Origin of the sequence: Methanobrevibacter sp. (assembly GCF_045116495.1) — an archaeon.
In the GTDB taxonomy this organism is placed as follows: Archaea; Methanobacteriota; Methanobacteria; order Methanobacteriales; family Methanobacteriaceae; genus Methanocatella.
The window spans coordinates 1-40,588 of record NZ_JBGULU010000004.1 but is presented as its reverse complement, the minus strand read 5'-3'; the positions used below and the strand labels follow the sequence as shown (position 1 = coordinate 40,588).

The window sequence follows — 40,588 nt, the reverse complement described above, 5'->3', positions numbered from 1 at the left end:
TGCGGATTGGATGAAAATGAAATAAGCGAACTGCTTGAAAGCAGCTCATTAAATATCGAAGTGGATCTCGACATGGACGAGGCAATATCAAATGGAATTACTACAGTTCCATATTATTTTATCGAATATAATGATGAAAGACTACTTATTCCAGGGGTTTTTGAAAAAGAATCCTTTAAAATTGCATTTGAAGATTTAACTAGTGGAAAAATGAAAAATAAAACTTATATATAAGTAAATATTGTTTTAAACTTGTTAAAAGCTTATATATTATTAAAAAAATAATATATAGCTATGATTTTAAATAAAACAACCAATGACAAATTTGATATAAAAATTACAAATGCAGACACTTTTTTTAAACGTTTTATAGGATTGATGGGAAAAAAAGATTTTGATTTTGCAATGTTATTTACAAATATCAGGCATTCATCAATACACACACATTTTATGAGATTTGAAATTGATGTTTATTTTTTGGGTGAAAACAATGTGGTTATTGATAAAATTACATTGAAGCCATGGAAATTCTATAATTCTAAAAAACAGGCAAAAAATATTTTAGAAACAAAAAAAGGCAAATTAAAAATAAAAATAGGAGATTGCTTAGAATTTATCTAAGATCTCTTGTGGAGTTTCAAAGATTTGAATATTGTCAATACTTGTTAGCTTGCGAGTATTTTCAATATCAATATCTCTCATATAGATTGTTATGATTTTTCCTTCGGAAATCGCATCATATGGACATGTATTTCTACACAAACCACATCCAATGCATTTTGTCAGGTCTATTTCCTCATGAGGAATTATTGCACCTTGTTCACAAGCCAGTGAAGCAACACAATCATCACAGCTCTGACATTTTGATAGTTCCATTTTAGATGGCAGAACTGTATCAACAGGCCCCGGATGAATGTCTACAGGCACCATATATACTGGTACAGCACCTTTTCCCGCCTGTGCCACTGCATTTGTAACCAATGTGTCAGCAATTCCATAGACTATTTTTGAAACTGTATTTGCCGTAGCCGGTGAGACGATTAGCAGGTCGTATTTACCTAATGATAAACGACCAGTTATTGGATATGAAAATTTTTGATTGGAATCAGTAGCAAGTTCCCTGTATTTGCCGCCGGTTAAACGTTCAACACGTTCGTAAAGCCCATACATCTTAAGGACTTCTTCAGCAGCCCCTGACAGAAATACAGTTACCTCATTTTCTTTGGCTAATTTTTCAGCTACCTGTACTGATTCGCGCAGTAAATGACCGGCACCAGTAAATGCAAATCCGATTCTCATTTTAATCTATAATTTATGATATTGGTAAGCATCTCTATCTGAGAATGCATAGTCTAAAGTAGTGTATTGGTTCATGAATTCAGCTACTTCATCTGCAATATCTTCTTTATCGACTGCTACACGTTTAATAAACTGAGCAACTTCAGTCATTTCTTTTTCTTTTAAGCCTCTACGGGTGATTTCCTGAGTTCCGATTCTGATACCGGATGGGTCATCGGAGTTGTCCCTGTCATCTCCAGGCAAGAGGTTTTTGTTTAAAATAACATTATTGTCTGCCAATTCTTTTGCAATATCGGATGCGGATCTGATGCTGGTTAAGTTAACAGCAATTTGGTGAGATTGGGTAAATCCTAAATCTTCACATAATACATCAAAGCCCAATTCATACATTGCTTGACCTAATGCCTGAGCATTTTTAATAGTCTGTTTTGCATAAGCTTCACCGAATTCCAACATTTCAGCAGTTGCAATTCCTAAACCAAGCAAATGGTGCAAGTGGTGATTGCTTACAACACCCGGAAATACTGCATTGTCAATTATTTCTTCGTTTTCTTTGTGTGAGAGAATAATACCACCTTGAGGACCAGGGAATGTTTTGTGGGTACTTCCCATCATTACATCTGCTCCCTCTTTTAAAGGTTGTTGGAACTGTCCTCCTGCAATTAAACCTAAAACATGTGCCCCGTCATACATTATGGTTGCTCCAACTTCATCAGCAGCTTCACGAGCTTCTTTAATAGGATGTGGGAATAAGAATAAACTTCCTCCGAATAAAACTATTTTTGGTTTTTCTTCGAGGATTTTTTTGTTCATTGCATCAATGTCAATGTTCATTACATTTTTATCTAATGGATGGAATACAGTTTTAAGTCCACGAATACCTGCTGCACTTACATCAGCGTGAGAAATGTGACCTCCGGACGGTACTTCCAATGCCATTACTTTTTCACCAGGTTTTGCAAATCCAAAGAATGCTGCAAGGTTTGCTGTTACACCGGAAACCGGTTGAACATTAGCATAATCACAGTCATATACTTTACATGAAAGTTTTTTTGTTTTGTCTTCAACTAAATCAACATATTGGCATCCTTCATAAAATCTTTGGAATGCTTGTCCTTCAGCGTATCTATGAGCAAAATCAGTAGCTAAAGCTTCGGTTACTTCTACACTGGTAACGTTTTCAGAAGCAATCAGATTTATACTGTTTCTCATATATTCAGTATGTTCTTGTGCAATTTTTTCAAAGTTTAAAATTTCGTCATGATAATTAGCCATTTACTACACCTAATATCCAATTATATATTTATGAATTAATTTATGTTTAATCTCTAATATAATAGTTATGAAAAACTAGGATTTTCAATGAAAAAAAGTCAAGATGAAAATTATTAATTCTATCTTTCATTAACATTAACGATTTGGAAAATGAAAGCGAAAAATATCTCGGGATATATATCACGTTGGAAAAACAGTTTAAAAATTGAAATTGCGAATGTTAATGTTAAAAAAATAAAAAAAGAAATAGAGAAATTAATCTCTAAATCTATTTACCTAAGTCTTCAAGAGCAGCACTGATTTGTGCCATAATTTGCTCGGTTTTGAAGTGTTGTTGGTTCATTGCACCAGATGGACATGCACCTACACAAGTTCCACATCCTTTACATAATGCGGAGTTAATTTGTGCAAATTCTTTTCCACCTACACCGGTAGCGATTGAAATAGCGTCGAATGGACATAATTCAACACATACTTGACAAGCACCACAAACGGTTTCGTCGTTGGATGCAATAATAGGTTCGATTTCTACTTCTCCTTTAGCCATTGGGATAGCTGCTCTGGATGCTGCAGCTGAACCTTGTGCTACGGAGTCAGGAATATCTTTAGGACCTTGTGCTACACCAGCAATGTAAACACCGTCAGTTAAGGTGTCAACAGGTCTGAGTTTTGGGTGAGCTTCCATGTAGAATCCGTCTGCAGATCTGGAAAGACCTAAGGTTTGTCTGAGTTCGTCAGATCCTGCAGAGTGTTCGAGACCAACACTTAATACAACGAGGTCGTAAGTGTATTCAGTTACTTTACCGAGTAAAGTGTCTTCTGCTCTGATAGTTAAGGTTAAATCATCGTTTTCGAAGATTTGTGCAGGTTTACCTCTGATAAATTCAATACCGTATTTTTCTTGAGATGTTTTGTAGAACTCTTCGTATCCTTTACCGAATGAACGAATATCCATGTAGTAACAGGTTACTTCGGTATCAGGTTCGTGGTCAATACATAATTGAGCGTTTTTCATGGAGTACATACAACATACTCTGGAACAGTATGGTTTACCGATTTGTTCATCTCTGGAACCGACACAGTGGATGAATGCTACACGTTTAGGTTCAATACCGTCAGAAGGTTTGATTACGTGTCCACCGGTAGGACCTGATGCGTTAATCATCCTTTCAATTTCCATAGCGGTAATAACGTTTGAGAAACGTCCGTATCCGTATTGGTAAATTCCTGATGGGTCGAATGGGTCGTAACCGATAGCTGCTACAATAGTACCAACTTCTAATTCGATAATTTCAGGTTGTTGATTGTGGTCGATAGCATTTGGTCCACATGCTTGTACACATAAGTTACATTCGATACAGTAGTCTTTATCGATAGTTGCACATAATGGTACAGCTTGAGGGAATGGGATGAATGCTGCTTTAACCATACCGACACCTTCGTCGTAGTAGTTAGGAATTTCGATAGGACAAGCTTCTTGACAGGATCCACATCCAGTACATAATGCTTCATCAACATATCTTGGTTTTTTCTCTACTTTTACGTTGAAGTTACCGATGTATCCGTCTACTTCGGTTACTTCTGCATAGGAAATTAATTCGATGTTTTCGTGTTTTTGACAGTCTACCATCTTAGGTGCTAAAATACACATTGAACAGTCGAGAGTTGGGAATGTTTTATCTAATTGTCCCATACGTCCACCGATGGTTGGGTTTCTTTCTACAACGTAGGTTTTGAAGCCCATGTCAGCTAAGTCTAATGAAGTTTGAATACCAGCTACTCCACCACCGATAACTAATGCAGTGTTGTTTACTGCTACTTTAGTAGCTTCTAATGGTTCGAGTAATCTAGCTTTAGCAACAGCCATACGTGTTAAATCTTTAGCTTTGTTGGTAGCTTCTTCTGGTAAGTCCATGTGTACCCAGGAGTCTTGTTCTCTTAAGTTAGCAAATTCAAATAAGAATTTGTTTAATCCAGCTTCTTCTACACATCTACGGAAAGTAGGTTCGTGAAGACGAGGAGAACATGCTGCTACAACAATTCTGTTTAAGTTTTTCTCTTTAATGTCCTCTTGGATCATAGCTTGACCCGGATCGGAACACATGTATTTATAGTCTGTTGCGTAGACAACGTTAGGAAGTGTCTTTGCATATTCAGCTACTTCAGGACAGTCGACTACTCCACCAATGTTTACACCACAGTGACAGACGTAAACACCTATCCTAATTTCTTCGTTATTATTTATTTCTTCTGCCATATTAATTCACCTTGTACAAGTCGTGAAAAATATCTAATATATAATAAAAATTGCAATTTTTTAAAACAAGTCTATAGAATTTTTACATAGTATTAGATATACATATGTAGTAAATACACATATTTAAAGCTTTCTTATGAAATCTTGGAGTAAAGTTTATATATGATGAAAAAAAATATTGATTAAAATAATGTTATACTCTAAAAAAAGGATTATTAAAGCTAATTGAATTAAAAAAAGATAAATTGTTTGATTTTGATGAAATAATAACTTTTAGTTATGTTAATATTAACAATTTTTAGGTACAACATAACTAAAATTTAAAGTAGTGTAATCAAAAGGGTTACAGTTGCAAAAAATCTTTAAAATAAAAAAGAAAAAAATAAAATTAGCTAACGATACCTTCGCTAGTAATTTTAAATACACATTCACCTTCAGGCAAATGAGGAGAATCCACTAAACGTGCAATTCTTTTACCTGCAAGACCTTTTTTAAGCCAAATTCTGTAAGTAGAAGCGTGACCTAAAACGTGTCCACCAATAGCTTTGGTAGGACTTCCAAAGAATGAATCAGGTTTTGCTTGAACTTGGTTTGTTAAGAACACAGCAACGTTGTAAGTGTTAGCTATTTGTTGAAGTGAATGTAAATGTTGATTTAGTTTTTGTTGTCTTACTGCCAAGGATTCCCTTCCAACATATTCTGCTCTGAAATGAGCCATTAATGAATCGACAATAACTAATTTTACATTTGTACCATTTTGAATAAGCTCATTGATTTTATCCACCATTAAAATTTGGTGGGCAGAGTTAAATGCACGTGCAACATGAATTCTGCTTAAGACTTGTTCAACATCTAAATCGAAACCTTCAGCGATTTGTCTTACCCTTTCTGGACGGAAAGTGTTTTCAGTATCGACGAATACACATTCCCCTTCGAGTCCTCCAAGTTCAAAAGGCAATTGAACAGTGACGGCTAATTCATGGGAAATTTGACTTTTACCAGATCCAAATTCACCAAATACTTCAGTGATTGATTGAGTTTCAATTCCTCCACCAATTAAATCATTGAATTCTTGACAACCTACAGTGATATGGCCAACATCTTTTCTTCTTTCATCAACTTCTAAAGCAGTTTCAAAATCAATGTTTTCAGCTCTACGGGCTGCTTCAATAACTTTTTCAGCAACTCCTTCACCAATTTCGGCCTTTACTGACAATTCTTTAGGAGTAGCAGTAGCTAATCTCATCATATCAGCGAAACCTGCGTCCCTTAATTTTTCTGCTGTTTTTTCACCAACACCTGGTAAATCTGCTAATTCTACCATTATAATCATTCCTTTAGTTTATTTAATTTAAAAATATTTGTTTATAATCTTTTTAGGGCTTAATTTGTTTTCTTCCCTGTATTCATCAAAACTGACATTAGCTATAATCTCGACAGTCAAACCGCTTAAGTCTTCAAGTTTATCTTCAATACCGTAACCGTCATCGACAAGACTAATTATTTCTTCTTTTTTCATTCCAATTAATTCCTCTGCTAATTTATCAAAGAATGTAACTTGAATTTCACCAGTGTCATCTTCAATTCTTGTAGGAACCATAAGAAGATATTCTGGCTCATCAAAGGTAAATCCACAATTATCACAAATGTATTCATCCTCTGATTCTTCAACACTTTGATTACAACTAGGACATCTTTTAAGAAGTACTCTTTCAGTGCTTACCTCTTTGATAGTACCGGTGACACAAACATTAGTATCATCTTCCAATAAGGATTCTATAGTTTTTGGAGTGTAAATTTCGGCCAGTAACTCATCAATTGATGGTAATTTTTCTAATTCACTTTCACTAGGTTCAAGAATTGTTGTAGCTCTTGATACATTAGCTTCAAGACGATTATCCATGTTTAATGCTAAACGTGGGTTCTGTAATTTAATTCCATCACCAATATTCCTTTCTTTAAGTGCATCATTATCCCATAATGCGACTCTAATAGCACCTGTATCGTCAGCAATTTCGATATTCCTTACATGACCGGTATCTCCGGTGTCTCTATCGAATTTACGGATATCATAAATCTCAATTATTCTACCTATGATAATAGTATCCTCTTCATCTTCATCTAAATCTTCAATCTTTTTAGGATTATAGATTGTTTTTTCCAAGGTGGATAATTCCGGAATAAACATTGCTGATGCTTGTTCTTCTGACAATTTAATTACTCTAGAATTGTTTCCAATATTCAAGTCAACGCTCATCATTCCAAGTCTTGTTCTAGCATTTTCAATTTGGTATGCATCTCCAACAACATATTCTTCCTGAGCTTTTTCATTCCAGAATGATAGCTGAACTTTGCCTGATTCATCAGCAAACATTACGGATCTGACAAGACCTACGCTTCCGTCATCACGTTGGAATTCGTTGACGTCATTTACTGAGAGAATTCTACCAATAATGTCAATTTCCTTGCCTTCATCATCAATTTCAGCAATGGTTCCTATAGGAACTGGCCTTAGTTGTTCTCTTATAGCTTCGAATTCATCCAATTCTTCAGCAGTCAAGTTTGTCGGATTGACAGTGATTTGAGTATTGAAATTGGTGTTCATTGAATATCCGCTTTCGGTATATTCATCAAAACGAACATCCCCGCCGATAATTTTAACTATATCTCCTTTATTGATGGCTATAGTAGTGTCATCTCCCCAAACAGTGACTCTTATAGCTCCAGTTGAATCCCCAACATCAAAGTTTCTTAATCTACCTTCAGAATTGTCTGTTTTTCTAATGAATGTTTTAATATCTTGGAGCCTAACTACCACTCCTTTAATGGAAACATCTTTTTGCTCTGATAAATCACCGATTTGTGAAAATTCCTGTTCTATTTCAGGAACATCATATTCACCTTTGATAATCCTTCCATCCCAATGACTTAATGAAATTTCAGATTCTCCATCCCTATTGATTCTTTCACGGGATTGAGCTGCGAGGATTTTTACAGTATCGCCATCCTCCAATTTTAAATCTTCGATTAATTCAACATTTTTATTCCATAAAGTATAGGAAATCTTACCAGTTGCATCCTGCAATTCAAGTGAAGCGACTTTTCCTTCTTTTCCATTTTTTTCATAGCTTCTGATTGTAGGAATTCTAATAATCCTGGCAATGATATTAACTTTAGTATCAGGTTCAATGTCAGCTATGTCAGTGATTTTCTCTTCATAAACCGGATATTTTGAAGAGTCATCATCAATGTGTGCAATGGATGATCTTGGCCTTAGGTTAGCTTCAAGACCTGAATAACCTTCTTTAATATCAACATTTTTAATTTGTATAACATCGCCTTCATTGAATTTATTTAAAAGAGGCATGTTTTGAGTCCAGAAAACACATCTCATTGTTCCGGTATTGTCCTGAAGTTCCACATTGCATACTTCACCTTCTTTACCTTTGCGTGTTTTAAAGGATCGTTTATTAGAAATTGATATTACCCTACCTGAAACATGGACATCTTTACTGCCCTCTTCCAAATCTTTAATTGACTTATCAGAATATTCAGCAGTTTCTGATAATGTTTCAACTTCTTCGACTTTGTCTTCCAGTTCACTGACAACCATTTTAGCAAAATCAGTTGCCCCCATGAATGATATGTCTGCATTTTCTTTTTTGAATACCTCCATGCGCTGGAAGAATTCATCCTGAGAAACCTTATCACTAACCTTATCATAATATTCCTGAATTTCTTCAGTCATTGTAAATCCTGCATCTTCACTACTTTCCATAGAATCATCAGTTGCTTCTTGAATAGCTAATTCATCATTTTCATCTGTAGAAACTACTTCCGGATTTTCAACACCATAATTTTCTAAAATCATACGTGCCAAATCTATATCGTTCATAAATTCTACATCACCGTAAGTTTTACGTAAATCTTCTATTTCAGCGTTAAACTCTTCTTCGGAAAGTTGATCTTTGATTTTTTCATATAATTGTAAAATTTCTTCTTGCATACCAAACCCCTCATAGAAAAGTTAATTATTATTTTATCATTATACTCTATATAAAATATTAGAGAGAGCATTTGATGAGTATTATTTATATTATAAAAAAAATTTTTTATAAATGTAGTCCAAGTGCGACAATGCACAGATGTGAATGTATGAAAAAACTAATATGCATTAGGATTTTTCTTTAAAGCAGTTTTAATCATTATTGCTAAGTCTAATCCCATGTGCCAGTTTTCTACATACTCAATATCATATTCTATACGTTTTCTGATAGAAGTATCACCACGGCACCCATGAATTTGAGCCCAACCGGTTATTCCAGGTCTTACCTGATGTTTGACCATATATTTAGGAACATTTTCCTTAAATTGTTCAACAAAGTAAGGTCTTTCAGGTCTTGGACCGACAACACTCATATCTCCCTTTAAAACATTGAAAAATTGAGGCAATTCATCAATACTAGTTTTTCTAATAAAGTTACCAACAATAGTTTTACGAGGATCATCTTTTGTTGTCCATTCGGACTTCTCCAATCTCGGATCTTGAACTTCCATACTGCGGAACTTATACATCATGAACGGCTCTGCATTATGGCCAATTCTTTCCTGTTTAAAGATAATAGGACCTTTAGATGTTAACTTAATAGCAATTGCAGTAATCAGCATTATTGGGGATGTGATAATAATTGCTATTATTGAAATCAAATAATCTGAACTGTATTTTAAGAATTTGTTGAACTCATCATCCAACGGAACATAACGGATATTGATTATAGGAATGTCCTCTATCATGTCAACGGACGGCTGTGCCGGGAAATACCTAATGTAATCTGGAATAATTTCTGCCTTAATTCCATATTTTTCACAGCTTTCCACAAGTTCGTTTAGACGATAATAATACCTCAAAGGAATTGCTAAAACAACCCGGTCAAATCTATTTCTTTCCAAAATATTATCCAAATCCTTGAAGGCTCCTATAATCCTAGTTCCAGCAATTTCATATCCAATATGATCGGACCTTCCTAAAATACCGCTTACGACGTATCCCAAATAAGGATTATCTTTAATTTTACGGGCAAATGAAAAGGCCAAATCGTTGTCTCCGACAATCAGGATATGCTTTAAATTCCTATTGTTAATTCTAACCCTTCTCAAAATGCTTCTAACAATGAACCTTTCAATAATTCCGAAAAATGAACCTATTATCGCTAAAAGCATAAGCATGATTCTTGAAAAGTTAGGCTGATTGATAATAAATAAGATAGCAAGCAAAACAAAAAATGCTACAATATTTACCTTGATTATCTGAGTCGCTTCTGAAAATATATTCTTATAGGTTCTGCGGGGTTTATACAATCCAAATGCAAAATAAAGAATGAGATAAGTAGGAATTACAGCAAAAACTAAAAATAAAGTGTAACTCATAATCCCCAAATGGCCTCCAATCGGGCCGAAAATTGTCGTATAAAACCTCAACCAAAATGAACAATAAAGTGATAAAGTAATAACTAACACATCAATTAATACTAAGCTAATATTAAATAATCGTTGATTTTCCTTTATCATAGTAATTACCGAAAAACTAGTTTTAATATAATATTGTCTAATATCTTATTTATACTCTTTTTTTAAACAAATTTAAAAATAGTTTTAAAATGCATAAAACACCCATACCCAAGTAAACAACAATGTTCACGATAAAGGAAGATTCATTGGCATGGTGTTTATTATAATAAATATACATCGCATGGTAAAATTCATAAATCAATTTACTTTTTTGTTTTTTACTGCTAGCTCCCTTCAAATGAGTTATTGATGATTTTCCATAATAGACTATTTTCCAGCCGGCTTCCTTGATTCGGTAACAAAGGTCAATGTCTTCGCCATACATGAAAAACGTTTCATCCAATAAGCCCGCCTTGTCTAGAGCTTCTTTTCTAATAAACATGAATGCTCCGGTAAGACAGTCAATTTCATAGACCTCATCGTCTGGTAAATCAGTTAAATTGTAATTATCATCACTGCTCTTGTTTGGGATATGGAATAATCTAAAAAAGGAATTTTTAACGTTTGGAAAAGTTCTTTTACATGCTTTGTCCAGCTCACCGTTTTCCAATCTGACCCTGCATCCGCATGCACCAACGTCCTTGTGCTTTTCCATGTAACTGTAAATGTTTTCTAATGTATTTTCCCAAACTACCGTATCTGAATTTAAAAGCAATACATAATCACTGTTTACCTGCCTTAAAGCATGATTATTTCCGACTGCAAATCCCCTGTTTTCACTGGATTCTATGAATTTTACATTATCTTTAAAGTAATCTCTTAATCTGGCTAAACTATCATCACCAGATGCATTATCAACAACGATTATTTCATAGTTAAATGGATAGGAATACTTTAAAATCGAATTAACAGTATCTCTTGTTAATTCATAAGTCCGGTAATTTACAATTACAATAGATAAATCCATAAAAATCAACTGATTATCCTTTTAAAAATTTAAACATGTTAATAATTAATCTATATTCAATTTTTAAATAATTTTTTATATTTTTTGATTTGAATTGCGTTTTTGTAACTTTATCCCTTGAAGACAAGCCTTCCTTTATTCCGGCCAGATAAATTGAACCGAATCCTTTTTTTACAAAAAACAAATATTTTAACAAAAATCCTAAAAACAGGAATATAAAATTAATGATCTTTAAAGGTATTGGAATATTCTTATAAACAACCCAAACGTTATTCCGGGCCGCCAACTTTACTTTAAACTCATTGTATCTGCTACCACTGGTTGCACTTCCAATATGGTAGACAACAGCCTGCGGGCACAAGAGATTGTGATAACCGTTAATCTTAGCCCTTATTGCCAAATCCACATCCTCCATGTATGCAAAAAAGTTATCGTCAAACATCCCCAATTCTTCCAATAACGTTTTTTTATAAAGGGCCGCTCCGGCACAACTTGAAAAGATTTCTTTGACCTGATTAAATTCATTAGAGTTATGGTTTTCTCCTGTTTTTTTAGTCCAGGCAAGCAGGTTATATTCATCACCGGCATCATCAATCAAATCTTTATTATTAAACTGAAGCATTTTAGCTTGAACAGAGAAAATGTCTTCGCTTGATGAAATTAAATCAACCATATGCTTAATGGAACCCTCCTTAACTTCAGTGTCGTTGTTTAGTGAAAATATGTATTCGTGCTTTGCATGCGAAATTCCCTGATTAACTGCGGGAGCAAAGCCCAGATTTTGTGAATTTTCAATTAATTTAACCGGAAAATCAAAAGTGTTACTGTTAATGTAATCCTTACTATTATCACTAGATCCATTATCTATGATAATCACTTCCCCAATGAACTCACTGTCATTGTTCAAGGATTCGAAGAAAGCTTTTAAGAACTTTTCTCCATTATAGTTTGGTGTCACGACAGAAACTTTCATGTTAATCAATTGAATTTTTAAACTTAAACCACATTTTATAATATAGTTTCGGATTTAATAAAAATAGTCTTACTTTCCATTTAAATTTTTCATCATTACCCTTATACCTGGCCAATTTGGAAAACAAATTTTTTTTCTTCATCACATACATTACATTATCAAAACCATAATAGCTATAGAAGAAGTAATTCATATTGCCGAAAATTGCTTTTGGAATCCTTGAGTATATAATCAGATTTGCCAGATCATTTTTTCCATTAAGCCTATAAAAAAGAGCAAGATTTTCAAACAGAGGAATTACATCAAATCGTTTAAATTCTGTAGTTCTAATTGCAGAATCGGAACGTTGAACATAAAAATAGGTAACTTCCTCACTGATATGAATTGAACTACCGTAAATTAATGCTTTAAGTGCAAATTCTGTGTCTTCCCCATAAACAACTCCCGGAGTAAAGTAAACACCATTTTCTTTAATAATGCTGGCCCTATACGATAACTGGAAAAAATTAAATAGCATTTCCATGTTTAGTTCTTTTTTAATGAAATCCTTTGTCGAAATAACTCCTTTATTAAGGCGGTTGGGAGTTGATAATGAAGAATCATCTTTTTTAGCAAACTGTATTAAGTTAAAATCATAATTGGGATTATATAATTCAGACAAATGATTTTCTAAAACTATATCATCCCCATCAATAAAAACAAGATACTCACCTGTCGCAATATCGATTCCGTGGTTTCTTGCAACACTAACACCGGCATTTTCCTGATGGATTACTTTATATTGAACCCCACAACTGTTTAATGTCTGATTGATGATTTTCAAACTGTCATCAGTAGAGCCGTCATCAATAACTATTATTTCATAATCTTTAAAATCCTGATTAATTACTGATTTAAGAGTTACACCTATATATTCAGCACAATTATAAACAGGTATGATTACACTAATGGCAATATTATTCATTTTGACCACCATATTTTAAAAGATAATCAACAACTCTTTTAGATGCTTCACCATCAATTGCATCAAATTGTGTCTTAACAAAGTCGGACATTTTGCTTTCATCAAATTCACTGTTTACAATAACATTAATTAACTGACTAGAATCATTAACAACAGGTCCGGGAACAGTAGATTTAAAATCAAAATAAAATCCTCTTTCCTCGTTTAAATAGCTATCAAAATCATATGTGAAAAATACAATAGGCTTATTTAACAATGCAAATTCAATCATTATTGATGAATAGTCCGTAATTAAAATATCACTAATCAGCAGCAATTCCTGCTCTGATTTATAATCGCTGCAATCCACATATTTTTCCTGTGCGGAAATTTCTCCGCTATAAAAATTCCTGATTTTTGGATGGAGCCTTAAAGCCAGAATATACTCATCACCCAACGATTCGTTGAACTCATCCAAATTCAAATAATTGAAAACGTTATTATACTTTTCTTCATCTCTAAAAGTTGGAGCATAAAGAATTATTTTCTTTTCCAAATCGATTCCATATTTACTGCAAAATTTGGACTTCAATTCATCAATATTGTGATTTTCAAAGTAATAATCCGCTCTTGGAAGACCTAAAGGCTTAATTTTATCCTTTGATATCTGGAAGGCTTCACTATAATAATCTACAATATTTTTTGAGGATACAATTAAATAGTCTGTATTTTTTGAAATCTTTAAAAGCATTTCTTTTGCGTCCTCATCACTGACAGACCCGCCGAACTTTTTAAATGCTCCAGGTGCATGCCACAATTGGGTAACTACAGTTTCACTTTTGAAATTCATGAATGCCACAGGAAAAAAGTTATCGTTTAAAAATATGTATTTTGAAGTAGCTAATTTTTTAAGGGCATTGATTGAAAACTGATCTTTATAAAAAAAGTTAAACTCGAAATTTCCTCTTTTTTCAAATTCATTTTTGATATAATCCAGATTACCTTTGAATGATTCACCCGAATCGACAATGAATGTAATTCTGTTTTTATTTATGGGAAATACTTTAAATAAATTAAATATAAATCCATAGATTTTATGTTTAAGATATTTCATGAAAATCAGCAGTAATTAATTTAATGGAAAAATGCTAACATTCCAGGTATTGAGTTCATCATTGCCTGAATACCTAAAATAAATATTGCCAGACCTCCGATGAAGTTGATAATCCTTGCATATTTCATTGCGAATCTTGTACCGAATGTACCTATTATAAGCCAGAAGCAAACAGCCATTAAACTTAAAATTGCCAAACCTAACGGGTTTACATGTGCATCAACACCTTGAGCTGCCAAAATCAAGTTTTCAATGTTTCCAAAAACCAATAATACTGAAAAATGTTTTAATTCCTGGTCCATCTATTCACCCCTAACAGATTGAATCATCGCTTGTAAACCTAAAATAAATATTGCTAAACCACCAATAAAATCAATGAAATCAACATATTCTATAAGAATTTGGGTTCCGAAAGTACCAATAATAAGCCATATTGAAACACAGATAATACTTGCAATACCTAATTTTAGCGGATTAACACCAGCAACAACTCCCTGTGAAGAGAGCACCAAGTTTTCAATATTGCCAAAAATAATTAACGCAACAAAAGGTAAATATTGTGTCAACATAAAATCACCATTTCCCCAAACATAAGAATTAAACAATAAAAATTCTTACACTAATGAATATTTAAAAAAAAGAATATATAAAATTATCTTTATTTCAAAAAAATAAGCTATTAATATATAATGAATAAAATAATAGTTAATAAAATAATTTATCCAAAAATTTTTAAACAGTTGGTTAAAAAAATTAATAATAAATAATGAAATAATAGAAAAAAGAGGTATGTTTCAAGTGTAAAAATTACCTGTTGCCATACATTTTTTCATAATATTTTTGATAGTCGCCGGTTTTAATCTGATTGGTCCAATCCTGATTGTCCAAATACCATTGGATTGTTTCTTTTATACCTTTTTCAAAAGTATATTCCGGGGACCAGCCTAAATCATTTTGAATTTTTGTTGAATCGATTGCATAGCGCCTATCATGGCCTAACCTATCAGTTACAAATTCGATCAATGATTCATCCTTACCGAGCTCTTCTAAAATTAACTTGACGATATAAATATTTTCTTTTTCGTTGTTTCCGCCGATATTATAAACTTCACCAAGTTCACCCTCATGCATTACCAAATCAATAGCTCTGCAATGGTCTAAAACATGCAACCAGTCACGAATGTTTTTACCATCACCATAAATTGGTAATTTCTTATCTTCCAGAGTATTTGAAATCATTAATGGAATTAATTTTTCTGGAAACTGGTAAGGTCCATAATTATTAGAACAGCGTGTAATGTTAATTGGCAAATCAAAAGTTTCTCCATATGCTCGTGTAATTAAATCTCCACCTGCTTTTGAAGCAGAATATGGGCTGTTAGGTTGTAAAGGAGTAGTTTCTGTAAAATAACCGGTTTTTCCTAAAGTTCCATAAACCTCATCAGTGGATATCTGGATATATTTTTCAACACCGAATTCCTTAGCCGCATTCAAAAGAGTCTGTGTACCCAAAACATTTGATTTGATGAAGATTTCCGGATCTTCTATGCTTCTGTCAACATGGCTTTCGGCTGCAAAATTAATAACATAATCACATTCCTTGACCAAATCATCAACGACAGATTTGTCCCTAATGTCTCCCTTAACAAAGGAATAATTATCCCTATCCTCAATGTCTTTTAAGTTTTCAAGGTTTCCGCAGTATGTCAATGCATCCAGGTTAATGATTTCATATTCAGAGTACTTATTAACCATATACCTTACGAAATTGCTTCCGATAAAGCCAGCACCGCCTGTAACAAGTATCTTAGCCATGTTATCACTCATATTTAATTTGAGATTCCTTCAGGGTTTTCCACTGTTTATCCTTATCTGATAAAATAATCTCATCGATATCATCAATCGGCCAGTCGATTGCAATATCCTCATCATTCCACATTATACCGCTTTCATCATCACCATGATAAAATTCTGTGCATTTATATTGGAATTCTGCCTCATCTGACAGGACAACAAATCCGTGTGCGAATTTTGGCGGAATGAATAACTGTTTTTTATTTTCTTCAGATAAAATGGCTCCGGCCCACTTTCCGTAGGTAGGAGAATCTGCCCTCAGGTCTACTCCAACATCAAATACTTCTCCTTTGATAACACGTACAAGTTTGCCTTGAGGATAATTAACCTGTAAATGCAGGCCTCTTAAAACACCTTTTGATGATTTAGATTGATTATCCTGAACAAATGTTAAATCATGACCTGCTTGCTTAAAATCATTTTCATTATAAGATTCCATAAAGTATCCCCTATTGTCTTCAAAAACAGTAGGCTCGACTAAAAACATCCCCTCAATATCTAAATCTGTAAATTTAAATTTTCCCATAAAATCACTTTTTAACTAAATTAAATAAGTATTGCCCATAATCGGTTTTTTTAAGTTCTTCAGCTGTTTTCAACAACTCTTCATCATTAATATAACCTTTAAGATAAGCTATCTCTTCAAGACAAGCTATATATAACCCCTGTCTTTTTTGAATAGTTTCTATAAAGTTTGAAGCTTCCAAAAGCCCCTCATGAGTACCGGTATCAAGCCAGGCCATACCTCTTCCAAGAAGTTCGACCTTAAGCTTACCGCGCTTCAAATACTCTTCATTGACTGATGTAATTTCAACTTCCCCCCTATCGGAAGGTTTGACGTTTTTAGATATTTCAATTACATCATTATCATAAAAATAAAGGCCAGGTACAATATAATTTGATTTAGGCTTTTCCGGTTTTTCTTCAATGGATAACACGTTCCATTCACTGTCAAACTCAACAACGCCAAAGGCTTCAGGATTGTTGGTGTAATATCCAAATATTACAGCGCCTTCTTTCAGGTTTTTAGCTCTTTGAAGGATTTCTGTAAATCTGTGTCCATGGAAGATATTATCCCCCAAAATCAAAGCAACACTGTCATCGCCGATGAACTCTTCACCTATAACAAATGCTTCAGCAAGACCATTTGGATTTTCCTGAACTTCATATGAAAATTCAATGCCGAAACTACTGCCGTCACCAAGCAAGTCTTTATACATTGGCAAGTCACGGGGAGTAGAAATAATCAAAATTTCACGAATTCCTGCAAGCATCAATACAGATATAGGATAATAAATCATCGGTTTATCATATAAGGGTAATAATTGCTTGGAAACTGCCTTTGTAATTGGATAAAGACGAGTTCCGGAACCGCCTGCAAGTACTATACCTTTCATAACAATCACTAAAAAATAAATTTATTTTTAATGATTAATATAATGTTTTATTTAAGATGTAATATTATTACAAATATTTTTCGCACTAAAAAAAAGAAATAATTCTGTTAAATTTGCAGATTGATGTATGTGCCCTAATTTTTGGACATTAAAAAAAATAAGGTATAGTGAGAATTGAATCCCACTATTTAACTTTTAAAGTTACGGTTTTGCTTGAGGATTTGTAAGTATTATCACCAGCATAACTAATACTAGCTTTGTAATTTGCTTTTTTGGACAGATTAGTTATCTTGAAGGTGACTTTACCAACACTGTCTGTATTACCTGTAAATGTTTTGCCGTTGACTTTAAGTTTCACAACCAAACCAGACCTAAGGTATGCTTTACCGTCAAGGGATGATCCGACAATTGTTTCTAGCTGAACTGTGTATTTGTATTTTTAGTCGGCCTTGTCGAAGAAGGCAAAAGGCAAATGAAATCAGGAAAGACTTCTCAACTAAAAAAATTGTCGAATCATTGTTTATAATATATATGGGAATTCAGAATTTTGGCTAACTTTCGCAAATGACAATACTGATTTAACTTTTGAGAAAAACTTTGATATAACCTGGCAAGCCATCGAATGCCAATGAATACTATTTTAAAAAAAATGCATTAAGATATTTTTAGATAAATAAAAAGTTTTGTGGCGAAAAATAACATCTAAATTTTAGTGAAATACCTGAAAAATGCCTAAATAGACTAATATTTACAATTCAGTCTTTTTTATAATGTTAAAAAAAAGAAAGAGAATTTCCCGGTTAAGGGAACATTTTTAATTTTAAAAAATCATTTTCAAAAGCTGCATCTTTAAATGTGTCAATAATATCCTTATCAACAAAACTGGCATTGACCAATTCGATTTCGCAGCTGATTTCAGTTAGACAATCATATAAGGCATCCAGGTTTTTGCCGTAATAATCGGGAAAATTCAGTGCTTCGGCCAAATAGTCATGCCCATTTTCCTTTATTAATTTGCCGTCCAGTTGCATTTTAAACCTCTTTAAATGTGCTGTAGTGGTCTGCTGTATAATAAACCTTAAAGTCTCCGGTATTGTAGACAATCCTTTCAGCTCCGCGTGCTGTTCCATTGGCGTTAATGTCACATTCTATGTATTTTGAATTGCTGTCGGGAAGCACGTGCTGCCTGTTGGTGAATGTGTCCCCGCCTATGCTTTTTCCGGGAGCATAACTTTTAAGCGGTCCGCCGTGCCATCCCAATTCCTGAGCTTCCTTTTTTGTTATGTAGTTGCTTGGAAGCTTATGATACTGTTTAATATAAGCTGCAACTTCATTTACTGTACAGTACTGGCCATCTTCATCGACACTAACGGAAGATGAATCATCATTTCCAAATTTTAAAAAATCGAAAAATCCTGCACTTACAGATGCCATTGTAAATAATGCGATGACAAGTGCAAGGACAAACACTAGCTTTTTATTCATTTAATCAACTCAATATATTCACTTATAGCTTCTTTATAATCTCTTAATGGTTCAAATCCATTTTCAATCCATTTTTTATTCATCAATACTGAATAGCTTGGTCTTGGAGCCGGCCTTGAAAATTCGGATGCTGTAACCGGAACCACATTAACGTCACGGTCTGCAATCTCAAATATATACCTTGCAAATTCACACCAGGAGCAGCTTCCTGAATTTGTCAGATGGTAAATTCCATAAAAATCAGTTTCTATTAACTGGGAAATTCCATAAGCCAAATCCGGAGTATATGTCGGAGTTCCAACCTCATCATAAACAACGGTGATTTCCGGATGATTTTCAGCAAGCTCAAGCATTGTTTTAGGGAAATTTTTACCGTTGATACCGTATAGCCATGCTGTACGCACAATAAAGTATTTGTCCAAAATTTCCTGAATGGCCTGCTCTCCCATAAGTTTGCTTTTGCCATAAACGCTTATAGGACCAATTTCACCATCTTCAGGAATAGGATCTCTTGCAGTTCCGTCAAATACATAATCAGTACTTACATGAACCAGAGGACAGTCGATTTGCCTGCATGCAAGAGCCAGGTTTTCAACGCCATGTCCGTTTACGGCATATGCCAAATCCTGGTTGGTCTCACATCCGTCAACATCAGTATAGGCCGCAGAATTTATAACAATGTCGGGATTGTTCTCCTTTATAATTTCCATTGTTTTATCTTTATCAGTTATATCCAACGTTTTGGATGTGGTTAAGATTAATTCATGCTTGTCTTTTAAAACCTTTTCCAAATCATGGCCCAACATTCCGTTGGATCCTGTAATTAAAATTTTCATGATATCACTTAAAGCTTTAATATATAGTAAGATATATATTATTTTAAATATTTAAAATAGGAGTTAATATTATGAAAGTATGTATTATGGGTCAAGGATATATCGGACTTCCAACCGCTGCTCTTTTTTCAAGAAGCCATTGTGAAGTTGTTGGAGTTGACATTAACGAAGAGATTATTGACAATCTGAATAAGGGAATTATCCACATTGAAGAACCTGGGATAGCTGACATTATCAAAAAATCTGTGAAAAATAATACATATAAAGCCTCATTAACTCCCGAAAAAGCGGATGCTTTCATTATTACAGTACCTACTCCATATATCATTGAAAACTACAGCTGTGACTTGAGCTATGTCGTTACAGCATGTGAAACAATAATACCTTATCTGGAAAAGGGAAATACAATCATTATCGAATCAACAATAGCTCCAATGTCAACTGATGAAACCATCAAACCTATTTTTGAAAAGGCTGGTTTTACCATCGGTGAAGATTTATATCTTGCACACTGTCCTGAAAGGGTTCTTCCGGGCAGAATTTTAGAGGAACTGGTTCACAATGACAGAATCATCGGTGGAGTAACACCGGATTGCTCAGTCAAGGCAAGTGAAGTATATGGACAGTTTGTTGAAGGAAATCTGATGCTTACAGAAGCAAAAACTGCCGAACTATCAAAATGTATGGAAAATACTTTTAGAGACGTCAATATTGCCCTTGCAAATGAGCTAACAAAAATATGTGCCGAAATTGGCGTGAATGCACTTGATGTAATAAAAATGGCAAACAAACATCCAAGAGTAAACCTTCATTCCCCAGGACCTGGTGTTGGTGGCCACTGCCTTGCGATTGATCCATACTTCATTTATGCTAAAGCGCCGGAAACTGCAAAAATAATTAAGCTTGCCCGTGATACAAACAATTCCATGCCGAAATTCGTATGCGAATACGTGAGAAAAATAATTTCAACCGGAAAAATTGCCGTTTTAGGCATTTCCTATAAAGGAAATACCGGTGATGACAGGGAAAGTCCGGCTTATGAAATAATAGCCGAACTAGAAAATGACGGCTATGAAATTGCAATACACGACCCTCACATAAAACGGGAAGGTCTTGTAAGTTTAGCTGATGCAATTGATGGTGCTGATTTAATTCTTATTTTATGCGACCATAATGAGTTTAAACATCCGGATTATGAATTGATTGGTAAAAAAATGAAAAATCCAATAATATTTGACACAAAAAACATAATTCATAGAGTTCCAGATGACGTTACCCTTTATAATTATGGCAATCTGTATACTCTGTAAATTAAAAAGACATTAAAAGCAAGTTAGAGTATAAAAACAATTTAACTAACTTTATCTAAGTAATGATAGAAGTATTTGTTAAAAAATAGTAAATAAGGGAAAGGAGGTTTTACTCTCCAAAACTAACCCTTTCGAATTTTTCCAAGGTTTTTAATGATTTGGTTGCATCAACACCTATTTTTGTAGTTGTTCCGTCACTTTCAGCGACCGGATCAAGAGATGAACCACGAACATTAGGCACAATCATTATATCCCTGTCACCCTTTACGCGTGTTGATATTGCATATTCGACATCTTCAGCATCAAATACATTAACATCAGTGTCAACTACAACACAATGCTTGAGTGATGGGTGTGCTGATAATGCAGCCATGATTGCATTTTTTCCGTCTCCTTCAGTCTGTTTTCTGATAGATACAACAGCATGTAACCAGCAACAACCTCCTTCAGTTAAAACAACATTTTCAACTGTAGGAACTGCATTTTTAACTGCTTTAAATATTCTTGGTTCCTGTGGAAGGCCTTGTAACAGCTTATGTTCAAATCCTGCAGGAATGATTGCATGATAAACTGCATCTTTTTTAATATGCATGGTTTCAAGGTTAATGATTGGCTGGTCACGAATAATGTCATAAGTGTCAGTCAAATCAACAAAAGGTCCTTCTGCAACAGTTTCTGTCACTGATATTTTACCTTCTAAAATAATGTCGGCTTGAGGAACATTCAAATCGCCGCATTTTATTAATTCCAGCTCGCCGCCCTTGAATGCGTTAGCCACATCCATTTCATCATAGTCAATCGGAATTGAAGTTGTGCTTGCAAGAAGAATTGCAGGATCCATTCCAATAGCTATAGCAATGTCCAAGTCTTTGCCTAATTTCTGTGCTCTTTGGAAATAGGTATAAAGATTTCTTGGAACAATTCTGATAACCAATCTTTTGTTATCCAAAACCATCATTCTGTGAATTGATGCATTCTGAATGCCGGTTTCAGGGTCACGTGCAAATACAACACCTGCAGTAATGTAAGCTCCGCCGTCTCTTTTATAATGAGTTAAAATTGGTATTTTATCCAAATCAACTTCTGAAGTATCATATTCACTGAAATCTGTGAATTTATCTACTTTAATCGGTTTTTCCATAGCTTCAATGATTTTTTCGGTTATTTGACTAACTTCACAGTTAATGGATTTTGCAATTTTTTCCCTGGTATTACAAATTCCGGAAATTACAGGAATGTCAAAACCTTTTACATTATTAACAATAACAGTATCTTTCGGATATTTTCTAAGCCCTTTGGATATTTCAAATTCTGTGGAAAGTTCATCTGTTATTTCAACTACATTAGCATCTTCAATTTTCATGTTATCCCTTTTATAAGTTTAATTTTTTATCTTTCAATTTATCAAGAAGTTCTGTGGTATTAGTGTCCTTTATAGAAAGAATTTCACCTGTAAGCACTGCAGCATTCTTACCGTTGTTTATACCGACTGTAGCAACCGGTACGCCCGGCGGCATACTTACAGTTGTTAGCATATAATCATTACCATTCTCATTTGTACAAGGAACACCTATTACCGGCCTGTCTGTAAGACCAACAATACCTCCTGTAACCTGTGATGAGTTTGAACTAATTCCAATGAATACTTTAACATTTTTCATTGACTTTACATAATTTGTGAATTTTTTATTGGATCTGATTGGACATACAACCTTAATGTCATGACTTATTTTAAGCCTATCCAATATTACGCCAGCTTTTTTAGCAGTTGGTAAATCTGTTTGTCTTCCAACAATTATAGAAACTTCAGCATCCTTATTTTTACATCCTGGTTCGACATTTTCATCCACTTTAACTTCATTTATTTCAAGATTTTTAATTCTTAAAAAATCATTTTGTATAAATGGCCTGTCAATTTGCTGAACTAAATCTTCATTACTATTATAGACCTTTTGAGCATAATCTTTTCTTAATTTTATTACCTTTTGACGAATTTCATCATCATGAAGAGCCATAAATTGGGCTGCCAGTATTGCCGCATTATCTCCCCTATCAATTCCAACAGTTGCAATAGGAGAAGGATAAGGCATCTGAACAACGGAATGAAGTGCATCGATACCTCCGGTCTTAACATCTACCGGGACTCCAATGACTGGTCTTGGCGTATAAGCGGCAATAGCTCCAGGCAAATGAGCCGCTAAACCCGCAATACCAATAAATACCTCAATACCTGCATCTGTTCCTTGACTAACAATTTCACGAACAAGATTTGGTGTTCTGTGGGCAGATGCAATTTTTAAACTATATGGTATCTCCAATTTATCTAAAACATCCATAGCCTTTTCAGCAATAGCAATATCTGAACCACTTCCAAGAATAATCATTATCTTTGGTGTCATTTAATCCCTTCTAAAATTATTAAATATAATATATTATTCACTTTTAAATATTTAAATTATCATAGATAGGTTAATCCTATTCCTTTTTAAGTCAACATCCAACACTTTTACATCCACAATTTCACCGACACTAACAATTTCAAGAGGGTGTTTTACATATTTATCGGCTACCAACTCTGATATATGAACTAAACCATCCTGATGAACTCCAATATCTACAAAAGCTCCAAAATCAACAATATTTCTGACTGTTCCCTGCATTATCATTCCTTCTTCCAAGTCTTCAATCGACAGAACATTTTTTCTTAGAATAGGTTTTGGCATATCTTCCCTTGGGTCTCGACCGGGCTTTTTAAGCTCCTTAATGATATCTTTCAATGTTTCTAAACCGATGCCAAGCTCTTCTGACAGATTTTCAAGGTCCAGATTATCCAATTTTAAATTACTGGATCCGATATCATCAACACTGCAGCCTAACTTTTTAAGTAACTTTTTTGTTGCACTATAAGATTCCGGATGTATTGTAGTGTTATCCAGCGGATATTCGGGGTTGTCTATCTTTACAAATCCTGCGCACTGCTCAAATGTTTTTTTACCTAATTTTTTTACATTCAGCAGCTCCTTTCTATTGGTGAATTTTCCATTTTCATCCCTATAATCAATTATATTTTGGGCAGTAGTCTTTCCAATTCCTGAAACATGATTTAAAAGACTATAAGAAGCAGTGTTTAAATCAACGCCAACTTCATTTACCACTTTTTCAACAACACCGTCCAAAGATTCGGAAAGCTGTTTCTGATTCATGTCATGCTGATATTGACCAACACCAATGGATTTCGGGTCTATTTTTACAAGCTCGGCCAAAGGATCCTGAAGTCTTCTTGCAATTGAAACCGCACTTCTCTCACCTTCTGAAAAATCTGGAAACTCTTCGTCTGCAAGTTTTGATGCTGAATAAACAGATGCACCCGCTTCATTAACGATTATATATTCAACATTGGTTCCCTTTATGATTTTAGCCACAATTTCTTCTGATTCTCTTGAAGCGGTTCCGTTTCCAATAGCTATAACATTAATGTCGTATCTTTCAATCAAATCACGAACTGTTTTTATTGATTCGGCAACTTTATTTTGAGGAGCCGTAGGATAAATTAATGCAGTATCCAGAACTTTTCCTGTCTCATCAATAATAGCCAGCTTGCAACCTGTTCTGAAAGCCGGGTCCCATCCTAAAATGACTTTTCCAACTAACGGAGATTCCATTAACACCTGATTTAAGTTTTGAGCAAACACTTCAATGGATTTTTCTTCAGCTTTCTCGGTCAAATAATTTCTGATTTCACGCTCTATTGCAGGAGATATTAACCTTTTATAAGCATCTTCAATAGCTTCCTTTATTATTGGAGTGGTATATTTATTGTATTCAATTTTTTCTGGAATTTTTGAGATGTTTTTAAGAGTATGCCTTTCCAAATACCTTAAAACATCCTCGCTGTCACATTCAATTTTAGCTTTAATTACACCCTCATTCTCAGCCCGGTTAATGGCCAAAATCCTGTGAGGCGGTATCCTTTTAATATCTTCAGAATAATTATAATAGACATCATATTCCGTTGAAATGTCTTTATCTTTAGCTTTTGAAGTAATTTGACCTGTAAAAAATGTATTTTTCCTGATTTTACCCCTAAAATCAGAATTATCAGAAATTATTTCTGCAATTATATCCTTAGCACCGTCAATTGCATCTTCCGGAGTATTGACTTCCTTATCCGGATTGATATATTTTTTAGCTATTTTTTTAACAGATTCCCTAACATCCTGAGCTAAAATTATCTCTGCCAATGGTTCTAAGCCTCTTTCTTTTGCTTTAGTGGCTCTTGTTTGTTTTTTACTTTTATATGGTCTGTATAAATCTTCTAGTTCGACTAATGTCGATGCATTTAGAATCTGATTTTTCAAATCATCATCCAATTTTCCAAGCTCTTCTATTCTCTTTATGACCTTTTGCTTTTTTTCCTCTAAATTTCTTAAATATTTTAATCTTTCATCGAATTTCCTTAATGTTTCATCATTTAAGGAGCCAGTAACATCTTTTCTATATCTGGCAATGAATGGTATTGTATTTCCGTCATCTATGAGATTTATTACTTTTTTAACTTGCCAATTAGATAAATTTAATTCTCTTTCTAAAGTATTAACAATCATTGAAATTACTACCTAAATTAATTATAGATAACTATTAGATACAGGCCAAATTTAAAACTTTTTGTAGAAAAATAGCCTAAATTCAAAAACCTTTATATCTATTTTAATAACATATTTATTAATGAATTAAGTATATTTGGTGAATTTAGTGTATTGGTTTTTAGTAATACTTACCTTTCTATTGGCAGGAATAAAGACTGAAAAGCCTAAAAAATATCAAAAGGTTTCAGTTATTGTCCCTGCTTACAATGAGGAAGATACTGTTGCCCAGGTAGTTGAGGTGATAAAAAAGGTGTCTTTTGTAGATGAAATCATCGTTGTTAATGATGGATCAAGTGATAATACTACCGAAGAGGCTGAAAAGGCTGGTGCAAAAGTAATTACTCATGAAACTAACAAAGGAAAGGGTGAAGCATTATATACTGGATATAAAGAAGCAGAATGCGACATTATAGCTTTTATTGATGCAGACATTTATAATTTAACTTCCAAGAAAGTTGAAGCGATGATTAAACCTATCCTTGACGGCGATGCCGAAATCACAAAAACTAAATTCGCTCGTGAAAGTGGACGTGTAACTGAACTTACTGCAAAACCGCTCTTGAATTTCTTTTTCCCTGAAATTTCTTTTGAACAGCCTTTAAGCGGTCAGTTTGCAGCCCGTAAGGAAATTTTGAAAAAGATTAATTTTGAAAAGGACTATGGTGTAGATGTAGGTATTGTTATTGACGCTGATGTATTGGGAATTTCAATTCTTGAAGTAGACATCGGTGCAATACAACATGACATGTCTCCGCTTGCTGACTTGAATATAATGGCAAACGAAGTTGTAAGAGCCATCATTAATCGTGCTAACAAGTACGGTAGGGTAACATTGATTGATGACATTGGATATTACATTAGAATGTCAATTGTAGGATTATCTTTAGTTATTCTTGGATTATTCACAATATTTTTTGTCAAATTCGTTCCATTAGCGATTGCAGTAATCATAACAATTATTGGAGTAATAGTTGCTATCTATTACATAATAAAGGTCATTGTTCAATCCATTGTAATATTCAGAAAGACGCCCGGAAGAAATGTAATTAAGCCTTTCATTAAAATTCATTTTCCGATGATTATTTCAATAATAATACTTCTTTTAATGATATCGACATTTATCGGTGCAGCTCACTTTGAAAACGGAGTATTGTCAGTTGAACCAAACTCAAGAAACTTAATTATTTATGCAGACAACACTCCACAGACCAGCTCAATTTCCGTCAGAGGACCATATACAGTTGATACGGCAATTGAAAATGAATCCGGTCAAATACGTATGCCGTCGGATGCAATGATGACCCTGGGCGTCAATGTTAATGATACTATGGTTATTGATGGTGTAGAGTATCTCATTAACGAAACAAGACCTGGCGAGCAAGACATTTTAAGACTACCTATTGAAGCCAAAAATGAATTAAGTGTTGAAAGCGGTTATGTTATTCAAAACAGCCGTTTGAAAGAAGTATTTGAAGGCACAGGTGTAATACATAAATATGATGCTGGAAATTCAACATTTTCAGAAAACTTCATTATTACTTCAAGGGACAAACCTTCCTGCACATATGAGATATTCATAGATAATGTTTCTAAATTCAGTTCATATGGAATATTCAAGGAAAATTCAATATATACAATCAATATCAACGAAAATCCTGTTGAATATCTTAATTATACCAATAACACATTTGACAGTAACGTCAGTGAATTTGAATATAATGGCCATGACATTAAAATAGTCTTTGAAAATACAAACAGCACTTCAATAAAGCAATTCCTAAGGCAAGATCAAAATAACTTCTTGGATATCAATATTCTATGATTTTCAGGAAAAATCTTCTTTTAAAAAAAATAGTAAAAAATCTAAGATGTTACTCTTAGATTATTTTTTGTCATATGCTTTAACTGCTTCTTCAACGTCATCGTAAAGACCAAGTGCGGCTAAAGCACCAACTTTTCCCTGTTCACCAGTAACGGCAATTAAAGGAATATTTAATTCTTTTGCAACACTTTCAGCAGTTTCAACATCCATCATTCCGGATTTGGTAGCAATTGAATATTCTCTTAATTTTTCAGGAATATCAAGACCTTCCAAAATAGCTATAGCGGTTTTATCAGATAAAGTGTCTCTTTTTAGAATTTCAATAACTCTATTGATTAAATCTTCTTTTTTGGATTCTTCAACTGCAAATGTTAAAGCAATGGAAACACAATTTTGAGTTTTATGTGGGTTGTGCGGATATAATTGGACAATAATGTGGTCCAAATATTCGAAACCTTCACTTGCAAGCTCAACACCTAAATTATGAGCCATAGTCCATGTGGCTCCGGCATCCTTAGTATCTGTATCATCGACACCAATGACGACTTTTTCAAGTTTTGGAGTTACAACTGTTGCTTTTCCGGCTTTTGAACCGCCTCCAACTTCGATGAGCTCCACATATTTTACTCCATCACCCATTCCTCTGCACATTCCGGCACCTACACCGGCACCTGCAAGGCCTGCATGGGTTACTTTTACTTCATCGCCATCGACAACAATCTCATCGATTCCGGCAGCATTGAAACTGGCTTTAAGATCCAATGGTGCACTGCCGACATGACAAGAGTAGACATGCTTATTTCCATCACGATAAGCTGAATCTATCAGTTCAGAGTTGTTTCTGTATTGATTCAACAACCAGTGAGATCCGGAAATGCATGGGTGGTATTCAACGATTTCAACTTTATCCCCATCAACCATTGTCAGCACTTTTTCATATGGTGCTATCCAAGGGTCTTGGAATTTTTCCCTTAATTCTTCAGGTTTTAAAATTTCCATCTAATCACTAGATTTCTTTTAATCTGTCGCACATTTTAATTGCTGCTTCGACAGCGCTTTTTGCGTTTTTAACACGTCTGTGGGCATCTAATCTGGTCATTCCAGGACCGGTAATGCCGAGTGCTACAGGAGTATCATATTCCAATGCTAAATCAGCGATTTTACGGGAAGCATGCTGTGCTACAATTTGATCATGGTCTGTTGCACCTTCAATCACTGCACCTAAAGTGATGATTGCATCATATTCCCCTTTTTGCAATAATTTTTTAATTACGAGAGGCATATCGAATACACCAGGTACTGCCACTACTTTTGTAATTTCACAATCTCTATTTTTAGCTTCTGCTTTAGCTAATTCTAACATCATTTGAGTTATATCATAATTAAATTCTGCAACAACTGCTGCAATTTCATATTTTACCATTTTATCTACCTCTTAATCTATCCAAATATAATAAGAAGAAATCCGGCTACCCCACTTACTACCATAATGAATATGATAAAAAGTGCTGCCATTTGCATTTTAGTCAATTTCTTGAAATCCATATTTTATTCTCCATTACTTTTATAAATTATTTTTAACCGCTTGGGCAACTTCCATTGTGGAAGCATTGCCTCCCAAATCAGCAGTCAAAATATTAGCATCATTCAATACTTTTAATATTGCCGCATCAAATCTGTCAGCGGCTTCATTTTCACCAATGTATCTGAGCATCATTATTGCAGACAGCATCATAGCTATTGGATTTGCCTTGCCCTGACCGGCAATATCCGGTGCTGAACCGTGAACTGGTTCGAATAATGCTCCGTCTTCACCAATATTGGCTGAAGGTATTAAACCAAGACCTCCAACAAGACCTGCACCTTCATCAGAGAGAATATCCCCGAAAAGGTTTGTTGTTACGATAACCTCAAAGTTTTGAGGCTGTGTAATAAGATACATTGCGGTTGCATCAACATAAAAGTCCTCGGTTGCAATATCAGGGTATCTCTCTGCAACTTCATAGAAAATTTCCTTGAATAAGCCATCGGTTTTCTTCAATACATTAGCTTTGTGAACAGCGGTTACTTTAGTTTTATTATTTTCAAGTGCATAATTAAATGCATAGTCAATAATACGTTCTTCAGCTTCTCTTGTAATGATACGTCTTGCAATTGCACCTTCTTCAGTGTAAGACTCTTCGTCTGCAATATACATTCCTTCAGTGTTTTCACGAACAATCATGAAATCAATATTGTCAAACAATGAATTTGTATTCGGATAAGTCCTAACCGGCCTTAAATTGGCAAACATTTTCATTTCCTGACGTATCTTAACAATAACGTCCGCTGCAGTTTCTCCCGCTGCACCAAATAAACAGGCATCGGCTTTGCGAATTATGTCCAAAGTCTCACTTGGAAGAGCAGTTCCAGTTTCTTCAAGACATTCATCACCAGCTTTGCCATAAACATAATCAAAATCAATACCTAAACTATCAAGAACGAAAATTGTAGCTTCCATTACTTCCTTGCCTATTCCATCTCCAGGAACAACAGCTATCTGATATTTATCTTTTGTTTTTGAGGTATTCAATTAAACCACCTTGCTCTAATATTTCTAACATGAATGGAGGTAATTTTTTAAATTCTATTGATTCTCCATTTTTATTGGTTATCACACCATTTTCCATATCAACTTCAATTTCTTCTTGATTTTCAACAAGATCACAAATTCCTGGAGCCTCCAAAAGCGGAACACCAACATTTGTAGCATTTCTGTAAAAGATCCTTGCAAAGGATTCGGCTATTACAGCTGAAATTCCGGCACCTTTAAGTGCTATCGGAGCATGTTCACGAGAAGATCCGCAACCGAAGTTTCTTCCGGCTACAATAAAATCTCCTTTTTTGCATTTCTTATTAAAATCAGCATCCAAACCTTCCATACAATGCTGAGCTAATCTTTCTTCATCAGTGTATATTAAATATCTTCCAGGAACAATAATGTCTGTATCAATATCGTCTCCAAATTTCCATGCGGTTCCTTTCATAATATCACTCCGGTGCTACAATTCTTCCTTCAATAGCTGAAGCCGCTGCAACAGCTGCGGAAGCCAGATAAACTTTACCGTCCGGTGAGCCTTGTCGGCCTTTAAAGTTTCTGTTGGAAGTTGAAAGGCTTACTTCTCCAGGACCTATGATTCCTGTGTGGCCTCCAAGACATGGCCCACAGCAAGGAGCAGACACGAGTGCTCCGGCATCAACAAATATTTTAAGCAATCCTTCGTCAAGTGCTTTCGAATAAACTTCTCTTGAAGCAGGAATAACCAGCATCCTAGTATTTTTTGATATTTTATTACCTTTTAGGATTTTTGCAGCTTGTCTTAAATCGCTGAGTCTTCCATTGGTACATGATCCTAAAAATACCTGGTCTATTTCCTGGTCAACTTCACTTACAGGACGTACATTATCAACATTATGAGGACATGCCACCTGTGGCTCCAAATCACTAACATCAATATCAATTATATTAAGAGAGGCAGAATCCAAATCAGTTTTATAAACTTTATACGGTTTTTTTGAATGCTTTTCAACATACTCGATTGTCTTTTTGTCCGGTTCTATTAAACCGGTTTTTCCACCCATTTCAATTGCCATATTGCACAGTACCATTCTCTCAGATACGCTCATATCACTAATGGTTTCACCAGCAAATTCACAGGCCTTGTAAGTTGAACCGTCGGCACCCATTTGGCCAATGATATTTAAAATTACATCTTTTGCATAAACATTCTCTTTCAATTTGCCGGTTATTTCAAATCTATTGGTTTCAGGTACTTTAAACCACAAGTTACCTTCTGCAAATACCATTGCCATGTCAGTTGAACCGATACCGGTTGCAAAAGCACCTAAAGATCCATGACTGCAAGTGTGTGAGTCTGCACCTACAATTACCTCTCCAGGCACAACATGACCCAATTCCGGAAGTATTTGATGGCAAACTCCGGCATTGACATCGTAAAAATTCTCAATGCCCTGCTCTTTTACGAACTCTCTCATCAGTATGTGATTGTTGGCTGAGTCAATTGAATCAGCCGGAACCTGATGGTCAAAAGGAATGACAATTTTAGATGCATCCCAGACTTTTTCAGCTCCAATTTTTTCAAAAGACTCTACTGAAAGAGGTCCAGTCAAATCATGTGTCATTGCTACATCAATATTTGCTATAACTATATCTCCAGCTTCAACTTCGTCTTTACCAGATGCTCTAGCTAATATTTTTTCAGACATTGTCGGCATATTTTCAAACCTCTTAATAATGATAATTATTTATATTTCATAAAATATATAAGTTCGTTTTATTTTATAAAAAAAATTGATTTTAAAAAATTTTAATATTTATATAATATGTATACCAAAATAATATTATGAGCTCATTTTTTAAAAGATTAAGGAAAAAAGAAGAACCTATCATAGAGGACAAACCTCAAGTTTTAGAAGATAGGGTTTACTGGGTTTCACTATTACAAAAAATCACATTTCCAGTTTTAAATAACCTTGCAAAAGGAACACTCAGGAAAAATATGCCTTATGAATCCACCAGTCTTGAAGGTCAGAAATTTTCATACCTTGAAGCTTTTGCTCGTGTTTTTAATGGAATTGCACCATGGTTAGAATTAGGACCTGACAGCTCTGAAGAGGGAACTGTTCGTGAAAAATACATTCAAATGACAATGAAAGCAATTTCAAATGCTGTTAATCCTAACAATAACGATTACATTTTTGTAGTAGAGCCTAAACAATCTTTAGTTGATGTTGCTTTATTTGCTCAGGGATTACTTAGAGCTAAAAATCAAATTTGGCTTAATTTACCTATGGATGATCAGGCCAGAATCATTCGTGAACTCAAAAATACACGTGTAATTGCGCCTTATGAAAATCACTGGTTGTTATTTACATCAATGATTGAAGCCGCTCTTTTAGAATTTACAGGAGAATGCGATAAAGAGCGTTTAAGCTATGGAGTCGGCAGATTCAGAGATGACTTTTATATCGGTGACGGAATTTACTCCGACGGAGAGGACTTTACCAGCGGTTACTTCAACAGCATCGTAATACATCCTATGCTGAACGATATATTAAAAGTGATGAGGAAATACGGTATTAACGAAGGCGAATTTTTGGATGTTCAATTAATGAGGTCATCAAGATTATCTTCTCAATTAGAAAGAACCATATCACCTGAGGGCACTTATCCGCTTTTAGGCAGTTGTTTGAGTTATCGTTGCGGTATTTTCCACCTGCTTTCACAGGCGGCTCTACTGAAAATATTGCCAAGAAACATCAATCCTGCTCAGGTCAGATCCGCTTTAACTAGAGTTTTAAGAAAGCAGTTTGGTGAAAATCAGAACTTTACAAGCAACGGCTGGCTGCTTGTCGGATTGAATGGTTCACAAATGGATATTTCCGAAAGTGATATCAACACAGGTAGTCTTTACTTCTGTTGTGCAATCTTTTTAACATTAGGATTGCCTGCTTCTGATTTATTCTGGACAGCAGAATTTGCTGAATGGAGTACTATCCAAGCATGGAGAGGACACCCAATACAAAAAGATCAATCTATTGATTTTTAATTTTTTTCTTTTTTTAAGTCTGTAAATTTTATGGATATGACTACATCTACAGCTACTTCCATGACGGAAACTGGGTCGTTATAAGGTCAAACGACCTCTATGGCATTGAAGACATCGTCGTTGCCTAAAGTCAGCATGCCCCTCATTACAGCATGTCTAGCCTTCCTTCAGATTTGATCTTGTCAATCAGGTCATCTTGCGGATGTTTGACTAAAATGACACCCTTATTCAATATCGTCACACCGGAATCATTTATCTGAATTCCGTCCAATGTCATCTCGCCGGCATTGACGACATTCCACAACCCCTCGAGGGAAAGATCGTCTTCAAAAACTGTCTTTTCAATAATGCTTTTCTTTCCATTGTGGCACACAACCGACTCTTCAACGCAATTGTCGAAGAACTTGGCATCGAAAATTATAAAATGGCCATCCTCATCATTGAATATGATTCTTTTTGACAGGTTCAGCCTTAAAAGGCAGTTATTGATTTCAAGGCTTCCAGTATTGTGGAGGATATTGTCCTTGGAAGTGTTGGCGCGGATGTCGCAGTTTATAATCCTAACCTCACCCTGGCTGTTCACCATTACTCCCAATCCTTCGCATGCGTTTTCATGTAAAGTGCTTGTGGAAATGAATATGCAGCCACCGTCATTGACCATTGCAGCACCCTTGTGCCTTGCCCTGTTTCGGCGAATGCATGTGTTCCTTATGTCAATCATTCCGCAGGAATTGCTTATCGCCGCCCCATATTGTGCCCTGTTTTGATGAATTAGTGAATCCCAAATTCTGATGTTTCCACCGTCGTTATGTATCGCTCCTCCCCCATATTCTGCCATGTTAGCGGAAAACTCGACGTTTATCATTGTAATTTCGCCGGAGGCATTGCAGATGGCGCCTCCGAAATCCGCCCCGCATGTGATGAATTTCACGTTATCAAGGCGCAACATGCCCCTGTTGATTATTGCTCCACCCTCATCGGCACGGCAGTTCAGGAAGGTGAAGTTCCTGATTGTGACGTTTTCGCCCGTGACCTCAAAGATCCTTGCCAAACCCCCTGCATCAATGCTGTGACCTTCCCCGTCAATTAACAAATCATCACGCTCAAGCAGTATGCCGTTGATGAAGTCGGAATCCCTCTTGGGGTCGAAGACTATGTCTGATGTGAAGGTGATTTTCCCTGAGCCGAGACTGACTGCATAGTCGATAGCGCAAAATCCACCTTTTTCATGTTTTTGAGCTCTTCTGAAAAGCTCTTCAAATGGATTGAATCTTACCCGTTTGGGCATGTACACCCAATGAGGAAGTTTCCCCAGCAACGTACACCCATCAAATAGAAAATACATGTTAAAGTTGCCCAGATCCCATGAATTCAGGCATGTCGCATCGGTCAGCATCGAGCATCCCTTGAAGATGTCATCTATGCGAGCCTCTTTAGAAACCTTCCAGTTAGAAATGGCCTCCAAATTCTCCAGATTATAGCAATCGGCAAACATGGAAGATAAATCCTCCACGTGGGACACATCCCACACTTCAAGGCCCGAGAGACCATACAAAGCTGTGCACTGAGCGAACATCAGCGACATGTCCTCCACATTTGAAACATCCCATCCAGCCAATGGGGTCAGATCCTTCAATTTGAAGGCCCCCCGAAACATTGACCACGCATCCTTCAGATTTGACACATCCCATGAGGCTATTGGGGACAAATCAGAAATGGGATTGCCCTTTCCGCCAAACTTGTGTTCGGCAATGGCGATTCCGAAAAGCCCTGACATGTTGGTGACATTGGAGACGTCCCACCCCTCAAGGGGAGATATGTCATCCAGATAACAGTCACAGAATGTGCCAATCATGCTGGTTGCACCCGACACGTCCCATGAATCCAGGCCCACAAGGCTGGTGAGGCGACAGCAGCCGTCAAACATCCAGTCCATGTTCTCCACATTAGAGACGTTCCAGCCAGCAAGAGGGGTCAAATCATCCAGATTTTTGCAGCCGGCAAATATTGAATTCATATCAGTGATGTGCGAAATGTCCAAATCGGCAAGGCCAGAGAGGTCGGCTAGGGATTCGCAGAAGGCAAACATGGACTCCATGCTCCTTACCCTTTCACCTATACCAAAGGCCACGATTGCCCTTGCCAATCTCAGCCCACGGTACTTTTCGCTAAGATTCCTGTAATCGGATAAGTCTTCACTTACATAAATTACATCCCCCCTGTTTTCAACATCCTCCCAGCTGGTGAGATTTGTGCCGTCTTCAAGGATTATGAGGACCTTATTTCCTTCAAGGTCGTGGATGCTTTCTGTCGTAGTGTTCAGTTCTTCAAATTCTTTGAGGTATTCACTTACCATGTTATCCCCTAATCATTAATTTGTTGATTGTGGTATTTAAAATGAGCAAAGCCATAACTTTATGTTAAATCTAATCATTTAATTCAATGATATGATGCACTTTAAAGTGAAAATGTTTTTAACATGATTGTTCCGAATTGAAAACATTAACATCACCGTTCTGCCATTCAAAACTAACTTTAAAAAACCCTTGCATTATATGGCAGTTAAAAAATCAGGTTCAACTCCAAAACCTGCCGTTAATGTCAATGTCATCCATGCAGATGGAAAAAAGTGGATGTCAATTATTTTTACAGCTAGAATTCCTCCATCATCAATCTGCAATCAAAGCCAATCAACATAGCATCATCGCGTGATGCAGATTCCATCAGGCGAATCGTCGCCTATTTCGGATGAGTTGTACTTGAATTCACAGTCTTCGATTGTTATATCGCCTTCAGAGTATATCGCTCCGGCATATGAATGGTCACGGTTTGCAATGAATTTTGAATCATGAATTTCCATCTGTCCCCTGTTGAATATGGCTCCGGCCCAGGCAACTACATTTCCTGAAAATTCACAGTTTTCTATTGTTGCGCTTGAGTGTCTGTCGTTGTATATTGCACCGCCGTAGACCTTGGAATACCTCTCACAACTATTACATCCGTTTTTTTCGAATTCACAGCAGATTACATTGAGTCTGCCACCGTCCTCGTTACAGATGCATCCGCCATAGTCATGATGGCCGTAAGCGTTGTCGGTGAAGTAGCAGTCAATTAATGTCAGCTCGGCGCTGTTGAAGATTGCAGTTTGAGACTTCTTGAAGTTCATGTTTTTGATGGTGATGCCCTTACCGTGGATTTCAAGACTTCCCCCTCTCTTAGTGAAGCCCCTGGCATCGATTTCGATGTCGTTTGCCAAGAGCATTATGTCTCCTTCCAGGTTCTGGTTCAAGACGAAGGTTTCGCCTTCAAACTCTCCGAAGTATCCGATGACTTTCGGATACTTGTCTCTGCACCATTCGGGATATCTGAACACACTGTCGCAACTTTCAAACATCTGGGAGATTTCTTGCCGTTCAGTGTCGATTTGCCATCCATCAAGGCACGAGAGATCGAAAAGCAACTTGCAGCCGAAAAACATGTCAAACATGATTTCGGCGTTTGAAACATCCCAGTCGGAAATTGCTGAGATATCTTTCAACGATTCGCAGAATTCAAACATTTCAGCGAGCCTTTCTGTGCCCGAAACGTCCCACATCTCAAGGCCCGAGAGATTCTCCAAGGCGCTGAAGGAAAACATCTCGGACATGTCCTTCACATTGGAAACATCCCAGTTCTTCACAAAGGAGAGGCTCTCAAGTGACCGGCAGCCTGAAAACATGCGGCTCATGTCAAGGACTCCGGAAACATCCCATTCCTCAAGTCCGGACACATCTTTTAGGGACCTGCATCCCATAAACATTCCGACCATCGTTTCTGCATCCTTGTCTACTCCAGATGCTGCGATTGCCCTCAGGGATTCAAGGCCTTTGTATCTGCCGGAGAGATCCTTATAATCGGATAAGTCCTCGCTTATGTAAATGATGTCCTTTGCGTTTTCGACATCATCCCAGCTTGTGAGGTTCGTTTTGTCCTTCAGTATAATGAGGATCTTGTAATCTCCCAAATCATGGATGCTGTCTGTTGTTGTGTTCAGTCTTTCAAACTCCTTAATGTATTGCCCGGCCATGTTATCACCAATTAATTCTATTCTGTCATGAAAGTATTTAAAAAAGCAAAAGTCCCAACTCTAAACATAATTCACTCATCATAAATATCATTGGGTTTATTTCTTCAAAAGTTGAAAAAATTAAATTTAAAAAAAAAGCCTATAATATTTTACGACTCCTTTTTTTAAATATTTCCCAGATGAATATTTTCTATACCTTTATTTTTAGCTATTTCACGAGCCCTAAACAAAATTTCAGGATTTGTCGGTTCAATATCATTCATTTTATAGTGTGGGAATGCTCTTGAAAAATGCAGTGGCACTTCCGGACCCAATTCATTTGAAACAAAATCGCACAGCTTTTCAATCTCTTCTTCTGAATCATTATAGTCATTGATGATTAAATTGGTTATTTCCAAATGTTTTCCTTCCAGATAAATTCTTCTAAGATTATCTAAAACAATATCCAAATCAGCACCACAGACTTTCTTATAAAAATCTTGAGACATTGATTTCAAATCTACGTTGAATGCATCTACAAATGTTAATATCTCTTCTATGGATTTTTGAGAATAATATCCATTGCTCACATAGATAATTTTCAGGTTTTCGCGCTTTGCCAAAAGGGAAGTTTTTTTGTTAAATAGCAAGTGTATTGTAGGTTCATTATAGGTCCAAGCAATTGACTTACAACCATAGTTAAGTGCATTTTCCACAATGTTTTCTGGTGTTATTTTAATACCTCTTGAAAAGTTTCTGTATTCATGGGATATCATATAGTTCTGGCAGTGCAAACATGTCATATTACACCCAAAACCACCGATTGAATATGTGAATGTGCCCGGTAAAAAATGATGAAGTGGCTTTTTTTCAATAGGATCCGGACTTAATGAAGAAACAATTCCATAAGACTCATCAAATAACTCACCGTTAATGTTTTTATGCTGTCTGCAAACTCCAACATTACCATCAGCTATCTTACAGTAATTTGCACAAATTTCGCATCTGATTTTCTGTGACTTGGAGCTCTTTTTGTAAAGATTATTATCCACTAACATAATGCTCATAACCCTTATTTTTTATTTCTTCCACTAAACCATTTTCCAAAACCATTTCAATCTTATCGGAATCAGTTACTTTGCCTATGACTTTATAATCAATACCCAAATTTCTCAAATTATCTTCAGATATTGTAAATACCAGTTCAAAATCTTCGCCAACGTGCAAAACCAAATCAAGATAATCCAAATTTAGCCAATTTGCAATTCGCTTATACTCATCTGAAATGCCTAGCTTCTCCTCATAAATTACAAATCCGAAACCGTCCTTTTTCATTTCATAAAGTTCACTTGCAAGGCCATCGGTAATGTCTGTTGCAGAAGTTGCACCTGCATTTTTAATTTGAATTCCTTCATTTAACCTGGCTATTGGCTTAAGTGCCTTTTTAACATAGATATTGTTCATTTCCTCTAAATTAAATCCCAAAGCGGCAATGCCAATATCTCCTGTCAAAACAATTAAATCATCTTTATTGTAAGTATCTTTAAGCAGTGGCTTATCGCATAATCCCAATGCTGTACCTGATATTATAATCTCTGAAGCCTCATTGGTATCACCGCCGATTAGGGGAATCGAATAATAATCACATGCGCTTAACACTCCATCAATGATTTGTTTAAAACAATCTAGATTTAAATCCTTAGGAAGTGCAATCGACAGTAAAAATCCTAAAGCTTCAGCACCCATTGCCGCAAGGTCGCTTACATTAACTGTTACGGCTTTAAATCCCATGTCAAAATAGGACATGTTTTTAGGAAAGTGTCTGGATTGAATCAGCATGTCACATGTTGAAATTAAATTGCTTCCATTAAAACTAGTTATAGCAGTATCATCCGGAATGATATCCTTCGAATTGGCAATAATATATTTTACTAATTCCTTTTCACCAATATCTGAGACATTTAAGGTCATGAGTATTAGTATAAATTTTAAAATAAATAAATTTTAAGAAAAAATAAAAAGTTAGTGAGAAATTAAATTCCCACTATTTGAATGTTAATTTTACTTTTTTGTTTGCTTCTTTGTAAGTACCGTCCTCTTTAACATTAATGGTTGCAGTAAATGTACCTTTTTTATTGTTTTTAATGTTGAAGGTTACTTTACCGTTTTTATCTGTTTTACCAGTGTAAGTTTTACCGTTTAATGTTAGTTTGGCGATTTTACCAGTTCTAAGATATGCTTTACCATCGTGAGATGATCCGACAATTGTGGATAAGGTAATTGTGTACTTGGATTTTGTGTTTGCTTTTAATGTTTTTGCAGATGCTTTGACTTTGATTGGTTTTTTATCCAAGTCAACACATACTGAAGCAAATGTTCCAAAGTAATTGTCATTTCCAGCGAAGAAGAACGCCATAGTGTATCTTCCAGCCCTAACCATGTTGAGTTTATATGGGTTGAAGCTACCATTTTCATTGGTTGTTCTGTTATAAACTTTGTCGTTTACTGCAAACTGTATTTTAGCACCGCTAACAGGGTTGCCTGAAATATCTAATAACTCAGTTGCATAGTACATACCTTCTTCACCAGCTTTGGTATCAACAGCATAACCTTTAAGGGTTATTACACCACCAGTAATGTTAAACTTGGTTTCAACTTTAACAACACTAGGAACAGAAGAACCATTCACGGTCAAAGTAGTATTAACACCAGATATTTCATCGTTGCCAAGATAACTAATAGTTATTGTACCTCCGTTTTCAGTTTTAATAGTGAATTTACCATCATTATCGGTTGAAGCTGTGTTTGCAGCACCATTTATGGTATATGTAATTGGAGCACCGGCAATAGCATTACCATCGCTATCTTTAAGCACAATAGAAATGGATTGGTCATCGCCAATTGTGATTTCACTGAATTCGGATGATTTTAAAACAACAGGTTCTGTTTTATTAGTTTCAACAGTAGCAGTACCATTTACATACTCAATTGGATACTCGACACCATCAACAACTACAGTTTCAGGAACAGTACTGTTAGTAGCGTTAGCCTTAGCTTCTTCTAATTGCTTAATTAAATCTTCAATTGTTTGATTAGCCACATCAAGGTCATCAGCCAACTTAGTAGCATTAGCCTGAGCATCAGCCAACTCACCAGCTAAATCATCAACCTTCTTATTAGCAGCATCAAGATCATCACCCAACTTAGTAGCATTAGCCTGAGCATCAGCCAACTCACCAGCTAAATCA

The 40,588-nt window shown here is 35.4% G+C and carries 37 protein-coding genes and 1 pseudogene; 6 read left to right on the top strand and 32 right to left on the bottom strand.

The genetic code is table 11. The features are described from left to right. Together ACJMLH_RS00295 and ACJMLH_RS00290 are read left to right on the top strand one after the other, a co-directional pair. The coding region (locus ACJMLH_RS00295; RefSeq protein WP_405273976.1) for a hypothetical protein at nt 1-234 on the top strand (234 nt) is incomplete at its 5' end. A gap of 60 nt (nt 235-294) precedes the next feature. Then, the gene (locus ACJMLH_RS00290; protein ID WP_405273975.1) at nt 295-621 is read left to right on the top strand and encodes a DUF192 domain-containing protein; all 327 of its coding nucleotides are present in this window, start codon (nt 295-297) and stop codon (nt 619-621) included. On the opposite strand, the gene ACJMLH_RS00285 is transcribed toward ACJMLH_RS00290, so the two are convergent. The 19 genes from ACJMLH_RS00285 to rfbD all read right to left on the bottom strand — a co-directional run bounded on the left by ACJMLH_RS00285 (nt 607) and on the right by rfbD (nt 19,908). Continuing rightward, nucleotides 607-1,299, bottom strand: a complete 693-nt coding sequence (locus ACJMLH_RS00285; RefSeq protein ID WP_405273974.1) for a dihydromethanopterin reductase (acceptor) — start codon at nt 1,297-1,299, stop codon at nt 607-609. The genes ACJMLH_RS00290 and ACJMLH_RS00285 overlap by 15 nt on opposite strands. Nucleotides 1,300-1,305: 6 nt before the next feature. Beyond that, the gene (gene glyA / locus ACJMLH_RS00280) at nt 1,306-2,574 is read right to left on the bottom strand and encodes a serine hydroxymethyltransferase (RefSeq protein ID WP_405273973.1); all 1,269 of its coding nucleotides are present in this window, start codon (nt 2,572-2,574) and stop codon (nt 1,306-1,308) included. A gap of 268 nt (nt 2,575-2,842) precedes the next feature. Next, nucleotides 2,843-4,831, bottom strand: a complete 1,989-nt coding sequence (locus ACJMLH_RS00275; protein ID WP_405273972.1) for a 4Fe-4S binding protein — start codon at nt 4,829-4,831, stop codon at nt 2,843-2,845. Nucleotides 4,832-5,219: 388 nt separating this feature from the next. Further along, nucleotides 5,220-6,155 (bottom strand): DNA repair and recombination protein RadA, encoded by a 936-nt coding sequence (radA, locus tag ACJMLH_RS00270; protein ID WP_405273971.1) that lies wholly within the window; start codon nt 6,153-6,155, stop codon nt 5,220-5,222. A gap of 27 nt (nt 6,156-6,182) precedes the next feature. Further along, nucleotides 6,183-8,837 (bottom strand): OB-fold nucleic acid binding domain-containing protein, encoded by a 2,655-nt coding sequence (locus ACJMLH_RS00265; protein ID WP_405273970.1) that lies wholly within the window; start codon nt 8,835-8,837, stop codon nt 6,183-6,185. A 158-nt stretch (nt 8,838-8,995) separates the two neighbouring features. Further along, nucleotides 8,996-10,399 carry an undecaprenyl-phosphate glucose phosphotransferase gene (locus tag ACJMLH_RS00260; RefSeq protein WP_405273969.1) on the bottom strand — a complete coding sequence of 468 codons (1,404 nt, stop codon included), beginning with the start codon at nt 10,397-10,399 and terminating at the stop codon, nt 8,996-8,998. Nucleotides 10,400-10,448: 49 nt separating this feature from the next. After that, the gene (locus ACJMLH_RS00255; protein WP_405273968.1) at nt 10,449-11,306 is read right to left on the bottom strand and encodes a glycosyltransferase family 2 protein; all 858 of its coding nucleotides are present in this window, start codon (nt 11,304-11,306) and stop codon (nt 10,449-10,451) included. Between the two features lie 13 nt (nt 11,307-11,319). Beyond that, complete coding sequence (locus ACJMLH_RS00250; RefSeq protein WP_405273967.1) at nt 11,320-12,279, bottom strand: glycosyltransferase family 2 protein; 960 nt, start codon at nt 12,277-12,279, stop codon at nt 11,320-11,322. Between the two features lies 1 nt (nt 12,280). Beyond that, nucleotides 12,281-13,243 carry a glycosyltransferase family 2 protein gene (locus ACJMLH_RS00245; protein WP_405273966.1) on the bottom strand — a complete coding sequence of 321 codons (963 nt, stop codon included), beginning with the start codon at nt 13,241-13,243 and terminating at the stop codon, nt 12,281-12,283. Next, on the bottom strand, nt 13,236-14,336 hold the full coding sequence (locus tag ACJMLH_RS00240) for a CDP-glycerol glycerophosphotransferase family protein (protein ID WP_405273965.1): 1,101 nt from the start codon (nt 14,334-14,336) through the stop codon (nt 13,236-13,238). The genes ACJMLH_RS00245 and ACJMLH_RS00240 overlap by 8 nt, the downstream gene beginning before the upstream one ends. A 20-nt stretch (nt 14,337-14,356) precedes the next feature. Next, nucleotides 14,357-14,638: a hypothetical protein gene (locus tag ACJMLH_RS00235; protein WP_405273964.1), complete on the bottom strand. Its 282-nt coding sequence runs from the start codon at nt 14,636-14,638 to the stop codon at nt 14,357-14,359. Further along, the gene (locus ACJMLH_RS00230) at nt 14,639-14,905 is read right to left on the bottom strand and encodes a hypothetical protein (protein ID WP_405273963.1); all 267 of its coding nucleotides are present in this window, start codon (nt 14,903-14,905) and stop codon (nt 14,639-14,641) included. 238 nt (nt 14,906-15,143) lie between these two features. Then, on the bottom strand, nt 15,144-16,151 hold the full coding sequence (gene rfbB / locus ACJMLH_RS00225) for a dTDP-glucose 4,6-dehydratase (RefSeq protein ID WP_405273962.1): 1,008 nt from the start codon (nt 16,149-16,151) through the stop codon (nt 15,144-15,146). Nucleotides 16,152-16,155: 4 nt separating this feature from the next. Beyond that, nucleotides 16,156-16,716 (bottom strand): dTDP-4-dehydrorhamnose 3,5-epimerase, encoded by a 561-nt coding sequence (gene rfbC / locus ACJMLH_RS00220; protein ID WP_405273961.1) that lies wholly within the window; start codon nt 16,714-16,716, stop codon nt 16,156-16,158. Between the two features lie 4 nt (nt 16,717-16,720). After that, on the bottom strand, nt 16,721-17,587 hold the full coding sequence (gene rfbA / locus ACJMLH_RS00215; protein ID WP_405273960.1) for a glucose-1-phosphate thymidylyltransferase RfbA: 867 nt from the start codon (nt 17,585-17,587) through the stop codon (nt 16,721-16,723). A 184-nt stretch (nt 17,588-17,771) separates the two neighbouring features. Then, entirely contained in the window at nt 17,772-17,945 is a 174-nt protein-coding gene (locus ACJMLH_RS00210; protein ID WP_405273959.1) for a hypothetical protein, read from the bottom strand. Nucleotides 17,946-18,387: 442 nt separating this feature from the next. Then, nucleotides 18,388-18,618, bottom strand: a complete 231-nt coding sequence (locus ACJMLH_RS00205) for a barstar family protein (protein WP_405273958.1) — start codon at nt 18,616-18,618, stop codon at nt 18,388-18,390. 1 nt (nt 18,619) lies between these two features. Then, nucleotides 18,620-19,072 (bottom strand): ribonuclease domain-containing protein, encoded by a 453-nt coding sequence (locus ACJMLH_RS00200; protein WP_405273957.1) that lies wholly within the window; start codon nt 19,070-19,072, stop codon nt 18,620-18,622. Further along, complete coding sequence (gene rfbD / locus ACJMLH_RS00195) at nt 19,069-19,908, bottom strand: dTDP-4-dehydrorhamnose reductase (RefSeq protein ID WP_405273956.1); 840 nt, start codon at nt 19,906-19,908, stop codon at nt 19,069-19,071. Before rfbD ends, ACJMLH_RS00200 begins: the two co-directional genes overlap by 4 nt. A gap of 71 nt (nt 19,909-19,979) precedes the next feature. Here rfbD and ACJMLH_RS00190 point away from each other — a divergent pair, with 71 nt between their 5' ends. Beyond that, on the top strand, nt 19,980-21,218 hold the full coding sequence (locus ACJMLH_RS00190) for a nucleotide sugar dehydrogenase (protein WP_405273955.1): 1,239 nt from the start codon (nt 19,980-19,982) through the stop codon (nt 21,216-21,218). A 109-nt stretch (nt 21,219-21,327) separates the two neighbouring features. Here ACJMLH_RS00190 and ACJMLH_RS00185 read toward each other — a convergent pair whose 3' ends face one another. Genes ACJMLH_RS00185 through ACJMLH_RS00175 form a run of 3 tightly spaced genes read right to left on the bottom strand, consistent with a single transcriptional unit; the run spans nt 21,328 to nt 25,822 of the window. Continuing rightward, the gene (locus ACJMLH_RS00185; RefSeq protein ID WP_405273954.1) at nt 21,328-22,581 is read right to left on the bottom strand and encodes a UbiD family decarboxylase; all 1,254 of its coding nucleotides are present in this window, start codon (nt 22,579-22,581) and stop codon (nt 21,328-21,330) included. Between the two features lie 10 nt (nt 22,582-22,591). Next, entirely contained in the window at nt 22,592-23,617 is a 1,026-nt protein-coding gene (purE, locus tag ACJMLH_RS00180; protein WP_405273953.1) for a 5-(carboxyamino)imidazole ribonucleotide mutase, read from the bottom strand. Between the two features lie 51 nt (nt 23,618-23,668). Continuing rightward, on the bottom strand, nt 23,669-25,822 hold the full coding sequence (locus ACJMLH_RS00175; RefSeq protein WP_405273952.1) for a Tex family protein: 2,154 nt from the start codon (nt 25,820-25,822) through the stop codon (nt 23,669-23,671). Between the two features lie 148 nt (nt 25,823-25,970). Between ACJMLH_RS00175 and ACJMLH_RS00170 the strand changes: the two genes are divergently transcribed. After that, a complete protein-coding gene (locus tag ACJMLH_RS00170) occupies nt 25,971-27,686 on the top strand; it encodes a glycosyltransferase (RefSeq protein ID WP_405273951.1) in 1,716 nt (571 codons plus the stop codon). A gap of 60 nt (nt 27,687-27,746) precedes the next feature. Here the strand turns inward: ACJMLH_RS00170 and mmp11 are convergent, their stop codons facing one another. The 5 genes from mmp11 to hacA form a co-directional block, all read right to left on the bottom strand. Beyond that, nucleotides 27,747-28,685, bottom strand: coding sequence for a methanogenesis marker protein 11 (gene mmp11, locus ACJMLH_RS00165; RefSeq protein ID WP_405273950.1), 939 nt, complete (start codon nt 28,683-28,685; stop codon nt 27,747-27,749). Nucleotides 28,686-28,692: 7 nt separating this feature from the next. Further along, nucleotides 28,693-29,109 (bottom strand): 6,7-dimethyl-8-ribityllumazine synthase, encoded by a 417-nt coding sequence (ribH, locus tag ACJMLH_RS00160; protein ID WP_292738685.1) that lies wholly within the window; start codon nt 29,107-29,109, stop codon nt 28,693-28,695. A 141-nt stretch (nt 29,110-29,250) separates the two neighbouring features. Beyond that, a complete protein-coding gene (locus ACJMLH_RS00155; protein ID WP_405273949.1) occupies nt 29,251-30,258 on the bottom strand; it encodes an isocitrate/isopropylmalate family dehydrogenase in 1,008 nt (335 codons plus the stop codon). Then, nucleotides 30,233-30,712 carry a 3-isopropylmalate dehydratase small subunit gene (locus ACJMLH_RS00150; RefSeq protein ID WP_405273948.1) on the bottom strand — a complete coding sequence of 160 codons (480 nt, stop codon included), beginning with the start codon at nt 30,710-30,712 and terminating at the stop codon, nt 30,233-30,235. Before ACJMLH_RS00150 ends, ACJMLH_RS00155 begins: the two co-directional genes overlap by 26 nt. A 4-nt stretch (nt 30,713-30,716) precedes the next feature. Then, nucleotides 30,717-31,961: a homoaconitase large subunit gene (hacA, locus tag ACJMLH_RS00145; RefSeq protein ID WP_405273947.1), complete on the bottom strand. Its 1,245-nt coding sequence runs from the start codon at nt 31,959-31,961 to the stop codon at nt 30,717-30,719. Nucleotides 31,962-32,089: 128 nt separating this feature from the next. Between hacA and ACJMLH_RS00140 the strand changes: the two genes are divergently transcribed. After that, entirely contained in the window at nt 32,090-33,295 is a 1,206-nt protein-coding gene (locus ACJMLH_RS00140; protein ID WP_405273946.1) for a DUF2264 domain-containing protein, read from the top strand. 145 nt (nt 33,296-33,440) lie between these two features. Here ACJMLH_RS00140 and ACJMLH_RS00135 read toward each other — a convergent pair whose 3' ends face one another. Continuing rightward, the gene (locus ACJMLH_RS00135) at nt 33,441-35,651 is read right to left on the bottom strand and encodes a BspA family leucine-rich repeat surface protein (RefSeq protein WP_405273945.1); all 2,211 of its coding nucleotides are present in this window, start codon (nt 35,649-35,651) and stop codon (nt 33,441-33,443) included. 199 nt (nt 35,652-35,850) lie between these two features. Between ACJMLH_RS00135 and ACJMLH_RS00130 the strand changes: the two genes are divergently transcribed. After that, entirely contained in the window at nt 35,851-35,994 is a 144-nt protein-coding gene (locus tag ACJMLH_RS00130) for a hypothetical protein (protein ID WP_405273944.1), read from the top strand. 2 nt (nt 35,995-35,996) lie between these two features. Here the strand turns inward: ACJMLH_RS00130 and ACJMLH_RS00125 are convergent, their stop codons facing one another. From ACJMLH_RS00125 to ACJMLH_RS00110, 4 genes and pseudogenes are all read right to left on the bottom strand, one after another. After that, nucleotides 35,997-37,361: a BspA family leucine-rich repeat surface protein gene (locus ACJMLH_RS00125; RefSeq protein WP_405273943.1), complete on the bottom strand. Its 1,365-nt coding sequence runs from the start codon at nt 37,359-37,361 to the stop codon at nt 35,997-35,999. Nucleotides 37,362-37,525: 164 nt separating this feature from the next. Further along, nucleotides 37,526-38,398 (bottom strand): AmmeMemoRadiSam system radical SAM enzyme, encoded by an 873-nt coding sequence (gene amrS, locus ACJMLH_RS00120; RefSeq protein WP_405273942.1) that lies wholly within the window; start codon nt 38,396-38,398, stop codon nt 37,526-37,528. Further along, nucleotides 38,385-39,311 carry a thiamine-phosphate kinase gene (thiL, locus tag ACJMLH_RS00115; RefSeq protein WP_405273941.1) on the bottom strand — a complete coding sequence of 309 codons (927 nt, stop codon included), beginning with the start codon at nt 39,309-39,311 and terminating at the stop codon, nt 38,385-38,387. The genes amrS and thiL overlap by 14 nt, the downstream gene beginning before the upstream one ends. A 73-nt stretch (nt 39,312-39,384) precedes the next feature. Beyond that, a pseudogene (locus ACJMLH_RS00110) lies at nt 39,385-40,588 on the bottom strand (hypothetical protein); the annotation flags it as partial.

What these genes read in the sequence shown, in the direction of transcription:
- purE (WP_405273953.1), bottom strand. Translation starts at nt 23,617, where the DNA reads ATGACACCAAAGATAATGATTATTCTTGGAAGTGGTTCAGATATTGCT.
- ACJMLH_RS00250 (WP_405273967.1), bottom strand. Translation starts at nt 12,279, where the DNA reads ATGAAAGTTTCTGTCGTGACACCAAACTATAATGGAGAAAAGTTCTTA.
- rfbD (WP_405273956.1), bottom strand. Translation starts at nt 19,908, where the DNA reads ATGAAAATTTTAATTACAGGATCCAACGGAATGTTGGGCCATGATTTG.
- ACJMLH_RS00205 (WP_405273958.1), bottom strand. Translation starts at nt 18,618, where the DNA reads ATGCAACTGGACGGCAAATTAATAAAGGAAAATGGGCATGACTATTTG.
- hacA (WP_405273947.1), bottom strand. Translation starts at nt 31,961, where the DNA reads ATGCCGACAATGTCTGAAAAAATATTAGCTAGAGCATCTGGTAAAGAC.
- rfbA (WP_405273960.1), bottom strand. Translation starts at nt 17,587, where the DNA reads ATGAAAGGTATAGTACTTGCAGGCGGTTCCGGAACTCGTCTTTATCCA.
- amrS (WP_405273942.1), bottom strand. Translation starts at nt 38,398, where the DNA reads ATGTTAGTGGATAATAATCTTTACAAAAAGAGCTCCAAGTCACAGAAA.
- ACJMLH_RS00125 (WP_405273943.1), bottom strand. Translation starts at nt 37,361, where the DNA reads ATGGCCGGGCAATACATTAAGGAGTTTGAAAGACTGAACACAACAACA.
- mmp11 (WP_405273950.1), bottom strand. Translation starts at nt 28,685, where the DNA reads ATGGAAATTTTAAAACCTGAAGAATTAAGGGAAAAATTCCAAGACCCT.
- ACJMLH_RS00185 (WP_405273954.1), bottom strand. Translation starts at nt 22,581, where the DNA reads ATGAAAATTGAAGATGCTAATGTAGTTGAAATAACAGATGAACTTTCC.
- ACJMLH_RS00240 (WP_405273965.1), bottom strand. Translation starts at nt 14,336, where the DNA reads ATGAAATATCTTAAACATAAAATCTATGGATTTATATTTAATTTATTT.
- rfbB (WP_405273962.1), bottom strand. Translation starts at nt 16,151, where the DNA reads ATGGCTAAGATACTTGTTACAGGCGGTGCTGGCTTTATCGGAAGCAAT.
- ACJMLH_RS00200 (WP_405273957.1), bottom strand. Translation starts at nt 19,072, where the DNA reads ATGAATAAAAAGCTAGTGTTTGTCCTTGCACTTGTCATCGCATTATTT.
- ACJMLH_RS00260 (WP_405273969.1), bottom strand. Translation starts at nt 10,399, where the DNA reads ATGATAAAGGAAAATCAACGATTATTTAATATTAGCTTAGTATTAATT.
- ACJMLH_RS00255 (WP_405273968.1), bottom strand. Translation starts at nt 11,306, where the DNA reads ATGGATTTATCTATTGTAATTGTAAATTACCGGACTTATGAATTAACA.
- ACJMLH_RS00175 (WP_405273952.1), bottom strand. Translation starts at nt 25,822, where the DNA reads ATGATTGTTAATACTTTAGAAAGAGAATTAAATTTATCTAATTGGCAA.
- thiL (WP_405273941.1), bottom strand. Translation starts at nt 39,311, where the DNA reads ATGACCTTAAATGTCTCAGATATTGGTGAAAAGGAATTAGTAAAATAT.
- ACJMLH_RS00190 (WP_405273955.1), top strand. Translation starts at nt 19,980, where the DNA reads ATGAAAGTATGTATTATGGGTCAAGGATATATCGGACTTCCAACCGCT.
- ACJMLH_RS00140 (WP_405273946.1), top strand. Translation starts at nt 32,090, where the DNA reads ATGAGCTCATTTTTTAAAAGATTAAGGAAAAAAGAAGAACCTATCATA.
- ACJMLH_RS00150 (WP_405273948.1), bottom strand. Translation starts at nt 30,712, where the DNA reads ATGAAAGGAACCGCATGGAAATTTGGAGACGATATTGATACAGACATT.
- ACJMLH_RS00285 (WP_405273974.1), bottom strand. Translation starts at nt 1,299, where the DNA reads ATGAGAATCGGATTTGCATTTACTGGTGCCGGTCATTTACTGCGCGAA.
- glyA (WP_405273973.1), bottom strand. Translation starts at nt 2,574, where the DNA reads ATGGCTAATTATCATGACGAAATTTTAAACTTTGAAAAAATTGCACAA.
- ACJMLH_RS00130 (WP_405273944.1), top strand. Translation starts at nt 35,851, where the DNA reads ATGGCAGTTAAAAAATCAGGTTCAACTCCAAAACCTGCCGTTAATGTC.
- ACJMLH_RS00135 (WP_405273945.1), bottom strand. Translation starts at nt 35,651, where the DNA reads ATGGTAAGTGAATACCTCAAAGAATTTGAAGAACTGAACACTACGACA.
- ACJMLH_RS00230 (WP_405273963.1), bottom strand. Translation starts at nt 14,905, where the DNA reads ATGTTGACACAATATTTACCTTTTGTTGCGTTAATTATTTTTGGCAAT.
- ACJMLH_RS00290 (WP_405273975.1), top strand. Translation starts at nt 295, where the DNA reads ATGATTTTAAATAAAACAACCAATGACAAATTTGATATAAAAATTACA.
- ACJMLH_RS00245 (WP_405273966.1), bottom strand. Translation starts at nt 13,243, where the DNA reads ATGAATAATATTGCCATTAGTGTAATCATACCTGTTTATAATTGTGCT.
- ACJMLH_RS00235 (WP_405273964.1), bottom strand. Translation starts at nt 14,638, where the DNA reads ATGGACCAGGAATTAAAACATTTTTCAGTATTATTGGTTTTTGGAAAC.
- ACJMLH_RS00275 (WP_405273972.1), bottom strand. Translation starts at nt 4,831, where the DNA reads ATGGCAGAAGAAATAAATAATAACGAAGAAATTAGGATAGGTGTTTAC.
- rfbC (WP_405273961.1), bottom strand. Translation starts at nt 16,716, where the DNA reads ATGGGAAAATTTAAATTTACAGATTTAGATATTGAGGGGATGTTTTTA.
- ribH (WP_292738685.1), bottom strand. Translation starts at nt 29,109, where the DNA reads ATGGTAAAATATGAAATTGCAGCAGTTGTTGCAGAATTTAATTATGAT.
- radA (WP_405273971.1), bottom strand. Translation starts at nt 6,155, where the DNA reads ATGGTAGAATTAGCAGATTTACCAGGTGTTGGTGAAAAAACAGCAGAA.
- ACJMLH_RS00265 (WP_405273970.1), bottom strand. Translation starts at nt 8,837, where the DNA reads ATGCAAGAAGAAATTTTACAATTATATGAAAAAATCAAAGATCAACTT.